At 28.2% G+C, this 57,671-nt stretch carries 52 protein-coding genes and 1 other annotated feature; of the genes, 45 read left to right on the top strand and 7 right to left on the bottom strand.

Annotated elements, in window-relative coordinates:
- The 5 genes from KGF50_RS00005 to KGF50_RS00025 form a co-directional block, all read right to left on the bottom strand.
- Positions 1 to 1,767, bottom strand: a 1,767-nt coding sequence (locus KGF50_RS00005; RefSeq protein WP_227846249.1) for a glycoside hydrolase family 13 protein, incomplete at its 3' end; no start/stop codon positions are given.
- A 6-nt stretch (positions 1,768 to 1,773) separates the two neighbouring features.
- Positions 1,774 to 4,194: a glycogen/starch/alpha-glucan phosphorylase gene (locus KGF50_RS00010; RefSeq protein ID WP_227846250.1), complete on the bottom strand. Its 2,421-nt coding sequence runs from the start codon at positions 4,192 to 4,194 to the stop codon at positions 1,774 to 1,776.
- Positions 4,195 to 4,207: 13 nt separating this feature from the next.
- On the bottom strand, positions 4,208 to 5,650 hold the full coding sequence (glgA, locus tag KGF50_RS00015) for a glycogen synthase GlgA (RefSeq protein WP_227846251.1): 1,443 nt from the start codon (positions 5,648 to 5,650) through the stop codon (positions 4,208 to 4,210).
- Between the two features lie 28 nt (positions 5,651 to 5,678).
- The gene (gene glgD, locus KGF50_RS00020) at positions 5,679 to 6,809 is read right to left on the bottom strand and encodes a glucose-1-phosphate adenylyltransferase subunit GlgD (RefSeq protein ID WP_227846252.1); all 1,131 of its coding nucleotides are present in this window, start codon (positions 6,807 to 6,809) and stop codon (positions 5,679 to 5,681) included.
- 1 nt (position 6,810) lies between these two features.
- Entirely contained in the window at positions 6,811 to 7,971 is a 1,161-nt protein-coding gene (locus KGF50_RS00025) for a glucose-1-phosphate adenylyltransferase (protein ID WP_227846253.1), read from the bottom strand.
- A 544-nt stretch (positions 7,972 to 8,515) separates the two neighbouring features.
- Here KGF50_RS00025 and KGF50_RS00030 point away from each other — a divergent pair.
- The 23 genes from KGF50_RS00030 (at position 8,516) to KGF50_RS00140 (ending at position 30,640) form a co-directional block, all read left to right on the top strand.
- Positions 8,516 to 9,427: a helix-turn-helix transcriptional regulator gene (locus tag KGF50_RS00030; RefSeq protein ID WP_227846254.1), complete on the top strand. Its 912-nt coding sequence runs from the start codon at positions 8,516 to 8,518 to the stop codon at positions 9,425 to 9,427.
- A 127-nt stretch (positions 9,428 to 9,554) separates the two neighbouring features.
- Positions 9,555 to 10,055, top strand: a complete 501-nt coding sequence (locus KGF50_RS00035; RefSeq protein WP_227846255.1) for a GyrI-like domain-containing protein — start codon at positions 9,555 to 9,557, stop codon at positions 10,053 to 10,055.
- A 582-nt stretch (positions 10,056 to 10,637) separates the two neighbouring features.
- Positions 10,638 to 11,000 (top strand): response regulator, encoded by a 363-nt coding sequence (locus KGF50_RS00040; protein WP_227846256.1) that lies wholly within the window; start codon positions 10,638 to 10,640, stop codon positions 10,998 to 11,000.
- 97 nt (positions 11,001 to 11,097) lie between these two features.
- On the top strand, positions 11,098 to 11,682 hold the full coding sequence (locus tag KGF50_RS22490; protein ID WP_227846325.1) for a chemotaxis protein CheC: 585 nt from the start codon (positions 11,098 to 11,100) through the stop codon (positions 11,680 to 11,682).
- Positions 11,679 to 12,164 carry a chemotaxis protein CheD gene (locus KGF50_RS00050; protein ID WP_227846257.1) on the top strand — a complete coding sequence of 162 codons (486 nt, stop codon included), beginning with the start codon at positions 11,679 to 11,681 and terminating at the stop codon, positions 12,162 to 12,164. Before KGF50_RS22490 ends, KGF50_RS00050 begins: the two co-directional genes overlap by 4 nt.
- Before the next feature lie 41 nt (positions 12,165 to 12,205).
- Entirely contained in the window at positions 12,206 to 12,724 is a 519-nt protein-coding gene (locus KGF50_RS00055) for a chemotaxis protein CheW (protein WP_227846258.1), read from the top strand.
- Positions 12,725 to 12,858: 134 nt separating this feature from the next.
- Positions 12,859 to 13,818, top strand: a complete 960-nt coding sequence (locus tag KGF50_RS00060) for a diguanylate cyclase (RefSeq protein WP_227846259.1) — start codon at positions 12,859 to 12,861, stop codon at positions 13,816 to 13,818.
- 41 nt (positions 13,819 to 13,859) lie between these two features.
- Positions 13,860 to 15,563, top strand: coding sequence for a methyl-accepting chemotaxis protein (locus tag KGF50_RS00065; protein ID WP_227846260.1), 1,704 nt, complete (start codon positions 13,860 to 13,862; stop codon positions 15,561 to 15,563).
- A gap of 61 nt (positions 15,564 to 15,624) precedes the next feature.
- Positions 15,625 to 17,751, top strand: coding sequence for a chemotaxis protein CheA (locus KGF50_RS00070; protein ID WP_227846261.1), 2,127 nt, complete (start codon positions 15,625 to 15,627; stop codon positions 17,749 to 17,751).
- A 12-nt stretch (positions 17,752 to 17,763) separates the two neighbouring features.
- Positions 17,764 to 18,204: a chemotaxis protein CheW gene (locus KGF50_RS00075; protein ID WP_227846262.1), complete on the top strand. Its 441-nt coding sequence runs from the start codon at positions 17,764 to 17,766 to the stop codon at positions 18,202 to 18,204.
- A 36-nt stretch (positions 18,205 to 18,240) separates the two neighbouring features.
- Complete coding sequence (locus KGF50_RS00080; protein WP_227846263.1) at positions 18,241 to 19,044, top strand: CheR family methyltransferase; 804 nt, start codon at positions 18,241 to 18,243, stop codon at positions 19,042 to 19,044.
- 39 nt (positions 19,045 to 19,083) lie between these two features.
- Positions 19,084 to 19,665 (top strand): CheB methylesterase domain-containing protein, encoded by a 582-nt coding sequence (locus KGF50_RS00085; protein ID WP_227846264.1) that lies wholly within the window; start codon positions 19,084 to 19,086, stop codon positions 19,663 to 19,665.
- A 119-nt stretch (positions 19,666 to 19,784) separates the two neighbouring features.
- Positions 19,785 to 20,648: a DUF3298 and DUF4163 domain-containing protein gene (locus KGF50_RS00090; RefSeq protein WP_227846265.1), complete on the top strand. Its 864-nt coding sequence runs from the start codon at positions 19,785 to 19,787 to the stop codon at positions 20,646 to 20,648.
- A gap of 107 nt (positions 20,649 to 20,755) precedes the next feature.
- Complete coding sequence (locus KGF50_RS00095) at positions 20,756 to 21,745, top strand: ornithine cyclodeaminase family protein (protein ID WP_227846266.1); 990 nt, start codon at positions 20,756 to 20,758, stop codon at positions 21,743 to 21,745.
- Between the two features lie 92 nt (positions 21,746 to 21,837).
- Entirely contained in the window at positions 21,838 to 22,449 is a 612-nt protein-coding gene (locus KGF50_RS00100) for a hypothetical protein (protein ID WP_227433627.1), read from the top strand.
- 287 nt (positions 22,450 to 22,736) lie between these two features.
- Positions 22,737 to 23,516 (top strand): DUF975 family protein, encoded by a 780-nt coding sequence (locus KGF50_RS00105; RefSeq protein WP_227846267.1) that lies wholly within the window; start codon positions 22,737 to 22,739, stop codon positions 23,514 to 23,516.
- 203 nt (positions 23,517 to 23,719) lie between these two features.
- A complete protein-coding gene (locus KGF50_RS00110) occupies positions 23,720 to 24,079 on the top strand; it encodes a BlaI/MecI/CopY family transcriptional regulator (RefSeq protein WP_227846268.1) in 360 nt (119 codons plus the stop codon).
- A gap of 10 nt (positions 24,080 to 24,089) precedes the next feature.
- Complete coding sequence (locus KGF50_RS00115; RefSeq protein WP_227846269.1) at positions 24,090 to 25,412, top strand: M56 family metallopeptidase; 1,323 nt, start codon at positions 24,090 to 24,092, stop codon at positions 25,410 to 25,412.
- A gap of 213 nt (positions 25,413 to 25,625) precedes the next feature.
- A complete protein-coding gene (locus tag KGF50_RS00120) occupies positions 25,626 to 26,033 on the top strand; it encodes a hypothetical protein (RefSeq protein WP_227846270.1) in 408 nt (135 codons plus the stop codon).
- Between the two features lie 410 nt (positions 26,034 to 26,443).
- Positions 26,444 to 26,839, top strand: coding sequence for a hypothetical protein (locus tag KGF50_RS00125; RefSeq protein ID WP_227846271.1), 396 nt, complete (start codon positions 26,444 to 26,446; stop codon positions 26,837 to 26,839).
- Between the two features lie 426 nt (positions 26,840 to 27,265).
- Positions 27,266 to 29,047 carry an indolepyruvate ferredoxin oxidoreductase subunit alpha gene (gene iorA / locus KGF50_RS00130; protein WP_227846272.1) on the top strand — a complete coding sequence of 594 codons (1,782 nt, stop codon included), beginning with the start codon at positions 27,266 to 27,268 and terminating at the stop codon, positions 29,045 to 29,047.
- On the top strand, positions 29,047 to 29,622 hold the full coding sequence (locus KGF50_RS00135) for an indolepyruvate oxidoreductase subunit beta (RefSeq protein ID WP_227846273.1): 576 nt from the start codon (positions 29,047 to 29,049) through the stop codon (positions 29,620 to 29,622). The genes iorA and KGF50_RS00135 overlap by 1 nt, the downstream gene beginning before the upstream one ends.
- Before the next feature lie 361 nt (positions 29,623 to 29,983).
- Positions 29,984 to 30,640, top strand: coding sequence for a hypothetical protein (locus KGF50_RS00140; protein WP_227846274.1), 657 nt, complete (start codon positions 29,984 to 29,986; stop codon positions 30,638 to 30,640).
- 217 nt (positions 30,641 to 30,857) lie between these two features.
- Here the strand turns inward: KGF50_RS00140 and sleC are convergent, their stop codons facing one another.
- The gene (gene sleC, locus KGF50_RS00145; RefSeq protein WP_227846275.1) at positions 30,858 to 32,129 is read right to left on the bottom strand and encodes a spore cortex-lytic germination protein SleC; all 1,272 of its coding nucleotides are present in this window, start codon (positions 32,127 to 32,129) and stop codon (positions 30,858 to 30,860) included.
- A 286-nt stretch (positions 32,130 to 32,415) separates the two neighbouring features.
- Between sleC and KGF50_RS00150 the strand changes: the two genes are divergently transcribed.
- From KGF50_RS00150 to KGF50_RS00195, 10 genes are all read left to right on the top strand, one after another.
- The gene (locus tag KGF50_RS00150) at positions 32,416 to 33,150 is read left to right on the top strand and encodes a PrsW family intramembrane metalloprotease (protein ID WP_227846276.1); all 735 of its coding nucleotides are present in this window, start codon (positions 32,416 to 32,418) and stop codon (positions 33,148 to 33,150) included.
- A 41-nt stretch (positions 33,151 to 33,191) separates the two neighbouring features.
- A complete protein-coding gene (locus KGF50_RS00155; protein ID WP_227846277.1) occupies positions 33,192 to 34,502 on the top strand; it encodes an RsmB/NOP family class I SAM-dependent RNA methyltransferase in 1,311 nt (436 codons plus the stop codon).
- 100 nt (positions 34,503 to 34,602) lie between these two features.
- Positions 34,603 to 35,139, top strand: coding sequence for a signal peptidase I (gene lepB, locus KGF50_RS00160; RefSeq protein ID WP_227433615.1), 537 nt, complete (start codon positions 34,603 to 34,605; stop codon positions 35,137 to 35,139).
- Positions 35,140 to 35,365: 226 nt separating this feature from the next.
- Positions 35,366 to 35,902, top strand: a complete 537-nt coding sequence (lepB, locus tag KGF50_RS00165) for a signal peptidase I (RefSeq protein WP_227846278.1) — start codon at positions 35,366 to 35,368, stop codon at positions 35,900 to 35,902.
- Positions 35,903 to 35,911: 9 nt separating this feature from the next.
- Positions 35,912 to 36,667 carry a TIM barrel protein gene (locus KGF50_RS00170; RefSeq protein ID WP_227846279.1) on the top strand — a complete coding sequence of 252 codons (756 nt, stop codon included), beginning with the start codon at positions 35,912 to 35,914 and terminating at the stop codon, positions 36,665 to 36,667.
- A gap of 73 nt (positions 36,668 to 36,740) precedes the next feature.
- The gene (locus KGF50_RS00175; protein ID WP_227846280.1) at positions 36,741 to 38,408 is read left to right on the top strand and encodes a nucleoside kinase; all 1,668 of its coding nucleotides are present in this window, start codon (positions 36,741 to 36,743) and stop codon (positions 38,406 to 38,408) included.
- Between the two features lie 344 nt (positions 38,409 to 38,752).
- Positions 38,753 to 39,682 (top strand): glutaminase A, encoded by a 930-nt coding sequence (gene glsA, locus KGF50_RS00180; protein WP_227846281.1) that lies wholly within the window; start codon positions 38,753 to 38,755, stop codon positions 39,680 to 39,682.
- A gap of 97 nt (positions 39,683 to 39,779) precedes the next feature.
- The gene (locus tag KGF50_RS00185) at positions 39,780 to 40,343 is read left to right on the top strand and encodes a winged helix-turn-helix domain-containing protein (RefSeq protein WP_227846282.1); all 564 of its coding nucleotides are present in this window, start codon (positions 39,780 to 39,782) and stop codon (positions 40,341 to 40,343) included.
- A 297-nt stretch (positions 40,344 to 40,640) separates the two neighbouring features.
- Positions 40,641 to 41,477: a deoxyribonuclease IV gene (locus tag KGF50_RS00190; RefSeq protein WP_227846283.1), complete on the top strand. Its 837-nt coding sequence runs from the start codon at positions 40,641 to 40,643 to the stop codon at positions 41,475 to 41,477.
- A gap of 278 nt (positions 41,478 to 41,755) precedes the next feature.
- Entirely contained in the window at positions 41,756 to 42,751 is a 996-nt protein-coding gene (locus KGF50_RS00195) for an aldo/keto reductase (protein WP_227846284.1), read from the top strand.
- 195 nt (positions 42,752 to 42,946) lie between these two features.
- Here KGF50_RS00195 and KGF50_RS00200 read toward each other — a convergent pair whose 3' ends face one another.
- Positions 42,947 to 43,351 (bottom strand): RusA family crossover junction endodeoxyribonuclease, encoded by a 405-nt coding sequence (locus tag KGF50_RS00200; RefSeq protein WP_227846285.1) that lies wholly within the window; start codon positions 43,349 to 43,351, stop codon positions 42,947 to 42,949.
- Between the two features lie 349 nt (positions 43,352 to 43,700).
- Between KGF50_RS00200 and queG the strand changes: the two genes are divergently transcribed.
- From queG to thrS, 12 genes are all read left to right on the top strand, one after another.
- Positions 43,701 to 44,615: a tRNA epoxyqueuosine(34) reductase QueG gene (gene queG, locus KGF50_RS00205; RefSeq protein ID WP_227846286.1), complete on the top strand. Its 915-nt coding sequence runs from the start codon at positions 43,701 to 43,703 to the stop codon at positions 44,613 to 44,615.
- A 105-nt stretch (positions 44,616 to 44,720) separates the two neighbouring features.
- Positions 44,721 to 46,958 (top strand): ATP-binding protein, encoded by a 2,238-nt coding sequence (locus tag KGF50_RS00210; RefSeq protein ID WP_227846287.1) that lies wholly within the window; start codon positions 44,721 to 44,723, stop codon positions 46,956 to 46,958.
- 188 nt (positions 46,959 to 47,146) lie between these two features.
- Positions 47,147 to 48,082, top strand: coding sequence for an endonuclease III (gene nth, locus KGF50_RS00215; RefSeq protein WP_227846288.1), 936 nt, complete (start codon positions 47,147 to 47,149; stop codon positions 48,080 to 48,082).
- Positions 48,083 to 48,275: 193 nt separating this feature from the next.
- Positions 48,276 to 48,746, top strand: coding sequence for a tRNA (uridine(34)/cytosine(34)/5-carboxymethylaminomethyluridine(34)-2'-O)-methyltransferase TrmL (trmL, locus tag KGF50_RS00220; RefSeq protein ID WP_003429657.1), 471 nt, complete (start codon positions 48,276 to 48,278; stop codon positions 48,744 to 48,746).
- Positions 48,747 to 48,781: 35 nt separating this feature from the next.
- Positions 48,782 to 49,627 (top strand): DegV family protein, encoded by an 846-nt coding sequence (locus KGF50_RS00225; protein ID WP_227846289.1) that lies wholly within the window; start codon positions 48,782 to 48,784, stop codon positions 49,625 to 49,627.
- Between the two features lie 292 nt (positions 49,628 to 49,919).
- Positions 49,920 to 50,924, top strand: a complete 1,005-nt coding sequence (locus tag KGF50_RS00230; protein WP_227846290.1) for a BMP family ABC transporter substrate-binding protein — start codon at positions 49,920 to 49,922, stop codon at positions 50,922 to 50,924.
- Positions 50,925 to 50,964: 40 nt separating this feature from the next.
- Positions 50,965 to 52,074, top strand: a complete 1,110-nt coding sequence (locus KGF50_RS00235) for a BMP family ABC transporter substrate-binding protein (protein WP_227846291.1) — start codon at positions 50,965 to 50,967, stop codon at positions 52,072 to 52,074.
- 67 nt (positions 52,075 to 52,141) lie between these two features.
- On the top strand, positions 52,142 to 52,666 hold the full coding sequence (locus KGF50_RS00240) for a hypothetical protein (protein WP_227846292.1): 525 nt from the start codon (positions 52,142 to 52,144) through the stop codon (positions 52,664 to 52,666).
- A gap of 161 nt (positions 52,667 to 52,827) precedes the next feature.
- On the top strand, positions 52,828 to 53,589 hold the full coding sequence (locus KGF50_RS00245; RefSeq protein WP_227846293.1) for a DUF6873 family GME fold protein: 762 nt from the start codon (positions 52,828 to 52,830) through the stop codon (positions 53,587 to 53,589).
- Between the two features lie 2 nt (positions 53,590 to 53,591).
- On the top strand, positions 53,592 to 54,410 hold the full coding sequence (locus KGF50_RS00250) for a putative sporulation protein YtxC (protein WP_227433598.1): 819 nt from the start codon (positions 53,592 to 53,594) through the stop codon (positions 54,408 to 54,410).
- Positions 54,411 to 54,583: 173 nt separating this feature from the next.
- Entirely contained in the window at positions 54,584 to 55,186 is a 603-nt protein-coding gene (locus tag KGF50_RS00255; protein ID WP_227846294.1) for a DUF445 family protein, read from the top strand.
- 207 nt (positions 55,187 to 55,393) lie between these two features.
- Positions 55,394 to 55,631: a binding site (T-box leader), on the top strand.
- Positions 55,632 to 55,694: 63 nt separating this feature from the next.
- Positions 55,695 to 57,614, top strand: a complete 1,920-nt coding sequence (gene thrS / locus KGF50_RS00260) for a threonine--tRNA ligase (protein WP_227830306.1) — start codon at positions 55,695 to 55,697, stop codon at positions 57,612 to 57,614.
- Positions 57,615 to 57,671 lie beyond the last annotated feature (57 nt).

Consider the following 57,671-nt stretch of genomic DNA (forward strand, 5'->3'; position numbering starts at 1 on the left):
CTTTATAGGTATTTCCTCTATAAAGCTACCTTCTATATTTAATGATATATTTTCGGGATTGTTACTTCTGTTTATTAAAATTAGTATCCTATCATTATCTTCATTAAATCTTATAAATGCAAACACATTATCATTTTTAGTATATATAAATTCTGTTTCTCCAGAACTTAAAATTTTATTTTTATTTCTGATTTTTATAATATTTTTATAAAAATTTAACATATCTTCATCTTCATTTTTCCATGGATATGTTCTTCTATTGTCTGGGTCTACATCTCCACAAAGACCTGCCTCATCTCCATAGTATATATATGGTACTCCTTCAAATGTCATTTGTGTGGCTACAGCAAGTTTCATCAAATCTATATCATTATTTAATTCAGTTTTAGCTCTTGTAACATCGTGTGTTCCAATTAAATTTAAATTAGACTTAAATGATTCTTTTGGATAATTTTCTTTAATTTGTATATATTTATTGCTAAGTTCATATGAATTAATTTCTCCTTTTAAAAAAGAAAACATATTATTTCTAAATGGATATCCCATAACAGAATCTAATTCTTCACCTAATAAATAGCTTCTTCTTTGACCATAACTAATCTTATTTGAGGCGTCTTCCCATACTTCCCCTATAAGTATCGAGTCATTATCAGCTTCTTTTAATTCCTTTTTCAGCTCTCTTATAAACTCAGTTGGCAGTTCATCTGCAACATCCAATCTCCATCCTTTAATACCCATATTCATCCATTTGTTTATGACACTATCCTTGTCATATATGATATAATCCATATAGCTTTTTTCTAATTCATTTGTATTTGGCAAGGTCTTTATATCCCACCAACTTTTATATTTATGAGGAAATTCTTCAAACATATACCATGAATAATATGGTGATTCTTTTGATTGATATGCACCTAAACTATCATAATTTCCATACATATTAAAATACTTACTATCGGCTCCAGTATGACTAAAAACACCATCAAGTACTATTGATATATCTTTTTCTTTTGCTTTATCAATTAATTCTTTGAATGTATCTTCATCTCCAAACATAGGGTCAATCTTTTTATAATTTCCTGTGTCATACTTATGATTACTAGAGGCTTCAAATATAGGACTTAGATATAGTATACTCACTCCTAATTTTTTTAGATACCCAAGTTTATTAATTATTCCCCTTAAATTTCCACCATGAAAATCCCATCTTATAATATCCCCTCTACTATCTTTTATGTACATGGGTATATCTTCCCAATTACCATATATAAAGCTGTTTTTTTTAGGATTATCAACCTTCCCATTACGATTTCCATTGTTAAATCTATCTACAAATATGTGATAAAGTACTCCTTCTTTGTACCATGTTGGCACTTTAAAATCTTTATAAACAGTAATTTGATATTTATTGATATCATTATAATTATATTCACAAGAGTATCCATTTTCTCTATTCTTTCCATAGAATAGAGTCTTTTTCTCACCATCTATTTCAGCAATCACCTTAAAATAATAGAAATAAACACCTGTTATATCAAATTTTTCAACCTTACAGTAAAAATACTTTCCAAGTGTATTATTGTTTAATTCTTCATTTAAAATTATTGTCTTTGTTTCATCTTCTTTGTTTATTTCTAGGGAAATAGACTCAACATTATATCCTTCATTTACTTTAACATTAATTATCAATTCTTCATCAAATTTTAAAGCTCCAAACGGAGCCTTAAAATTTTTATCCCAAGAATTATATTCTATTATATTTTGCATTTATAATCACACCCTTTTAAACCAAATGTCTTTTGCATATTCAGAAATTGTTCTATCAGAAGAAAAAAATCCTGAATTAGCTATATTAACCAAAGACATTGTATTCCATTTTTCTTTATCACGATATAGTTTGTTTATATTTGCCTGAGCTTGACCATAATTTTCAAAATCCCTCAATACAAAGTACTCATCATTGTAAGTGGTAAGTGAATTATAAATACTTCTACCTTCTTCTCCTAGGTTAGGAATAAATCCATTTATTAAATCATCTACTACCCTTTTTATATCCATGTTAGAATGATACAAATCAAGTGAAGAATATCCACCAAACTTATTGTAATTCAGTACTTGCTCTGCACTAAGTCCAAATAAAAACATATTTTCTTTTCCTACTTGTTCACATATTTCTACATTTGCACCATCTAATGTGGCTAAAGTTATAGCACCATTCATCATAAATTTCATATTACTTGTTCCTGATGCTTCTTTTGTTGTTGTTGAAATTTGTTCACTCACATTTGCTGCTGGTATTATTATCTCTGCTAATGATACACCATAATTCTCTATAAACACTACTTTTAACTTGTCCTTTACTCTAACATCATTATTTATAGTGCTTGCAACTGAATTTATAAATTTAATTATACATTTGGCTAAATAATATCCTGGTGCGGCTTTTGCCCCAAATATAAAAGTTCTTGGGTCAATATTTAAATTAGGATTATCAAGTAATTCATGATACATATGGAGTACATTAAAGATATTCAATAGTTGCCTTTTGTAAGCATGCAGCCTCTTAACCTGAACATCAAATATAGAACTCGGGTCAATATTTAAATCGTATTTATCATTTATAAAATTTGATAAATTTACTTTATTATTGTATTTTATATCATCAAGTCTTTTTAAAACAGAAGAATCATTTTTAAATTTTTCAATATTCTTTAGCTGTAAAGTATCTGTTTTCCATGAGTCACCAATTAAATCTGTTATTAAATTGCTAAGTTGAGGATTTGAACTTATAAGCCATCGTCTATGTGCAATTCCATTAGTTTTATTGTTAAATTTATTTGGTTCGTCTTGATAAAAATCTTTTAAAACTTCTGTTTCAAGAATTTGAGTATGAAGCTTAGCAACTCCATTTACACTGTGACTTGTTACAATACATAAATTTGCCATATTTATGTTGTCCCAGTCTATTATACTCATTCTCCTTATTTTATCTTGGTCATATCCTTTATTGTTTAATTCTTCTACATATCTTCTATTTATTTCTTCTATTATCATATAAATTCTTGGTAATAGCTCTTTTATCATACTTACAGGCCACTTTTCCATTGCTTCTGACATTATAGTATGATTAGTATAAGATACTGTTTTTTTAGTTATCTGCCATGCTTCATCCCAAGATAATCCCTCTTCATCAAGTAGAATTCTCATAAGTTCTGGTATACATAAGGTAGGATGTGTATCATTTATATGAATTGCTACCTTATCAAATAAATTACTGATGTTTAGTTTATTCTTTTTATACTTCCTTATTATATCTTGTACACCTGCACTGACAAAGAAATACTCTTGCTTCAGTCTCAATAATTTTCCTGCATAATTTGAATCATCAGGATACAACACCTGTGAAATTTCTTCAGTATAATACTTGTGTTTTAAAGCCTCTTCATAACTTCCTGAATAATTTAGAGCATTTGAAGTAAGTTCTCCAAAGTCTCTTTTTGGTATCTCACTTTTAAATAATCTTAAAGTATTGATACATTGATTTTGGTATCCGATTATTGGTATATCATAAGGCATTGCCATTACAGGAAGATAGTTTTTATGGACTACTTTTAAATGTATTCCTTCCTTAATCAACTCTACTTCTCCACCAAACTTCACCATTGTTGCTTCATTTGGTCTTACAGTCTCCCATGCATAACGTCCTTCTGTAAGCCAGTTATCAGGCACTTCGACCTGATAACCGTTTACAAATTTTTGTTCAAATAAACCGTATTTATATCTAATTCCATATCCTTGACCACTTATATTCAAGGATGCCATAGAATCTAAAAAACATGCTGCTAATCTTCCCAAACCACCATTCCCTATGGCTGGGTCTACCTCAGCTTTGATTAAATCATCTAAGTTAATTCCTAATTCTAGTAATCCCTCTCTAACTTCTTCTTCAATATTTAAATTTAGTAAATTAGATTTTAATTGTCTTCCTATTAAAAACTCTAAACTAAAATAATAAACCTCTTTTTTCTTATCTAATTTCGTAGCAACCCATTTTTTTGCTATTTCATCTTTCAGTAGACTACATAGTACATTTAACAATTGTTCATCAGTAGCTTCCTTGATAGACTGTGCATATAAGCTATACATTTTCACTTCAAATTTTTGCTTGAATTTCTTTTTGCTTATTGTTACCAAAAAAACCACTCCTTTAATCACATATGTCTCTATATGTTTCTATATACTCCTTAGCTGATTTTTTCCAACTATTATCAGTATTCATTGCATTTTCAACTAGTTTCATCCATTTTTCTTTATTTTTAAAAACCTTAATTGCATTTTTCAAACAGAAAAACATCTCATGAGCATTGTAATTTTTAAAACTAAATCCATTACCTTCTCCAGTAAATTGATTATAAGGTATTACAGTATCTTTAAGTCCTCCAGTTTCTCTAACTACTGGTAAAGAGCCATATCTCATAGCTAGCATTTGACCTATACCACAAGGTTCAAATAGTGATGGCATCAAGAATATATCACTTCCAGCATAAATTTGTTGAGCCAATGATGCATTAAATGTAATTCTAGCAGATACTTTATCTGAAAAATTAGAATCGTAATAATTAAACATTGATTGATATTGATGTTCCCCAGTTCCTAAAATGACAATTTGTAAATCTTCCCTCATAAGCTCAGGCATCATATAGGCTATTAAATCGAATCCTTTTTGAGAAACTAGTCTTGAAACTATTCCTATTAATGGAATAGATGAATCTTTTTTTAGTCCTAATATATCTTGTAATCTTAATTTATTTTCTAATTTTTTCTCTATAGAATTTACATCGTAATTTACAAATATATCCTTATCTTTCTCAGGGTTATTCAAATCATAATCTATGCCATTTAATATCCCTTTTAATTTTCCTGATTCCTTTCTAAGCAAACCATCTAATTGTTCTCCATAAAAAGATGTTTGTATCTCATTTACATAGGTAGGACTAACAGTTATAACTTTATCTGCAAAATTTATTCCAGCTTTCATAAAATTTATTGAACCATAATACTCTATATCTCCATTATCAAAATATTTTTCAGGTAAATCTAATATATCATCTAAGACATACTTGTCAAATACACCTTGATATTGTAGATTATGTATAGTATACATAGTTTTTATATTTTTATACCCCTCAAGGGTTGCATATCTCTCTTTTAAAATTAATGGCAACATACCTGTGTGCCAATCATTTATATGTATTACATCTGGATAAAAGTCAATTCTACTTATAGCTTCTAAGACAGCATCTGTAAAGAATGTATATCTTTCTGCATCATCTCCATATCCATAAATACTCTTTCTCTCGTCTTCTCTTCTAAAATAAAATTCATTGTCTATAAAATAAAATTTAACACCATCCAGTTCCATTTCTAAAAGACCACAATATTGATTTCTCCATCCAACACGTACGCTAAACACAGCTATTTCTTTTAATTGATCTTTTAAATAACTTGGTATAGTTGAATATTTAGGCATTATTACCCTTACATCTACACCTTCTTTTTTTAATTCTTTAGGCAATGCATAAGATACATCTCCTAATCCTCCAGTTTTAGCAAAGGGCCAACACTCTGCTGTTACATAAAAAACCTTCACTAGCTATTCCCCCTTCTAAAAAATATTTTTATATATTCGTATTCTTTTCTACCACAATAGGATATTTTTCATCTCCTTTTAACTCTTTTCCTTTTGATACACTTGTATTTTTATCTAATATTGCATTATATAGTTTTGCATTTGACTTTATTACACAATTTTGCATTACTATTGAGTTTTCTATAACTGTTCCTTTTTCAACATTAACTTTTCTAAATATAATGCTATCTTTTACAGTGCCTTCTATTAAGCAACCTGATGCTATAAAACTATTTTCTACCTTTGCACTATCAGTGTAAATTGTAGGTGACTCATTCTTTTCTTTAGTAAATATTTTTCTTTCAGAATACAATAATTCATCAGCCACTTCTATTTCTAATAAATCTTTACTCATTTGAAAGTATGATTCAACAGAGTTTACACATTTCAAATATCCTGTATACTCATAAGCTCCTACTTTCATGTTTTCTGCTTCTTCAACAATGAACTCTTCTAAATAACAATAGTTTCCTTTATTTACAATATTATATATACATTCTACAAAATCTTCACGTTTCATTATATATGTTTCCATACATATGTTTGCTCTAGGGAATTTTCCTAAATTATTTCCGACATTTATTACTCTGTTATTACTATCTAAGTTTAAAGTCAGATTACCAGCAAAATCTTTATTTGCATTGTTTACATTTTTATATATCATAGTTATATCATTATGAGATTTTTTATGGTATTCCAAAGCCTGAGAATAATCTAAGTTGCATAACATATAACTTGGAGCTATTAAAATATATTCTTCTTCACTTTTCTCTATATAATCAAGATTAGCTAGTATTGTGTATATATCTCCTTCTCTATGTGAGTAAGTATTTCTATACTTAGTATTTTCTGGGCTAAAAATTGATAAACCACCCTTTTTTCTACTTAAATCCCAATCTTTTCCACTACCTATATGGTCTGTAAGTGATCTATACTTTTCTTTTGCAAATATTCCAACTTTTGTGATTCCTGAATTTATCATATTAGATAGAGCAAAGTCAATTATTCTATATCTTCCAGCTATTGGTGTAGAAGCTATCGGTCTTCCATAATTAAGTTTATTTATTGCAGGGTCTCCTTTTTTGTTTAAATTTATTATGCCTAAACATTCATTTCTCATCTTAAAGACCTCCTTCTATTAATACGCATCTAGGCTCTATATTTTCATATTCAGAAACTACATTTATCTCATTATTTACATTTTTTATCTGAACATTATCATTTATAGTTGCACATTCGCCTATCATAGCTTTTTCTATAGTTACATTTTCTCCTATTACAACATTTGGCATGATTACTGAATCAATTACTTTACTTCCTTTTCCAACAACAACTCCATGTGATAATACAGAGTTTCCTACTTCTCCTAAAATTCTACAACCATCAGCTATCATTGATCTATGAACATTTGCACTTTTGCCTATATATTGAGGTGGCATTGCCATTGTATTTGTATATATCTTCCATTTAGGGTCTGATAAATCCAGTGTTTCTGGAGATTTAATTATATCCATATTTGCATCCCATAAACTTTGTATAGTTCCTACGTCTCTCCAATATCCCTTAAATGGATATGCATACATTCCAACATTATCCTCTAACATTTTAGGTATTAAATTCTTTCCAAAGTCATCATAATTTATATCTGGATTTTTTTCTGCTTCTTTAAAATAACTTCTCAACATTTTCCAATCAAATATGTATACTCCCATAGATGCCAGATTACTTTTAGGTTCACCAGGCTTTTCTTCAAATTCGTATATGCTTGAATCTTCATTTGTATTCATTATGCCAAATCTAGAAGCTTCATCCCAAGGTACTTCAATTACTGCAATCGTAGCCTTTGAGCCTTTTTCTTTATGAAATTTCAACATTTTACTATAATCCATCTTATATATATGGTCACCAGATAATATTAATACGTATTCTGGATTATAGGTATCTACAAAATCCATGTTCTGGTATATAGCATGTGCTGTACCATTATACCAATTTCCCTCTTTTTCATTCATAAATGGTTGTAATACATATACTCCACCATTTATTCTGTCTAAATCCCAATGACTTCCCATTCCTATATGAGAATTTAATATCAATGGTCTATATTGAGTTAAAACACCTACAGTATCTATACCAGAATTTGAACAATTACTTAAAACAAAGTCAATAATTCTGTACTTTCCTCCAAATGATACGGCTGGTTTTGCAATCCTCTTTGTGAAAACTCCAAGTCTTGAACCTTGCCCCCCTGCCAAAATCATAGCTAACATCTCTTTTTTCATTTAATGACACTCCCCTCATCTAGTAATTAATATTTATAATTGCATTTTTACCTTTATAAACTTTTAGTCAATAAATGTTGTGTATAAATTTTGCCCAAATGATAATGTAATAAGAGTAAAATAATATAAACTATACAATTTCTATAATGTATACCCCATAATTGTTTTATTGAAGTATACATTATTTTCCATCAGTGCTATAGTATTTATAATATTCAATTCCTAATTAGAAAATAATATAAACATTTATTTTATAGATATAAAAAATATTTTTTATAAATCAATTTATATCATACAAACATACTTAAATTTTTATGCTTTTTTGATTTGATAATAATAGAACATAATATGACATGATTATCCAAAAATCTTTCAATAATTACTAGCTAATTTTATTTTTTGTTACTTGCTTATCTATGATTCAATTAATAAATTATAAAATTTAAAGCAATGGAAAAAATCAACTTAATAAATGCATGAAAGCTCTATGGTTAATTTATAGAAAATTAAAGATAAATATAAAAATTTTAGTAGGTGATAATAGATGAAAATAAATAGATTAACAGAAATAATAGTAATACTATTAAATAAAAAATTAGTTACTGCTAAAGCCTTGGCTGAGAGGTTTGAAGTTTCTACAAGAACTATATATAGAGATATAGAAACTCTGTCTATGTCAGGTGTACCAGTATATATGACTAAAGGCAAAGGAGGAGGAATATCTTTAATAGAAGAATATTCTATAGACAAAACTATACTGTCAAAGGAAGATAAGGAGAGTCTAATAATAGCACTTCAAACATTGCAAGCAACAAAGTATCCAGAGATAAATTCAGTAGTAGATAAAATTGGTTCAATATTTGGAGAAAGTAATTTTGCAAACTGGATTGAAATAGATTTTACTGAATGGGGAAGTAATTTTAATGAGGATGATAAATTTACAAAAATAAAAAATGCTATTTTAAGGCGCAACACTATAAATTTTGATTATGTAAATAGTTTTTCAAGTCAAACAAATAGAACTGTTGAGCCTATGAAACTAATGTATAAAAGTAAGACTTGGTATTTGTATGGGTTTTGCAAATTAAAGGACGATTTTAGAATATTTAGAATCAGTAGAATGAAAAAATTAGTAGTAAAAGAAGACATATTTTCAAGAAAGATGATTGAAGAGGTATACTTAGATGACTCCAAAATAATTAAAGAAAATACTGTAACTCTAAGGCTAAGATTTAAAGAAAAGATGCTCTATAGAGTTTTTGATGATTTTAACAATGATTTAATAACTAAAAATGAAGATAATACATATGATGTAATTGCAGAATTCCCAGTTGGAGAGTGGATTTATGGATATATCTTATCTTTTGGAGAGAGTGTTGAAGTACTTGAACCTAAATTTATTAGAGATAATGTAATAAATAGGTTGAGAGAGATGCTTAATATGTATTCCTCATAAGTTACTATTACTAAATTTAATTATATTAAAATATATGACATATAGATGTCGTATTTTATAAATTATAATTAAACTAAAGAAACATGTAATCAAAAGTAATTAATAAAGCTAAAGTGAGGTATAAAGTATGGATTATGAAATAGTACAGATAAGTGAAAAAATAGTTGTAGGTGTATCAAAAGAAACTACAAATAACAATGGACAAGCAGTAAAAGACATAGGTGAATTATGGAAAAACTTTATGGGAAAAGGTATCTATAATGTTATAAAAGGTAAAAAAAATGATAAAACAATAGGTTTATATACAGACTATCAAGGTGATTTTACAAATCCATATAACTTTGTAGCATGTTGTGAAGTAAATAGTGAAGATGGTAAGGACAACAATCTAAGTGAATTTAATGAAAAAAATATTTGTGGAGAGCTTATTGTGAGTAAGGTTATACCAGGCGGTAAATATGCAAAATTCACTATAACAGGAGATATACAAAAGTCAGTAGGAGAATTCTGGTTTGAGTTTTGGAAAATGGATTTTGATAGAACTTATATAAGTGATTTTGAGGAATATCAAAATAATACATATGATATGAATAAGCAAGAAGTTCATATTTACATTGGAATAAAATAAATTCATTGATAAATTTTAATAGATAAAACTTATTATAGGGATAAATAAGTTGATAATCATGAGGGAGTGTATTATACACTCCCAATTTTTATTTTATCTTTAAAAGTGATAATATTATATTTTCTTTAATTATACAATTTTTGAGTAGTTTATGAAGTTTCCTATCATCATCTATAATCAATATTTTGTTCATAATTTAAATCCTCCTTTAGAAATATGTAAGAATTTATTAATTATAATAGGCTATAAATTTAATTATAGTTCGGCCGATAATAGATGTATATTATACAAATATTTTCAATTTACCATATTTCTATATAATGGGTTTTTTGACAAATTCTTACGTTTTTATGTGATTATGTTTTTAATAACTCGTCAAAATGCAAAACATATATTACAATAGAGATATAAGTTTTTTAATCGATAAACTGTATTAATAAAGTTGAATATAATATAGTATGAATATTTACTTTTATTTATAGATGAAATGTATTCATTATGTAGGGAAAATAAGTCAGTAAGTATAGACAATGACTGAAAAATAATAGCATTTATTGTTACAAGTGTGGAGGAGTTAGTTTTATGGAAAATAAAATTTTAATAGTAGATGATGCTATTTTTATGAGAATGATGATTAAAGAAGCTCTGAGTAAAAGTGGCTACGATAATTTAGTAGAAGCAAGTGATGGAGAAGAAGCTTATAATATGTTTAAAGATGAAAAGCCTGATTTGATACTACTTGATATTACAATGCCTAAAAAAGATGGCCTAGAGGTATTAAAGGAAATAAAAATCTTGGATTCAAATGCTAAAGTTGTGATGTGTTCTGCAATAGGGCAAGAAAATATGATTGTGGAAGCTATAAAGCTTGGAGCACTAGATTTTATAGTAAAACCATTTAAAACAGAAACATTGATTAAAGTTGTAAATAATGCCTTAAAATAAAGGCTGTAAATACACCTTTATATAATAAAAATACATAAATGTAACAATAGAGGGAGGGGTTTATATTATAAATTATTCACAACTTGATGATGTTCATATAGATGCTCTTAGAGAAATTGGTAATATAGGCTCTGGGAATGCAATTACTGCACTTGCATCCATGATAAATAGTAAGATAGAAGTATTAATACCTATGGTCAAGATACTTGAATATAATGAAGCTACAAATTTACTTGGAGGTCCAGAAAATAAGGTCGTATGCATTTTACTTGATATGAAAGGCGATATTAATGGGATGTTTATGTTTTTGTTGGATGAATCAATCACTCAACTTATGCTTAACTCTCTTTTTAATAAAGATGAAGCCTTCTTAGATGAAATTACAGGTATTGAAATTTCCGCAATAAAAGAAATAGGAAATATTATGGCAAGTTCTTATGTAAATGCTATTGCATCTATGCTAAATATGAACATAAGTATTTCAGTTCCAGATATGTGTATTGATATGGTTGGAGCTGTGTTAAATGTCCCTATGATAAGATTTTCAGATGTTGGGGACAAAATTTTATTTATAGAAAATAAATTTAAAAATAGCGATAATTATTTTATTAGCCATATATTGATGATTCCAGAAATGGACTCGCTTAAAGAAATATTAGTAAGATTGGGATTAGTAGTATGAGTAGAGAGGTAGTAGTAAATATTGCAGATATGAAAATAGTGTATAAGCCAAATGTTTTGGTTACTTATGCACTTGGTTCTTGTGTAGGGGTATGTTTGATAGATAAAATAGCTGGAATTGGTGGAATGTTACATGTTATGTTGCCATATAGTAAAGATGCTATTAACATTGAAAATAAATATAAATTTGCTGACACAGGAATAAATGAACTTATTAAGTTTATGGAGCATAGAGGTGCAAATAGGACATATATAAAAGCAAAAATAGCTGGAGGAGCTCAGATGTTTTTAGGAAATAGTAATTCATCAATTGCAAGCATAGGGTATAGGAATGTTGAAGCAGTAAAAAAAACTCTTTTAAGCTTAAACATTCCTATAATAGCAGAGGATACAGGAATGAATTATGGAAGAACAATACGCTTTTATACTGAGACAGGCGATTTAATTGTAGATTCAATAAATAAAGGAAAAAAGAAAATATAGATATATTTTTATTTAGAATATATTTAAGGGGGAGGTATTAAATGAGATTTCCAGATGACCCATATTTAGGTTATGAGTTAGTAGATGAGGGGATTAAGTACCTAAAATTTAAGGTGGATGAACAGAACTTTGGTATTGAACTTGAAAAAGTCATAGAGATTGTTGGGAATCAGGAAATCATATTTATTCCAGAACTCCCGACCTATTCAAAAGGAATAATAAATTTGAGGGGAAAGATTATCCCAATAATAGATATGCATTTGAGACTAAAGAAAAATAATTTAAATACTATAGATTATGTATATATAGTAATAGTTGAACTGGAAAATTTAGTAGTGGGATTTGTAGTTGATAAAGTTGAGGAGATAATAGGTTTAGAAAAAAATCAAATATCACATGCACCAAGGGTTACTCTTGAATATTCAGATTATTTTGTAAGTGGTATTGGAGAGATAGACAATCAAATAATTGCCTTGTTAGATTTGAAGAAGCTTCTGACCAATGAAGAAGAACTTTTAATAGATGAATTGATTTGTAAATACAATTGCACTATCATGTAACACAGATATATAATTTAGTGGCATTGTAATTATATTATAATGGGAACATTTAGAACTATAGTGTTATAATTATTAAGTATAAGAATTTTAAATTATTAAAATTTGAATATATTATGTTTAAGAGAGGTTTGGATATGGAAAATAAGCAACAAGGAACAATTTTAGTCGTTGATGATAGTGTTCTAATGTGCGATTTAATAGATAAAACACTTACAAAAGATAATTTTAAAGTCATAAAAGCATTTAATGCAATAGAAGCCAAAGAGTGTATTAAAGAGTGTACACCAGACATTATTTTGCTTGACATAATTTTACCAGACAACTCTGGATTTGAATTGTGTAGAGAACTGAAATCTAATATTTGTACAGAAGATATACCTATAATTTTTATAACTTCAAAAAATACAGATACAGATGTAGTAAAGGGTTTTGGAGTAGGAGCGATAGATTATATGGTAAAACCTTTTAGTATGACAGAATTAAAAGCTCGTGTTATGGCTCACATTGAAGTCAAAAAATCTCAAGATAAATTAAGAAAAATAAATAATGAGCTGGAATCTTCTCTTGAAAAATTAAATAGATTAGTTGTAAGAGACTATCTTACAGGTCTTTATAATAGACGTCATATAATTAATCAGCTTATGGAACAAAGAAAAATTAATAGATATAGTCATGAAACAGTATCTCTTATTCTTGGAGATATTGACGATTTTAAAGTTATTAATGATACTTATGGTCATGAAGCAGGGGATTTTGTGCTAACAGTAATCTCAAGTATAATCAAAAAGAATTGTAGACAAATTGATACTGTATCAAGATGGGGTGGAGAAGAATTTTTGATAATGCTCACTAATACCTCAATAGAAGGAGCAAAAATACTTTCAGAGAGAATTCGCAAAGAAATAAAGGAATTTGAATTTAACTATAAAGGAAATGAAATAAAATGTACTATTACATTAGGAGTAGTAGAGGTAAACCCCAATATATCATTAGAAGAAAATATATCCTTAGCAGATAAGGCAATGTACGAGGGTAAAAATCTAGGAAAAGATTGCAGTGTAGTAAGTACAATGAATGGACTAAAGAAGATATAGATTGATATCTTGATAAACTTACTTTATAAAGGAGTATAGATATGAAAAGAGAAGTAAAGCTTTCCAAATTGGCAATATTGTTGCTAATTATTATAGTACTAGCTGTTATGGCAGGAATTTTTTCTTCAATTTCATCTTATAAAGCATTTGAGAAAGTGGAAAAAAGTATCAATGACATGAACAATTTGAGAAATCAAAGTCAGTATATAAAAGATACAACAGGAGAAGTTTGTGACATATTAAGAAGGTACGTTTTTACAGGTGAAAAAAAGGATAAAGATGTCTATGAAAAAGAACTATATGGAAAAACAAGAGAATCTGCTTTAAATAAACTTGAAAAAGTTGGTCTTACAAAGACTGAGTCAAATAAAATTTTGGAAGCTAAAGAGATATCTGATTCTTTGGTACCAAAAGAACAAAGTGCTATAAATGCAGTTGAAAGTAATGACAAGAGTTTAGCTCAAAGTATAATTTTTAGTAGCGAATATGTAGAATCTCAAGAAAAAATGGATTCTTTAATAGATGAATTTCAAGAAGATGTAGTTACTCGTTCAAATGCTGAAATTGTGGAAGTCAAAAAAGAATTACAAAGTTTGATACTAAGAACGATATTTATACTCTCACTATTAATAATATTAACAATAATAGAATATGCAGTAATAAAACTAAAGATAGTAATTCCTATTAATAAAGTAGAAAAACACTTTTCAAGAATTGCATCTGGTGATTTAAGAACAAGTATAGATGTTGAAGAAAGTAAATCTGAAATAGGAATGTTAGTAAGTTCTGTTAAAAAGATGCAAGATATGTTGTTAAATTATATAGACCTCATAGACAGTACATTAACTAGTATTGCAAAAGGGGATTTAAGAATAGACATAGAACAAGAATTTATAGGAGATTTTAAATCAATCAAAACATCATTAGAAAGTATAATAAATTCTTTTAATGATGATTTCTATGAAATAAATCTGTCAGCTGAGCAAGTTGCAAGTGCATCAGAACAAGTAGCAGCAGGGGCACAAGCTCTTTCGCAGGGTGCTACTGAACAAGCTAGTTCAGTAGAAGAATTAGCCTCTACAATTAATGAAATATCTGATGGAATTAAGCAATGTGCAGATAGTGCTAGTCTTGCATGTGAAGTATCTGACCAATCAGCTCTACAAGTTGGATTTGGAAGTAGATGTATGGATGATATGATGACCTCAATGGGGGAAATAAGTGAAAAATCAAATGAGATATCAAAGATAATCAAAACTATAGATGAGATAGCTTTTCAAACTAATATTCTTGCATTAAATGCAGCTGTTGAAGCAGCAAGAGCAGGTCAATATGGTAGAGGATTTGCAGTTGTTGCAGATGAAGTTAGGTCTTTGGCTGGAAAAAGTGCTAAAGCAGCTCAAAACACAACAATTCTTATAGAAGAAGCTATTAAAACAGTGGGAAATGGTGTCAAAATTGCAAAAGAAACTGCAAATGCATTAGACTTAGTTGTAAATGGTGTAGAAAAAACTACTAATTATATTAATGGAATTTCTTCATCTGTACATAGTCAAGAGATAGCAATTACACAGATTTTATCTGGAATAGAACAAATTTCAATAGTAGTTCAAATGAACTCTGCAACAGCAGAGGAAAGTGCTGCAGCTTCAGAAGAAATGTCTGCCCAAGCACAAATTTTAAAAGAATTAGTAGAAAAATTTCATCTAAAAGAAAGTGAGATAAGAAAATCATCGTGGATTTAGATTATAGAATATTATATATAATGAAAAATAGAAATTTATTTGTCGACTGTAGGTGATAAATATGAATTATATTGAACCAAGTATGAGACCAATGTTAGATATGTTTATATTTGAGACAAGTCTATTACTCGAGCAATTAGATGAAATTATGATTCAGACAGAAAAAGAAAGAGTATTTAGCGACAGTAATATTAATGAAACTTTTAGAATTATGCATACAATAAAAGGCTCAGCTTCTATGATGGGTCTAGACAATATGTCTGCTTTAGCACACAGTGTAGAAGACCTGTTTTATATTATACGTGAAAGAAAAATAGAGATTATAGATAATGATTTATTGTTTGATTTAGTTTTTCAAGCATTAGATTTTATAAAATCTGATGTTGGGAAATTACAATCAGGAGATTGTATAACTTCTGATTGCTCTAACTTTATAAAAGATATTGAAGATTATGTAAGTACTCTAGAACTATCTAGTTCTACAAAATTAAAAGATAAGTTGAACCTAGAAGACACATACGAAAAAGAAATAACTAATTTAAATTTTTCATATAAAGAAGATTCAGACATAGTCAAAATAGTTTTTGAACAAGATTGTATGATGGAAAATGTAAGAGCTTTTATGCTTACATTTGAATTGCAAGATTACTGTGAATTTCTAGCGTTTTATCCTGAGGATGTAGAAAAGAATACAGATACAGCAGAATATATTAAAAAATATGGATTTTATATACAATTTATCGCGAAAGATGATAAAAAAATAATTTATAAAACAATAAAAGATAATCTATATGTAAAAGAGTATTCAAATATTGATAAAGATGATATAGATACAAGTGAAAAACAGGATAATATGTTGGGAAAAAAGCTAAAAACTAATTTGGAGATAAATTCCAAAGATGAAAATAATTTTGTAAAAGAAAAAAGTGAGTTACAAGAAAGTGTTTTAAATGAGGAAATTGACCTAGAACAAGATGACTTAATTGAAGAAAATGAACATTTGCCAATAAGTAAACAAAATATTATGACTGTAAATTTAGAAAAGCTAGATTTACTTCAAAACATAGTTGGAGAAATTGTAATTATGGAATCAATGGTTGTAAATAGTGTAGATTCTACAGGTGTTGATATAGATAATTTCAATAAAGCAACAAGACAATTACATAAGCTTACAGATGAATTGCAGGATATAGTGATGTCAATGCGTATGGTTAAAATTGTAGGTGTATTTCAAAAAATGCATAGAATTGTACGAGATATGAATAAAAAGTTAGAAAAAAATGTTGAGCTAATAACTATAGGAAATGAAACAGAAGTAGATAAAAATGTAATAGATAATTTAGCAGAACCATTTATGCATCTTATAAGAAATGCTATGGACCATGCAATAGAGCCTGCTGATGAACGTATATCTAAAGGTAAAAAAGAAATAGGAACGATAATTTTATCTGCTGAAAATTTAGGCGGAGAAGCTGTCATAAGTATTTCAGATGATGGCAGAGGTCTTATGAAAGATAAGATTTTGGAAAAAGCTAAAGAACAAGGTCTTCTTAAAAATCAAATTAATGAATATACTGATGATGAAATTAATTCTTTAATTATGACTCCAGGATTTTCTACAAAGGAATCTATAACTGAATTCTCTGGTAGAGGAGTAGGGATGGATATTGTTCGTAAAAGTATTGAAAAAGTTGGAGGTTCAATTGGTGTAAAAAGTAAAAAAGATGAAGGAACAACATTTACTATAAAAATACCATTGACACTTTCTATAGTAGAAGGTATGGAGTTCAAAGTTGGAAACTCGATGTTTACTTTGCCAATATCATCAATAAGAAGTACATTTAAACTTGCAGATTTAAGCCAAGTAATTAAAGATGGTAGTGGAACAGAATTAATTACGATATATGGAGCATGTATTCCTATTATAAGATTACATAAAATATATGATATTCATACAGATATAACTGAATTAGTAAATGGAAATATGATAATCATAGAAAATGAGCATAAAGCAGTATGTATTTTTGTGGATGAAATAATAGGAACTCAACAGGTTGTAGTAAAGCCATTTCCAGTTTATTTTAACAGATTTAATATGAAAAATAATGGTTTTTCAGGATGCACAATACTTGGTGATGGAAGTATAAGTCTGATTATAGATGCAGATAACATTATGGAAATATATTAGGGGATTTAAAGTATGTCTACAGATGAGATTATTAAACAAGTATTAACATTTTATGTTAATGGTGTTATTTATGGAATAGAATTAGAAAATGTAATTGAGACTATAAGGTTTCAACCAATAACATATGTACCACGTCTTCCAAATTATATAAATGGAGTTATTAATTTGAGAGGAAGAATTATACCAGTTATTGATATGCACATTAGATACAATCTTCCTGAAGTTGATTATAATGAGAGAACATGTATAATAATTACAAAAGTTGATGAGTATCAAGTTGGAATTATTGTAGATAAAGTTGTTGATGTCATTCTTATAGATAACTTAAACTTACTAGAGACAACTATTTCTAACAACATAAATATAAATAAAGATATAAAAGAGATTGTAAAAGTTGGAGATAATTCTATATTAATTTTAGATATTCGAAAGTTTCTAATTGGCAGCATGTAATTAGCTTTGACAAATTGGCAGGAGGAAGTTTTTTGTATGATAAAGCTTACTGATGAAGAATTTAAAATTCTTGTAAACTATATAAAAAAAGAGTATGGAATTGATTTAAGCAAAAAAAGAGTATTAATTGAAGGACGACTATATAATACAATGCGAGAGAGAAAGTTTAGCTCTTTTAGTCAATATATGAACCTATTATTTAGAGATAAGACAGGAAATGAAGCTATAAACTTAATAAATAGGTTGAGCACAAATCATACATTTTTTATGAGAGAACATCAGCATTTTGAGTATATGTATAATAATATACTTCCTTTTTGGGAAGAAAATAATAAACTCAGAAACTTAAATATATGGAGTGCAGGTTGCTCTAGTGGAGAAGAAGCATATTCGATAGCTATGATTTTAGATGATTATTTTGGGAGTAAGAAAGATTTGTGGAATATTAAAATTATAGCTACAGATATTTCAATGAATTCACTCGAAAAGGCTAAAAGAGCTATATACACAGAATCAAATGTCGATAATGTTCCAAAAATATGGAAGAATAAATACTTCATAGATAATAAAGATGGTACATTTAAAGTTTGTGATAAAATTAGAAAAAGTGTATTTTTTAAACCATTTAATTTAATTGAAGATTTCTCACATCAACTTTTTGATTTGATTTTTTGTAGAAATGTTATGATTTATTTTGATTTAAAAACAAAAGAAGAACTTATAAATAAATTTTATGATGTAACTAAAAAAGATGGCTTTTTATTTGTAGGTCATGCAGAGATAGTAAATAGAAGAAATACAGAATACAACTATGTAAAACCTGCTGTTTATAAAAAATAGAAGAATATTTTGGGTATATGATTTTGTGGGGGCGGTAATGTGGAAAATATTAATAGCATGGTCATTGCTATAGGCGCATCTATAGGTGGTACAGAAGCAATACTTGAGATTATAAAAGACTTACCAAAATCTACACCAGGGGTTGTTGTAGCTCAACATATGCCAGCTATATTTACTGAGATGTATGCACAACGACTTGATAAGCAGTGTATTATGAATGTAAGAGAGGCTAAAAATAATGATAGAGTAGAGCAAGGAAATGTACTTATTGCACCTGGTGGATATCAAATGAAATTACATTTAGATAAAGATGGGTATTATGTAACTTGTGAAGAAGGGGAAAGAATAAGTGGACATTGTCCATCCGTAGATGTTTTATTTGATTCAGTAGCACAAGTAGCAGGTAAAAACTCAATAGGGATAATACTTACAGGAATGGGTTCAGATGGAGCAACTGGACTTTTGAAAATGAGAGAAAGAGGTTCATTTACAATTGGGCAAGATAAAAATTCTTGCATTGTATACGGAATGCCAATGGTAGCGTTTGATAGGGGTTCTGTTGTAATCCAATTACCACTTGATAAAATTTCAAGTTGTCTGATAAGTCATCTTAATATTTGAAAAGAGAAAGATTAATTTTTATAAATAAAAATTAATCTTTTATTAAAATATATGGATAAAAAACCCTAGAAACTCCAAATATAATAAGAGAGATTTATATTTAGGAGGAAAATGATAATATGAAATTTTTTAAAGTGAATACGAAAGCTAGAGTTTTAAGATATGTGTTTGTTTTATCCTTGACTATAATAGCTGTTTTAGCAATTAAACATGACTATAGATATAATAATTTGGGGAAAGATGCTTTACTTAATCTAAATAAAGATAAAGAAGCTGTAAGCGTTATGAGCAATCAATCATTGCCAAAAGATACTACAGATAGTAAACAAACTTTATCAGTAAGCACAATAGGAAGTAAAACAATAGTGAAAAATGATGAATATATAGAAAGTACTATAAATATGCCTATAATAACAAATTCAAATAAGATTGTTGAAAGGTCTACAAATGATAGAATAAAAAATGATATATTTGAATTTTATAATAAATCGTATAAAGAGGCAAAACAATACCTTAAAGATAATCCTGATGAAGAAAATAAATTTGTTGCAAATGTAGATTTTGAGCTTAAAAAGAATACTGATTCTGCTCTTAGTATAAAGGTAAGGTATTATACTTACAGTGGTGGAGCACATGGATATTATCAAGATATAGCTTATAATGTAGATATGAGAACAGGGAAGTTTTTAGAATTAATGGACTTATTTAAAGATAATACTAAATATAAAGAAGTTATAGATGAGGAAATTAAACAACAAATAACTGATTTAGAAAAGAAAGATAAAGAAAATGTAGGAATATATAATTTTAAGGGAATAAAAGAAAATCAAAATTTTTATTTGCAGGATGATAACTTAGTTATATATTTTGATTTATATGATATAACTCCATATGCAGCTGGAATACCAGAATTTTCAATAAATAAAAAACTAATAAGTTATATGTTAAAATCTGAGTATGTAGATTTGTTTGATTTGAAATAGCATTGTTTAATTTGAAATATATTTATTTAACATGAAATAGAATTTGTATTAAAATGTTATGTTATAATATCTAGCATAGAAACTTATTAAAATTGGGGGTATATAAAATGCTACTTTTAAAAAAAGACGACATAAAAAAAGTATTTACTATGAGAGATGCAATTGAGGCTGATAAAGAAGCTTTTAGAATTTATTGTGAAGGGAAAAGTGTAACTCCTTTGAGAACTAATATACCAGTTCCAAGTCAGGATGCTAGTATGTTATTTATGCCAGGATATGTAGAAGACTTAGGGTGCGCAGGAATAAAAATTGTATCTGTATTCCCTAAAAATGCTCAAAAAGGCAAACCAGTAATTCCAGCAACAGTATTATTATTAGATGGGGAGACTGGAGAAGTATGTGCTGCTTTAGATGGGACTTACATAACTCAAGTTCGTACTGGTGCAGCATCTGGTGCAGCTATAGATGTTTTGGCTAAAAAAGATTCTAAGATAGGGGCTTTAATAGGCTTAGGAGGACAAGGTGAATCACAACTTGAGGCTATGTTAGAAGCTAGAAATTTAGATGAAGTAAGAGTTTTTAGTAGAAATAAAGAAAGTAGAGAAAAATTTGCCGAAGAAATGAACTTAAAGCTAAGCAAATATAACACTAAAATAGTTGCAGCTGAGTCATCTGATGAAGCTATAGATAATGCTGATGTAATAGTTTTAGCAACTACATCCAAAAAACCGGTATTTGATGGAAATTTAGTGAAAAAGGGAGCATTAGTAAGTGCTGTAGGTTCATACTTACCAGATATGCAAGAGATGTGTCCAACTTGTTTAACTAGAGCATCTAAGATATTTTTTGAATCAACAGATGCAGTTTTATCAGAATCAGGAGATATATTAATTCCTCTAGAAGAAGGTAAAATAAGTAAAGCTGATTTTAGTGGTGATTTAGGAAATGTTATAAATGGAACTATTTCTGGAAGAGAAAATGATGATGAAATAATTGTGTTTAAAAGTGTCGGAATAGGTGTACAAGATGTCGTAACAGCAAAAAGAATATACGATAAAGCAAAAGATAGAGGGATTGGAACAGACTGGCAGTGGTAAAATTTTCAAAATAAACTTATAATTAGACAAAATTATGCTATAATGTTAATAAATAAATTTTTTTATTCAATTAACTGAGGGAGGATATTTGTATGAAAATGGTAAAAAAATTAATCTTATCTTCTATTATGGCTTTAGTTTTAGTTCTAACTATAGGCTGTTCTAATGCAGAAGAAAAAGTAAAGTCGAATTTTGAAGCTAATTTAGCAGCACTAGAAATGTATAAATACGATGAAAAAGGTATTTCTGATGCTTTAACAGAAGCTGAATATAAACAAATTCAAACTTATAATAACACAGATAAAGTTTCAATGCTTGCTCAATTAACACCTCTTTATGGAAAAGAGAATGCTGAAAAGATATATGACACAATTGTTAAATTAATACAAGGTGTTGAAAAGACAGTAACAGTAGATTCTTCTAGTAAGGATAAGATAACTTTAAAAGTTGTAAGTAAAGCATTGGATACTAGTAAAGTAATGTCTGAAGCAAACGATTTAGTAAAATCATATGTAACTGATAAAAATAATTACAACAAAGCAGAAAAAGAAGTTCAAGACGATATGGCAAAAATGATTATAGACCTTTACAACAAAAAGCCAACTAAGGATGTCACAACTTCAATTACATATACTAAAAAAGATGGTAAATGGCAACCACCTAGCAATATACAAAAATTATGTGAAGGAATATATACAATTTAATTTATTTTAAAGACACTAAAACTATCTTTTAAACATATAATAAACTGTTTGAGAGATAGTTTATTTTATTATTTATTGAATACTATCTTTTAAATTTATTTGATATACTTGTCAGTTTTGACTATATAAAACTTTCAATACAATTATGCTATATCTTGATAAAACATGGTGAATAATTGTGTGTTATATAGTCGAAAATATGATATATTAATATTATATTATATGATAAAAGTTTATTTATATGTTTTTAGGGAGATTTTTTATATAAAATGAAAGGGGTGTTTTTTATGTTATCAAGGCAAGAATTAAAAAGAGTATCAAAAGCTCAGTTATCTGGAAACTGGGGAACATGTGCAATTAATATGGCAATATATATTGCGTTGATAGTAGCTATATCATTTATAGGATTGCCTTTTGAACCTTTAACTACTATCATAGTAGCGATAATAGGTTTTTTAGTTGCAGCAGGATTTACATGCATGTTTTTAAAGATTACTAAAGATAAAAAAGTCAAGATGGGAGATATCTTCGTAAATGGAAGAATTTATTTAAGAAGTTTTGGACTTTATATATTAGAATCAATTGCTGTTTACATTTATTCTTTTATAATCACAATTATAGGAGCATTTTTGTCAATTGGAGTTTTATTTACTAGTGGAGCAATTGAATATCTATCAAGTAATAATATTGGAGTAGGAACTGTGATTTCTACTGCCATAACTCTATTTATTATAATAATTGTATTGATGTTACCAGTTTATATATTGCTATTATATATTTCTCAAGCTGCTTTTTTAATATGTGAAGACAAAGATAATTTAGGCGTATTTAAAGCAATGGGTGCTAGCTTAGATATGATGAAAGGAAATGTACTCAAACTATTTGTATTAAATCTTAGCTTTATAGGATGGTATATATTGACTATATTCACTTTAGGAATAGGTTTGTTATGGTTAGTTCCATATATAGGAGTTACTAATTGTAATTTCTATAGAGAATTATTAAAAGATAATCCAGATGTAGAAGATATATTACTAGATAAGGAAAAATCTTATTCTATGTATTAAGATAGTTTTATAGTTAAATAAAATAAAGCTTTATTTAGATATTAAAGTATAAAAATGACAAGACTGTCTTTTACAAGAATTATTTCTTCAAAGGACAGTTTTTGTTATTAAAAAATAAATGGTTGACATCACATAGACTACTGTGATAGTTTTAAATTATAATATTGACTATTGTGATAACCATATTTGAGGAGCGATTTTATATGGAAATAAAATTATTTGATTCAGAACTTAAGGTGATGGAAGTTCTATGGGAGATAGGAGAAAGTAAGGCAGGGGAATTAGTAAAAGTTTTAAAGGAAGAGACAGGATGGAATAGAAACACTACGTATACAGTTATAAAAAAATTAGTATCAAAAGGTGCAATAGAAAGAATTGAACCAAACTTTGTTTGTAAACCTTTAATAAGCAAAGAAGAAGTTCAGAAACATGAAACAGAAAGCTTAATTAATAAAATGTTTGGAGGGTCTTCAGAAAGATTTCTTTCAGCTTTTATTAATAAAGAAAATCTCTCAAGTGATGAGATTACAAAACTTAAACAGATTGTTGAAAAATTAAAGTGAGGTAAGATTAATGTTCACTAAATTATTAGAAATGAGTGTTACTTCTGGGGTTTTAATTTTAATTGTTATTTTTATAAGAGCATGTTTGTTTAAAAAATTGCCTAAAAAAGTATTTGTATTATTATGGCTGGTTGTTCTGTTTAAACTTTTAATACCAGTAAGTTTAAATTCTACTTTTAGTATTTATAGCATTATTGAGTCAAATTTTGATGCTCAATTGGGAAATACATCTGCTGTGGATTATTCAATTAAAAAAACTAATAATTCTATAAGTAAGAACAATTTTGGAGATTCTAAAGCTTTATTTAATCTTGAGAATTTTACAGTATTGGAAATCTCAAGTATTTTAACGTTTGGAATTTCTATTATTTTTATTATGTTTTTATGCTTTAAGTATATCAGAATGATTAATCTTTTTAAAACTTCGATACATATAAAAAATCATGAATTCATTAAAAAGTGGGCATATGATAATAAGTGTTTTAGAAAATTTTTTGTTTGTATTTCTGAATTTACTAAAACACCTCTTACAACTGGTATTTTAAAACCGAATATTATTTTGCCAAAACAAATGGACTACAGCAATAACCAAACTCTAAACTTTGTCTTAACTCATGAACTGGTTCATATCAATAGGTTTGACAATATATTGAAGTTATTTATGCTTGTAGGACTTGCTGTCCATTGGTTTAATCCTTTGGTTTGGGTGATGCTTTTTTTATTGAATAAAGATATAGAATTTAGTTGTGATGAAAAGGTAATGAGTATAGTTGGTGAAGAATATAGAGCTGATTATGCAACTGCGCTTATAAGTTTGGCAGAGGAACATAATACATTTCCAATGACACTTTGTAATGGATTTGGAAAGACAAAGATAGAAGAAAGAATAGTCAATGTTATGAAGTTTAAAAAATCAACCTATATTACTTTTTTAGTTTCAGCTGTGTTAATTTGTGGAACTAGTGTTGTCTTTGCAACTGGAAATAAAGAAATTGATGAAGTTGAATCTTTTAATCTAATGGAACATGAGCAAGGCAATACAAGTGACTTTTCAATAGGAGGTCAGCCATTGAAGATAGAATCCAAAACAAATAATACAAATATTTCTGTGGGATTATCAGACGAAAGTAATGGAAGTATTGCCTTAAGTACATCAGAAACATATGTAAACCAGAAAATTAGTTCAAAGGCTGATGGCGAAGAAGTATATTCTAATATGTTAAAGTATTCAGGTGTACCAGTTGATAATGTTTCTAAGAACATATCCGTAACAAAAAGTATGAATGGTTTAACAAATAATAAAGTGCAATACAAAGTTTCTAAAAGTAACTAGATATATTACAAATAAAGATGGGTTGAGAATTAGGGATACTATCTTAAAATAATTAAATTTATTTTGAGATAGTATTTTTTATTAAAAAATTTTATAGAAATGCTTGACATAGATATGACTACTATGATAGTCTAAAGATGTAGTTAATAACTATTGCAATAGTCACTATGAACTACACTACCAAAATAAATCTCTAAGAAAGGAAGATGAATTATGAAAATAAAAAAATCCCTTATAAGTGCAATGATGGTATCTGCTATGGTACTAGGAGGAACAGGAGCAGTATTTGCAAGTGGAAATGACGATGTATCTAATATTGAGTTATCTAAATTTAAATCTCTAGTAGAATCAGGGGTAACTAAGCCTGCTGACTTAGAAAAATATGGAGTTGAGTATTATACTTATGAAGAGTATGCTAAGCATATTGAAGAGTTAAAAGCATATGCTAAAGACCCATCAGAAGTTAAAGATGTAAGTGCAGAAGACCTTGAAAATACAATTAAGATTATGGAGCAAGATTTAGAAAAGATAAAAACTGAAGGATTAAAGATTATGAAACCTATCGTAATAGATAATGAAGATGGAACTCAATTGGCAGTTTCTTTATCTAGAGCTGAATAATTAATATTAAGTTTTTAGTGACAAGTGGTAAAAGTATTTAAAAAACTAAATAAGCGTAATTGAACATAGTAAATAAGCATAAAAAAAGTAACAAAGAAACGATAACAAAAGACCTAGAGTCTACGTGAAGATAGAGAAGTAAAAAATAAACAAATTAAATAGTATAAAAGTAAATCCGGTCAAAGTAAAAGTATTAAACCCAGTTTGTAATGTTAACATTTTTTATGTATATTAAGAAATGTTAACATTACTTTTTTTATTCAAAATAGGGATTTTTACCAAAAAACTTTATAGAAGCACTTGACATAAATATGACTATCATGATAGTCTAAAAGTGTAATTGATAACTATCTCAATAGTCATAGTGAGCTACGCTACCCAAATAAATATCTAAGAAAGGAAGATGAATTGTGAAAATAAAAAAATCCCTTATAAGTACAATGATGGCCTCTGCTATAGTATTAGGAGGAACAGGAGCAGTATTTGCAGATGGAAGTAGTGATGTATCTAATATTACATTAGAGAAGTTTGATTCTCTAATAAAATCAGGAATAACTGAGCCTGCTGACTTAGAAAAATATGGAGTTGAGTATTACACTTATGAAGAGTATGCTAAGCGTATTGAAGAGTTAAAGGCATATGCTAAAGACACTACACAAGTTAAAGATTTAAGTTCACAAGACCTTGAAAATACAATTAAGAGTATGGAAAAAGATTTAGATAAAATAAAAAATGAAGGATTAAAGATTATGAAACCTATTAGAATAGATAATGGAAATGGATTGATAAGTTTCTATGGTCGTTAAATAATTAAATGATACAAAAGTAAATCTAGCCAAAATAAGAGTACTAATTCAGCTTGTAATGTTAACATTTTTTAATGTATGTTAAGAAATGTTAACATTACTTTTTTTTTATTTAAAATAATATTAAAAATATTATGAAAATTCTAACGAAAATTAATTCTTAATTATTAGAGCCATTAAAATCTAAAGAAAATTGGCAATTTGGTATTTTAAAAATGGGTTTTAAAAAAATTAAGGCTATTGGCATGGCAATTGCTTAGTAAATAAAATAAGAACAATATTATAAATTTATGGATTCATATTATTATTTACTATCAATATTTAAATTGTATTGATAATAAATATATAGTTGATAGCTTCTAAAATGTATCACTAACAAATACACTAAGTTATCAAAGAGGTATTATTTCTAAGGAGGGGGAAGGAATGAAACAATTGCTTACAGGAAATGAGGCAGTAGCACGTGGTGCTTATGAAGCAGGCATATCTTATGCAGCTGCTTATCCAGGAACACCAAGTACTGAAATATTGGAAAATATAGCACTATATAAAGATGACATAATTGCAGAGTGGGCACCAAATGAGAAAGTGGCAGTAGAGTCAGCAATAGGAGCATCCATTGCAGGAGGTAGAGCCCTTGCAGCTATGAAGCATGTTGGAGTAAATGTTGCTGCAGACCCCATATTTACATATGCATATATGGGAGTAAATGGTGCGATGATTATTGTATCTGGAGATGACCCTGGGATGCACTCATCACAAAATGAACAAGATAATAGACATTATGCTAAATTTGCAAAGATAGCTATGATAGAACCAAGCAACAGCCAAGAATGTAAGGATATGCTAAAGGCTGCTGTTGAGATAAGTGAAAAATATGATACAACAGTTTTATTTAGAATGGTGACGAGAATATGTCATAGTAAAGGACTTGTTGAGTTAGGAGAAAAAGAAGAAACAATTGTAAAAAAATATGAAAGAAATCTTTCTAAGTTTGATGCTATTCCAGCAACTTCAAGAGCATTGAGAATTAAACTTGAAGATAGATTAAAAAAGCTTGAAGAGTTTTCTAATGAAACTGATTTAAATTTTATAGAATGGAATGATAAGAAAATAGGTGTGATAACTTCAGGAGCTTCTTATGAGTATGCTAAAGATGTGTTTGGAGATACTGTATCATATTTAAAGTTAGGATTTACATATCCTCTTCCAACAAAGAAGATAAGAGATTTTGCAGAACAAGTAGAAACTGTTTATGTAATTGAAGAATTAGAACCTTATATAGAAGAACATCTTAAAGAAAATAACATACCATGTATTGGAAAAGAAAAGATACCTAATATAGGTGAGTTAAATCCAGATATTATAGCACAATCAATTTTAGGAGAAGAAAGAAAGCTAATAGAGTATAGCCACGAAAAAATAGTTGGCAGACCTCCAACATTATGTGCAGGATGTCCACATAGGGGATTCTTCTATGAACTAGGGAAGGTTAAAAATGTACTTATAAGTGGAGACATAGGATGTTATGGTCTAGGAGGAGCAGAGCCTTTAAATGCTAAAGATACTTGTATATGTATGGGAGGAGGGCCAGGTGTAGCTCATGGTGCACAAAAGATATTTACTAAAAATAATATTAGCATGAGAACTATATCTACAATAGGAGATTCAACATTCTTCCATACAGGAATAAATGGTCTCATAGATATAATCTACAACAAAAGTAATACTGTAACATGTATTCTTGATAATAGAATTACTGGAATGACTGGTCATCAAGAAAATCCTGGAACTGGATTTTCATTGCAAGGTGATGTTACTGAAATGATGGACATTGAGACTATAGTAAAAGCTTTGGGTTGCAAAAACGTAAAAGTAGTAGACCCTAACATGTTGGATGAAGTTAAAGAAGCATTAAATTGGGCTTTATCAATTGATGAACCTTCAGTAATAATCACTAGATGGCCATGTGCATTAAAAAAATTTACAGAAGATGATAAAAAAAGATTTGACCTTACACCATCAATTTGTAGCGTAGATGATGAGAAATGTATTGGATGTAAGAAATGTCTTACAACAGGATGCCCTGCTTTGAGATTTGATAAATCTAAAAAGAAATCAAGTATAAATCAAGCTCAATGTGTAGGTTGTACAGTATGTGCACAAGTATGTCCAGTAAATGCTATAAAAAAGGTTGGTGAAAAATAATGAAAAAGGTTAAAAATGTATTACTATCAGGAGTAGGAGGTCAAGGTACTGTTTTAGCAAGTAAAATACTTTCTGCAGGGCTTATAGATGCTGGATATGATGTTAAGATGTCAGAAGTTCATGGTATGGCTCAAAGGGGTGGAAGTGTAACAACACAGGTTAGATATGGAGAAAAAGTACACTCTCCTATACTTGGAAAAGGAGATGTTGACGTATTAGTTTCATTTGAGACTATGGAAGCTTTAAGATATCTTGATTTTCTTAAACCTGATGGCAAATTAGTAGTAAATGATTATGAAATGCCTTCCGCACCAATTTTAACAGGTAGAGTGGATTATCCTGAAAATATAATAGACGATATTAAAGAAAAAGTGGATGTAACAGTGATAAAGGCAGTTGATATTGCCAGAGGTCTTGGAAATGAGAAGGTTATGAATGTAGTACTCTTGGGAGCATTGATTAAGGCTTTAAAGTTAGAAAATGACATAGATTGGGAAAAGATAGTATCACAACAGGTTAAGCCTAAGTTTATAGAAATTAATATAAAAGCTTTAAAAGAAGGAATGAATATTTAGAAAATAAAAATTACAGATAAAAAACTACATAAAGAGTCATAAAAAATAATTATATAATGTAAAAGGGTTAGGAACATTTAATTGTAGATATAATACACAAAGGGTTAGGAATATTTAATTATAAATACAATATATAAAAGGTTAGGGAAATAATTACAAAATAAAACTATATGTAATAGTTATTTAATGTAATAGTTATTTACAGAGATAGTTATTTAAAAATGAAATTTTATTAATTTAAATATGGAAAATGAATACCTAAATAAGCAATATTGAATAAACATATTTATATAGAGATAGCAAAGAAATAAATACTTGAAAGGAAGGAGAACTATTTAGATTATTAAATAGTATTTATAATATGAAAAAAGGCGATTTTATATGGGGTGGAGTTCTTATTTGTCTTATTGCTATTTTAGTGATACCAAGTAGTAGAGCAGTATTTATGGCAGCAACAGGTGCACATCCATATATTGGAGGTTTTTTCAAGTTTGCTGTGCTAGCAACAATGGGAGACTTACTTGGTGCTAGAATTTTGCATAAAGACTGGAAAATACCAGTAGGAATTTTTTACAGAGCTGTAGTTTGGGGAATTATAGGTTTAGTTACAACATATGCTATGTCAATTTATTCATCAGGTGTAGGGCAAGCACAAGTAGATGGTATGCTTCCATTTGAAGGAATAGCTTTTGCAAATGCTCTATTTAAGAGTGCAACTATGAATATATTAATGTCACCAACTGTATTTTTATTCCATAAGGTTATGGATTGTTTTATAGATAAAAAATACGAAGTTGGAAAGGGTGTTAAGGTAGCTCTTAAAGATGTAGTAAATGTTGTAGACTGGAATGCCTATCTTGGTTTTAGTGTTTTAAAAACTATACCATTTTTCTGGATACCATGTCATACAATTGTATTCTTATTCCCTGCTGAATATAGAGTAATTGCTTCTGCTTTTGCATCTATAGCTCTAGGATTAATTTTAGCATTAGCCAACAAATCTAAAGCTACAAACTAAGATTATTAGTAAAGTTAGAGTTATTAAATTAAGAATATTAATTACTGTTTTTAAGAAGCTTAAAATCCCCCATTTAAGAGTTTTAAGGTTCTAAAATAATAAGTTATAACTACAAAAAATGGCTGCTAAGACTATTATGATTATAGGTTAAAAAACTTATAATCATAATAGTTTATAACAGCCATTTTTTATGTTAAGCTAACAAGTTAGTTAAAATCTAAATTAGAGGATTTAAAGAAGCTATTCTAGTTGTAGCTACATAAAGCCTAGATATTTCATACCATGTTTTAAAATCTACTACTCCACTCTGAGGTAAACCAAAAATCCCTTGAAATATTTTTACAGCATTTTCTGTATCTGTGCCATATATTCCATCTTCTCTCACTTTTGGTATAGCTGGATAAGAATTAGATATAGCATTTAACTGATTTTGTATAGTTCTAACGTATTGTCCAGAAGAACCAACTTGTAGCGTAGTTCCAGGAAATGATACTGGTACACCACTAACTATAGGAGCTTTTTCAAATACTATTTCATCTCCATAGAAATATCTTAGTATTGCCTCATAATCGTATCCTTGGTCACCTAGGTCTTTACTACCCCATTGAGTCATTTGATCAGGACATTGAGATTTTTGACCATCACAATATTGAGCTAATAATGGCTGTCTTGCGGTAGGAGGTCTTTTTATAAATGTATTAAATATAGCATCTACAACTACATTAATTGGTTCAAATAGGTTTCTATTATTTATAAATTTATGGTCATATGCTGTTGATGAGGTGATTGTAAAATTATATCCTTTGTTTCTGTACCATTCAGTAAAGACTCTATTTAAAGTAAATGATATTATAGCTATTACATTTGCGTAGATTGTCTGCTCAGGCCAAGTTGAATATATTTCAGATGAGGCTATGTTTTTAATGTACTCTTTAAATGGAATCCAATAATTTGCAGCTGATGTATTTTCTGGCAAACCATCATGAACTACTATAAATTCAGGCACTACAGGGTTATCTAATACAACGAAACCAGTAGGTGGTGGTAATGGTTTTAGGTTACTTTCTGGAATCTTAGGAGGATAAGTACCATATAAAGTATGTTCTCCTATATCAAAAATCAATTCACTTTGTCTTGAAAAGGAACGTTTACTTCTTGTTCTAGGAAACATAGGAACTCCTTGTCTCGCCTCAATTGTAGCTAATAACTGTGTTCCTTCTATGACAACTGTTTCATATCCATCTGCTATAGCTTCTACTATATACTGACTGTAAGGCCTAACCTCAGATGGTTGTAGAGAGTAATCTACATCTGGTGCTGGTAATACTAATCCAGTCACTTGACCAGATTCATTACTTATTAGGTTCTGGTATAAAGTTGATGAGCTTTGGCTACCATTAGACATTGAATATATGTTTACTGTTGCATTTTGAATGGGTCTATTGTTAGTAGCATCAATTATACTTACTGTTAAGAAACCATCTTGCATCAAATCACCCTTTCTTTAAATGAATTTAATTCCCTTATATTTCAAGATATGAATATAGGTTGAGATTTGTTAAATAATATAGATATAAATTTAAATTTTTTTGAGCGTTTTTAACTTATTTAATGATAAAAAGTTTGATATATAAATTTGAGTGTAGAAAAATTTAAAATAAAAGCTTAGAGAAAATAGAAATATAGAAAAAAATAAATTAAAAGTAAGTGTATATTTAAAACACAAATAAACTAAAAATAAGAAGTAATTATAAAACATAAATGAATTAAAAACTTTGAAAGGAAAATTACCTATGAAGCTGGATTTATTTTTATTGGCAGTAGTACCTATATTAATAGGCATGTTTTGGATAAGATCTAAAGATAAATATTGTAGAGAACCATTAATTCATTTAATTAAGTTTTTTATGATAGGTGCTTTTTTAAGTGTTATAATTATTCTTTTAGAAAATCTATTAATGAAATTTAATGTATTTGAAGGATATTCAGAATTATTATATGTATCATTTATAGTTGCAGGTCTTGTGGAAGAGGGTGTAAAGGCTTTAATACTAATTCCGTCATTGATTAAAGAAAAGCATTTTACTGAAAAACTAGATGGTATTATTTATTCTGTATTTTTATCTTTAGGATTTGCAACAATTGAAAATATAGTTTATATTTTCTCTGAAAGTGGAAATTTAGCACTACAGGTGGGTATTAATAGAGCAGTTATCTCCATTCCAGCTCATGTAATGTTTGCTATTACTATGGGATATTATATTTCTAAGTATAAGTTTGAGGGGAATGAAATTAAGAAACGTGAATACTTATTTATGGCTGTATTAATTCCGATTTTATTACATGGAGTTTTTGATTTTATATTGATGATAGAATATAGATGGGCTATTATATTATTTATAGTTTATGTAATAATTTTGTGGAAGATAAATCTAGATAAACTTGAAAAATATATGAATAACTCTAAAAAAGTGTTTTTTGGAAACTTAAAGAAAAAGAAAAGAAAATAAATGACAAACAAGTAAAGCAGATAAAAAGGGGGATTATAAATTTGGCAAATTTACCAAAAGAATTTTTAGAAGATATTAGAGAAATACTACAAGATGAATATGATGATTTTATAAAAAGTTATGATGAAGAAAAGACTACTGGTCTTAGAATAAATACATTAAAAATTGACAAAGAAAAATTGTTGAATTTAGATTTATTTGATTTATATCAGATACCATGGGCAGATGAAGGTTTTTATTATGATGATAAAATTAATAGACCTGGTAGAAATCCATTACATGAGTCTGGAGCATATTATTTACAAGAGCCTTCTGCAATGAGTGTAATACCAAAAGCAGATATTAAAGAAGGAGATAAGGTACTTGATATGTGTGCTGCACCTGGTGGTAAATCTACATATATATTATCTAAATTAAACGACACAGGTTTATTGGTTTCTAATGAAATTAATGCGAGTAGAATTAAAGCTCTAGGAGAAAACTTAGAACGATTTGGAGCAAGAAATTGTATTATAACAAATACTGATTCTAATAGCTTAAGAAAGACATTTAATGGGTATTTTGATAAGGTGATTATAGATGCACCTTGTTCTGGTCAAGGAATGTTTAGAAAAGATGAAGTGGCCATCTTAGATTGGAGTCATGCAAAAGTACTTGAATGCCAATCTATTCAAAAAGAGATTATAAGAGATGGATATAAAATGTTAAAGAAAGATGGTATTTTAATTTACTCAACCTGTACTTTTTCAAAAGAGGAGAATGAACATGTTATAGATGAGTTTATCAGTGAACATCCACATGCAGAACTTGTTGAGGTGGAAAGGCTATGGCCTCATAAAATAAAGGGAGAAGGTCACTTTGTAGCCAAGATAAAAAAATTAGAAGAAGAAGAGAGTAATGTAAAAGAATTAAAAATAAAAAATTTAGATAAAGAAATAAAGGATTATAGGGAGTTTGAAAAGAAATTTTTAAAGGTTGATTATTATAGCAATAAAAAAAATAAATTTTATTTAAGAGGGGAAAATTTGTACCTACTTCCTGAAATATATCCAGATACAAAAAAACTAAAAGTATTGAGATACGGTTTGCATTTAGGGGTTTTAAAGAAGAATAGATTTGAGCCTTCTCATGCATTATCTCATTACTTAAAAGTTGAAGATGTAAAAAATGTTGAAAACTTTAGTGTACAAAGCGAATCAATTCTTAAATATTTAAAAGGGGATGTTATAAATTCTAATGAAAGTAGAGGATGGGTTTTGGTTTCGGTTGAAGATATACCGTTAGGTTGGGGAAAAGAATCTGTTGGTATAATTAAGAATCATTATCCTAAAGGTCTTAGAAAAGTATTTTAAACTATTAGAAAAAAGAAGTATAATATTTATATTGTAAGTTTATGGTAGATTAGTTTTGCTGTAGATTGACTTAATATTGAACACAGAGGAGACGATTTTAGTGGGTGAAGCAGTTAAAAAAGAAGTTGTAGAGTGGATAAAAGTGATTGTCATAGCTCTTGTTTTGGCATTTGCAATAACGCGTTTTATAGTGCCAACAATAGTTAAGGGCGAATCAATGTATCCTACGCTTGTAGAACGTGATTATTTGATAGTCAATAGAATTGCGTACAAAGTAGGAGAGCCAAAATACAAAGATATAATAGTATTCAAAACCGACTTAACAGAAGAAAATGGAAAGAAAAAAGATTTAGTAAAAAGAGTTATCGGGGTTCCTGGTGACCATGTAAAGATAAAAGACTCCAAGGTATATGTAAATGATAAATTGTTAGATGAGGTTTCCTATATACATAATAATCGTACTGATGGAGATATTGATATCGTAGTTCCAGAAGGAAAATTATTTGCAATGGGAGACAATAGAGAAAGAAGTTTAGATAGTAGATACGATGAGGTTGGATTGGTCGACGAGCACACCGTTTTAGGAAAAGTTCTAGTCAGATTGTATCCATTTTCTAAGATAGGGACTATTGACTAAACATTATAAATATAAAATTTGGAGCAATCGCTGATTAACTGAAATCACCAGACCATACACAATAGTTGTCTATATCATGATTTGTATAAAAGTAAGTATTAAAAAACTTATTTAAAAAGATTATATACAAATAGACAACACCTTATTTAGTAGACTTATCTAAAAGATAGTGTTTAAAAGTAGCATTATCAATAAAGATAATATAACTATAAAGGAGAATTTGTGAATGAATGAAACTATTAAAGAAGAGATTGTAGAGTGGATAAAAATAATTATTACTGCACTTTTTTTGGCATTTATTATAACTCGCTTTATAAAACCAACATTAGTAAATGGAGAATCAATGTACCCAACACTTAAACCGCATGATTACTTAGTGGCAAATAGAATGACATATAAATTATCAGAACCAAAATGTGGAGACATAATGATATTTAAGACTGACTTGTTGCAAGATAATGGAAGAAAAAAAGAGTTAGTAAAAAGGGTTATAGGTGTACCAGGGGACCATTTAAAAATTAAAGATTCTAAGGTTTATATAAATGGTAAGTTATTGAATGAAGTTTCATATATACATGATAATTACACTGAAGGCGAAATTGATATGGTGATTCCTCAAGGTAAAGTATTTGCTATGGGAGATAATAGAGAAGTAAGTTTAGATAGTAGGTATAAAGAAGTAGGATTAGTGGATGAACAAAATATTAAAGGAAAAGTTATTGTAAGAGTGTTTCCTTTTACACAAATAGGTATTTTTGAGTAGGTGATTTGTATGGCAGTTGGTGTAGCATCTTTGTTGTTTAATATTGAGGATGCTTTAAAGATTTGTGAAAGTACAAAGGAAATAACTCATTTGGAAATTGGTATTGATAATATATCTGAATGTAGTGAGTTATGCAAATATAAGCAGAGAATTTCTAAACTAGGGTTGTCTATAGGAATACACTTACCTATGGAATTAAACACTTGTGAAAATATAGAATATATACGAGTGTCGTGGATAAGTTTTATTGAGAAGATAGAATTAGAGCTAAAAGGATTTGATATAAGGTACTTTAATCTTCATTTGGGTTATGTTATGACAAATAGACTTAAAAAGAATAGGGACAAGTATTTAGATAATAGTGTAGATTTTTTAAATAAAATAAATACAGATTCACATATTTGTATAGAGAATACTTATTCAAAAGGTGGGGATTTTTCAAATATTGGAAATATATCCTATGATTTTGAATATATATTTAAGAGGATTAAAAATTCTAAGATTTGTTTTTGTTACGATACTGGACACTGTTTAATTGATGAGGATGATTATTTAAATAACTTGAAAGATAAGATAAAATTGATACACTTAAGTGATAATGATGGTATCAATGATATACATGTTGGTATAGGAAGAGGTATTTTATCTGAAGAGAGTGTTAAAGAGGTTTTAAAATTAAATGCAGAATATTTAGTATTAGAAATAAATTACGAAGACATTGAAGATACTATAAGTAAATTGAATCATATTGTAGGAGAGGGTTAAATACCTCTCTTTATCTTGTTGATATGCCTCGTTGATTAAAATGTATATTCATCAAAAGGAAGGAGATGTTGAAGTGAAGAAAATAAATTTAAAAATAGACGGAAGAAATAAGGAGTATTCATTAGACGAAAATTCTTTGGGAATTAGACTAGGAGATATAGCAAAAGAGTTTTGCGATGAACATAAAGGATATATAACACTTGCAGTTGTAGATAATAAATTGAAAGAGCTAAATTGTAGAGTGAAGAAGGATTGTGAGATAGAGTTTTTAGATACTACAAATGAAGATGGAGAAAGAGTTTACTTTAGAGTCATGTCATTTGTGTTTGTGATGGCTTGCAGAGAGATATTTTGGGACAGTAGAGTTACAATAGAACATTCATTATCTGGTGGACTATATTGTGAGGTTCATATAGAGAGAAAACTTAAAGAAGTTGATGTTGAAAATATAAAAAATAAAATGAAAGAGATAATAAATAATGACTATATTATAGAAAAAATAGAAGTTACGAGGGATGAAGCTATTTCTATATTTGAAAATAATGAGATGTATGAAAAAGCAGAACTTTTGAAATACAAGGAATATGATAGTGCTAAAGTATATAAATGTAGAAACTATATAGACCATTTTTATGGATATATGTTGCCATCGACTGGTTATATAAAATCGTTTGATATCATGCTTTACAATGGAGGCATTATAATTTTAGGACCTAGTGAAGAAGATAAGACTCTCCCTATGAAATTTATACCTCAACCTAAGCTATCAAATGTATATTATGAAGCAGAAGAATGGTCAAGACTCATGGGAATTGACAAGGTAGTATCACTTAACAGAATAATAGAAAATAATGAATATGGAGATATAATAAGAACATTTGAAGCATTACATGAAAAGAAACTATCTCAAATAGCAGATATGATAAAAGATAATAATAAGAGAGTTGTTTTAATAGCAGCTCCATCTTCATCTGGAAAAACAAGCTTTGCTCATAGATTATCAATACATCTTAGAGTAAATAACTTAAATCCGATTTCAATATCTTTAGATGATTATTTTATAGATAGAAAACATACTCCTTTAGATGAATATGGAAACTATGATTTTGAGTCAATTTATGCTATAGATTTAGAGAGATTCAACTTAGATTTAAATAAACTTTTAGCAGGTGAAGAAATTGAGGATATAAGGTTTAACTTTAAAGCTGGAGCAAGAGAATATACTGGCAAAAAGATAAAGATAGACTCAAATCAACCAATTATATTAGAAGGTATACATGGGCTAAATCCTATTTTAACAGCATCTATACCAGATGAAGATAAATTTAAGATATACATAAGTGCCCTTACTCAGATAAATTTAGATGACCATAATAGAATTCCTACTGCTGATTTGAGAATGATAAGAAGAATTGTTAGAGATTATAATTTTAGAGGATATAGTGCAGATAATACTATATTACAATGGGCATCAGTTAGAAGAGGAGAAAAGAAAAACATATTCCCTTATCAAGATGAAGCAGATGCTATATTTAATTCCGCTTGTGTGTATGAATTAGCGGTTTTAAAGCGATTTGCTAAGCCTCTATTGGAGGAAATAGATGAAGATAACCCTGCTTATATTGAAGCTACTAGATTATTAAAGTTTTTACAGTACTTTGTTGAACTAGATGATATTTCTGATATACCAGGAACTTCAATCCTTAGGGAATTTATTGGAGGAAGTAAAATAGTCGATTAGCGTGTATTATTGATTATTTTATTGTACTCATATTAAACTAAAAATTTTATAAAGATACTTAATAATCTATGGTTTATATTTTAAATAATATTGATGGAGTATTAAAGTGAAAATTCTATTTAGTTATCAAAAATTCTTTGTTTTGTGAGAATTAGTATAGATAATAAATATTATTTAACTTTAATACTCCTTTTATAATATTATGATATTTTTTATAATATGTTTGAAAAATAAAGTTAATTTTACAAAAAATAGTTTTAAAGTATAATTTTTTTTAACACTGTTTTATTATAGTATAAACTTGTGCTAAAATAGAGTATATAACATAAGATGATGAGGTGCATATGAATACGTTAGATGAGACATTATTAAAAGAAATTATAAGTTCTAATAAAAAATATACAAATTATGGACAAGTTGCTAGTTACATACCAGAATTAAAAAATGCTCGTAGAAATGATTTAGGAATTTGTATTATAGATAGTGAAAATAACATTTATAGTGCTGGAAATTGTAGCACGAAATTTACTATACAAAGCATTTCAAAACCAATTGTGCTTGCAATGGCACTTATGGACAATGACTGGGAAGACGTTTTTTCAAACGTTGGAATGGAGCCAAGTGGAGACCCATTTAATTCTATAATGAAACTTGAGATTAATGATACTAAAAAGCCTTGTAACCCAATGATAAATGCAGGAGCAATAGTTACCACTTCTCTTATAAATGGGAGCTGTTTGGAAGAAAAAGAAGAAAGAATGCTTAGTTTTTTTAGAAAGTTGGCAAAAAATGATAACATAGGAATAAATTATGATGTCTATAAGTCTGAAAAAATGACTGGAGATAGAAATAGAGCTATGGCTTATCTGTTAAAAAGTGATGGATTTATCAGAGGTAATGTAGAAGATGTTTTAGACCTTTATTTTAAACAATGCTCAATTGAGGTAGATTCTATAGATTTAGCGAGGATTGGTATAAATCTTGCTAATTATGGAGTAGACATAGAAAATGGAGAGCATTTAATGAGTGAAATGGTATCTAGAATTGTCAAAACATTTATGATGACTTGTGGAATGTATGATGCTTCTGGGGAATTTGCTATTAAAGTTGGAATTCCTGCAAAATCTGGAGTTGGGGGTGGTATAATGGCTTCTGTGCCAGGACGTATGGGTATTGGTGTTTATGGACCTGCACTTGACAAAAAAGGTAACAGCGTCGCAGGAGTTAAAGTTTTAGAGGAGTTGTCAAATAAACTCAGATTAAATATTTTTTAAAATTTTAAGAAAGGATTTTTTTGACAACAACATATAATTTAATATATAATTAAATTGTAAAGAAGTATGAATTAAATAAATTTTTTAGGAGGGGTCAATGAAAGAGGTATTGGTATTACGAGATTTGGAGTGCATAAAGGCTATTGCACATCCACGTAGAATAGATATTCTAAAAGCATTTGACAAATCGCCATTGTCAGCAAAACAATTATCTCAATTATTGGAAGAACCTCATGCAAAAATAAACTACCACATAAAAATGTTATACAAAGTTGGTATTTTAGAATTAGTTGAGGAAAAAATAAAGTCGGGGATTGTGGAAAAATATTATTATCCAAGTGCAAAAAATGTGGTTATAGGGAATAGGATACTTAATTTTTCTTTAGACAATGGGGAAGAAGAAGAAGAATTGTACATATCAAGATTTGAAAATATGAGTGAAGTTTTTTATAAAGCAGCAGAGGAAGATGTTTTAGAAAATGAAAATATAGTTGATTATCATGATATTTCTCTTACTCATGATGAATTAGTTGAACTTAATGACACTATGAAATCAAAGATAGATGAAATTTTAAATAAAAGACAAGACAACGTTGAAGGTTCTAAGTATGATATAGCTATGGTTGTAGTTCCTACAGTTGAAGAAGAATGTCCTAATTAGAATCATTAATTATGTATTAGTTATAAAACATAAGATTGGAGATTGAACATCAGAATTTACTTAATAATCAAAAAATATTTTTGAGCATGAGTAAAATAATGATTTTTAGTCTCTATTTTTTTGTTATTGGAATAACTAAATATACTCTTTGAAATTTATCAAAATGGGTATAATTAAACTATAAATATTAAAATTAAGAATTAATATATACGAAATTAATTATAGTTATACTAAAATTAAGACTTACGTATTAAAAATTTATAAAGTAAAATTATGTACAAGCAAAAGGAGATTAATATGATTAAATTAGGAACACATATTTCAATAGCAAAAGGATTTGCAAAGGCAGCTGAAACAGCTGTGTATATTGATGCAAATACATTTCAATTTTTTAGTAGAAATCCAAGAGGAGGAAATGCTAAAGAATTTGATGAGAAAGATATAGCTAAATTTCAAGAGATTAGAAAAGCAAATAATTTTGCACCATTACTTGCACATGCTCCATATACTATGAATCTAGGTGGAGTGAAGGATGATGTTTATGAATTCGCAACACGAGTAATAGATGAAGATATAAGAAGAATGGACTCATTAGGCATAGAATACATGTGTTTTCATCCTGGAAGTCATGTAGGCGGTGGAGTAGACTTTGGTATAGATAGAATAGTAAAAGGGCTAAACAATGCTATTAAAGGAGATGAAAATATAACTATACTCCTTGAGACAATGTCAGGAAAAGGGACTGAAATAGGATTTAGTTTTGAGCAGTTAAAGAGCATAATAGATAATATCGAACATAAAGAAAGAATAGGTGTGTGTCTTGATACATGTCATATTTTTTCAGCTGGTTATGATATAGTTAATGACTTGGATGGGGTTTTAGAGGAATTTGATAAGGTTATAGGCATAGATAGATTGAAAACTATACATCTAAATGATAGTATGATGCCATTTGGAGATAAAAAAGATAGACATGCTCCAATAGGTGAAGGTAAGATAGGGTTGAAAGCTTTGACTGATTTTATGGAACATCCAAGCATTAAAGATTTGCCATTTTTCTTAGAAACACCTTTTGATGAAGAAGGTCATAAGAGAGAGATTAAGATGATTAAAGAAATTTTATCTAGTAAATAATATTTTGATGTGATGTAAATAATATTTTGATTCTATGCAGATTAAATTTAGATTATATGTTAGTGAAATATAAATCGGTATATTATAAAGGATATTAAATGAAATTTTGATGTAATATAAAAGAGTATATTATAAATTATATAAATTAACTTGATGAAATGTGTATATATTGTGAATAGTATATAAATAGATTGCAAAAATTCTCATAATTTGTTGTATAATTAAAAGTGACATATTAATAATGTTTAAAATTAATTAAAAGTTAGGTGGGGAAAGCTATGAGAAATTTAGGCAAAACTAGTATGAAGATAAAAAGAGTCGGTTTTGGGGGAATTCCAATACAAAGAATTACACAAGAGGATACTAATTTAGTTATAAATGAGCTAGAAAAACAAGGAATAAACTTTATTGATAGTGCAAGGGGATATACAATAAGTGAAGAAGCTATTGGAATTGCTATAGAAGGAAAAAGAGATAAATTTTTCCTAGCTACTAAAAGTATGTCTAGGGATTACGATTCAATGAAGAGAGATGTGGAAATAAGTTTAAATAACTTTAAAACTGATTTTATAGATTTATATCAATTCCACAATGTTAAAGAAGAAGAGTATGACAATATTTTTAAAGATAAAATGGCTTATAGTGCCCTTTTAGAAGCAAAAGAACAAGGGAAGATAAAACATATTGGTATAACTAGTCATAACTTAAATACTATAGAAAAAGCTTTAGAAAGTGGAAAATTTGATACTATACAATTTCCTTACAATATAGTTGAAGGACAAGCAGACGAGGTATTTAAAAAAGCTCATGAAAAAGGAATTGGTATAATAGTAATGAAACCTTTAGCTGGTGGAGCTTTAGATAATGCTACATTGGCTATTAAATATATATTGTCTAAGGACTATATAGATGTGGTTATACCAGGAATGGATAGTGTTGAGCAAGTTAGACAAAATGTCGCTGTGCTTGAAAATCTTGTATTAGATGAGAATGATGAGAAAGCAATTGAAGAAATAAGAAATTCTCTAGGTAAAAAATTCTGTAGAAGATGTGAATATTGTATGCCTTGTGCTGTTGGAATAAATATACCTTTAAGCTTCTTATGCGAAGGCTATTACACTAGATATGGATTAGAAGAGTGGGCTAAGGAAAAATACGAAGTTATGGATGTTAAACCTACTGAATGTATTGACTGCGGGCTTTGTGAGAGTCGATGTCCATATGAACTTCCTATAAGAGAAATGTTAAAGACTGTTGTTGAAAAGCTAGGATAGATTTTACTTATTGAAATCGGTGTAATAAATTTACGCCGATTTCTTTTTTTATGTAAGTATAATTAATATGATAAGATTGTGTTTATGAAAGTATTAGGTGTTATGTCTATGTAAGTATTAATTATTATATAAATATTATTTTTGTATCAATATAGTTTTTGTATCAATATAGTTTTATATAGTATATACAGATTTTTATTTTTCAAAAATATTATAGGACATATCATATTTAGATACTGGATAAAGTTCAATTTCAACTCTAGGGTTATCCTTATCTATAAAATCAAATAAAAGTACTGGCTTAAGCTGCTTATCATTTTTTATTATTCCACTTTTTTCAATACCATCACAAATGCTCTTTGGATAGTTATGTAAATCGCCCATTCTCTTATTAGGGAAGAATAATTTTAACACTGTTATTAAATTTTCTTCAACAGTTTCTCCTTGATACTGTTGATTTATAAAACCTGCAATCATGTTCTCATATGCTAAATACTTAGAATATTTTCCCTTTGAAGGCATCCATGCTTGACCATTTATATTATGAAGTTTAAAATTAGATTTACTAATGGGTCTACCTGGTATTGTTATTTTAATCAATTTATTCACCATCCTTATACAGTATTTATTATAATCTGTGGATGGTTTAAAAGCAAATTCTTATTTGTTGTGCTTTTATGAATAACAAAATATAGATAGTAAAAAATAAGTAGTGTTATAAGAGAAAAGTAGCTAAAAATTTAAAATAGATAAATATTAAATTATACTAAGATAACAGTACATAAAAGTTAAATTATATAGGAAATAAATTATATAAATATGTAAATTTAAAAAATCGGACTATTTAGACTATATATGTTTAGACTATACAAATGTTGTTATGTCTAAACAAAGAAACATAAGTAGCATAATTGTGATTTTAGAATTTAAGTTGAAAAGGAATAATTTTATGGATAATAACAGAGTAAAAGAATTTTGTAATCTTATAGGATTAAAGTGTGTAGGAATAGCTGGAGTAGACAAGTATGAAAATCTGAGAGAGATACTTGAAGATAGACAGAAAAAAGACTATTTAACAGGTATGGAAGAACCTATAATTGAAAATAGAATTAATCCTAGAAATATAATGGAAGATGCTAACTCCATAATAGTGTGCGCTTTTCCATACCATATAAATAGACAAGAAAAGAATAAAAATTCAAATTTATCAAAATATTGTCACGGAAAAGACTATCATATTGTAGTAAGAGATTTTTTACAACAAATTTGTGATTATATTTCCAAAAATGTAGAAGGTTTTAAATATAAGATATTTGCTGATAATGGACCATTAGTTGACAGATATTTAGCTTATTTATCAGGTATTGGGTATTTTGGAATAAATAATAATATTATAACTGATGAATATGGTTCTTATATATTTATTGGATATATAGTAAATAATTATAAGTTTGAAGAAGATAAACCACTAGAAAAAAGCTGTTTTAAATGTGGAAAGTGTGTAAAATATTGTCCGGGAAATGCTATATTGGGAAATTATGATATGAATCCTAAAAAATGCTTATCATATATAACTCAAAAAAAGGGAGATTTGTCAGAGGAAGAAAAGTATGTTTTAAAGAAAAGTAAAAAGATATTTGGGTGCGATATTTGTCAAGAAGTATGTCCACATAATGTTGAAATACCAACAACTCACATCTTGGAATTTAAGGAAGATATAATAGATTATTTGGATTATGATGAGATACAAAATATATCAAACAAAGAGTTTAAGAGGCGATATGGAGATAGAGCTTTTAGCTGGAGAGGTAAAAATATAATAAAGAGAAATATGGAAATAATTTTAGATAAGTATAATGACTAATAATAAGAGTCTATTTCATATACTTTAATGTGTATTTACTTTAACACTTATGGTGTAAAAGTCATATTATATCATTAAAGTTAAATATGGGGAGGTGGGGGAATATTGAAATATAATAATACATCTGAAATAAGTCCACTAGATAGTATATTAGGTCAAGAAAGAGCAGTAGAGGCTATGGAGTTAGGTTTAAAGATAAATAATCCAGCCTACAACATATACCTAGCTGGGGAATCTGGTACAGGTAAAAGTACTTATGCCTTAAAGGTTTTAAATGAATATGCATCTAAAAAAAGTACACATAAAGATTGGTGCTATATATATAATTTTGAAAATCCTAGAGAACCTATGATAGTTGAATTAGAAAAAGGGTTTGGAAGAGAACTTAAGAAAGACATGGAAAAGTTAGTGGAAAGTCTTTTAGAAGATTTTAAAAATGCATTTGAAAGTGAAGATTTTGAAATAGAGAAAAATAAACTTTTGGATGAATATGAAATAGAAAAAGATATGTTACTAAAGCAGATTAAAAAATATGGAGAAGAAAAAGGGTTTAAACTAAAACAAAGTAAAATGGGAATAGTTTTTATACCTTTGAAGGAAGACGAAGAAGAAAGCGATATATCAGATGAAGAGTTTTATAAGGCTAAAAGAGAACTCGAAAACATGGCAATACAAGTTGTATATAAAATTAGAAACTTGGAAGAAAAAGCTGAAAAGGCTGTGTTAGAGCTTGAAGAAGAGATAGCTAAGCTTGTAGTAGAACCTCATATCAAATCGTTGTGTGAAAAATATGAATGTTATGAAAAAATTCAACTTTATCTGGAAAATATAAAAAAAGATATCATAGAATACATGTATTTATTTTATTTAGATGAGGAAGAATTGAAAGATAAGTATGATAAAGAACACTTTATAAAATATAAAATTAATTTATTTGTAGATAATGGAGGTTCGAAAAATAAGGAATCAGCACCTGTCATAGTGGAGATAAATCCAAGCCCATCAAACCTATTTGGAAAGGCAGAATATGATTATGCAAACGGAAATATAAAGACTGATTTTACAAAATTATTATCAGGAGCATTTCATAGAGCTAATGGCGGATATTTGGTGCTTTATGCAGACCAGTTATTAAAATATACTATGTCTTGGGAAATTCTTAAAAAGACATTACAAACGAAAAAAGTAATTTTGGAAACACAGACGGCAATTAAACCAGAAAATATGCCATTAGATGTCAAAGTGATATTGATAGGAAGTCATTATATATATGATATTTTATATAGATATGAAGAAGATTTTGGAAAATATTTTAAAATATTTGTAGATTTTGATAGCGAAATGGATAAGAATGAAAATAATGAAGATGGAATAGCTAGATTTATAGCATATCAATGTAATAAAAATGGCTTAAAACATTTTACGAAAGATGCAGTTGACGAAGTTGTTAAGTTTAGTACTAAATTGTCTGGTGATTTAGAGAAACTATCAACTAAGTTTAATAAAATAATGGAAGTTATAATAGAAGGAAGTGCATATGCAGAATTTAGAAGTTCTAATTATACAGAGCGAGATGATATTAAAAAAGCAATAAGTGAAAAGAAAAAGCGTATTAATAGAGTAGAAACACATATGGATGAATCAATTGCAAATGGTTTTACTCTAATAGAGACAGAAGGAAAAAAAGCTGGAGTAATAAATGGGCTATCAGTTTTAAGTACAGGAGAATATTCTTTTGGTAGGGCTTCAAGAATTACAGCAACTACTAGTCCAGGAAGCAATGGCATAGTAAATATAGAAAGAGAAGTAAATATGAGTGGCTCAATACATAATAAAGGAGTGCTTATATTAGGGGGCTATCTTTCTGAAAACTTTGCACAAGATTTATTGATGTCATTAAATGCGTATATTTGTTTTGAGCAAAACTATGGAGGTATAGATGGGGATAGTGCATCTTCTGCGGAGTTATATGTATTGTTATCATCCCTTAGTGGTATACCAATTAAGCAAAATATTGCGGTTACAGGCTCTATAAATCAAAAGGGAGATATACAAGTAGTTGGTGGAATAAGTGAAAAAGTAGAAGGATTTTATTCTATATGTAAAACTAAAGGGTTAAACAATGAGCAGGGAGTAATAATTCCTAAGAAAAATCAGAGAAATCTTGTTTTGTCAGATGAAGTTAATGATGCTATAAAAGATGGAAGGTTTAAAATATATACAGTTGAAAGAGTGGAAGAAGCCATAGAGATATTGACAGATGTTAAATTTGAAGAAATAAAAAAATTGGTAAAAGAGAAACTATTATCTTTTAGTAAGATACAAATTGAGTCAAAAGAATAAGTTTATAATAGAATTTAATGGGTATTTATATGTATAATAAAAAGCAAGAACTTTAATAAGTTTTTGCTTTTTTTGTGAAATATCTGTAGAGTGAGTTTTGTTTTGTATATTGATGTTTATTTTTTGTTGATATGATTAGACTATATATAAATAGTGTTTTATAAATTCGTATTTTAAGGGGGATAATTATGAAAAGTGTAAATAAGAAAGATATAAGTAAGAAAGATGTAAATAAGAATGATGTAAATAAGAATGATGTAAATAAAATTGAAGTTCAAAAAGAAGTAGATAAAATAATTGATGAAAAAGATATAGAAAATTTTGTAGATATTAAGGATAATAAAAAAAGTGTCAAAGTTAGCAAAAAAGATACACAAAAAAGTGAAAAAGATAGTAAATTAAAAGATAATAAATCTAGTAAAAATATACAAAAAATGAGTAATAAGAAAGCTAAAAATAAATCTATAGATAAGAAAGAATCGGCAAATAAAAAAGATGTAAATAAAATTTTAGATGAATTAGAAAAATTGTATCCAGATGCTACATGTGAACTAAATTATGGGACAGCCTTTGAACTTTTAATAGCAACTATATTATCAGCTCAATGTACTGATGTAAGAGTAAATAAAGTTACATCAGAGTTATTTAAGAAGTACAATACAGCAAGAGATTTTGCAGATTTAAATATTGAAGAAATTAGTAAAGAGATAAAAAGCTGTGGTCTTTATAAGAGTAAGGCTCAAAAAATAAAAGATACATCTGAACAGTTGTGTGAACTATATAATGGTGAGGTACCAGATACTTTGGAAAAACTTATAAAACTTCCTGGTGTTGGTAGAAAGACAGCAGGAGTTGTTCTTAGTAATGCATTTAATCATCCAGCAATAGCAGTAGATACACATGTATTTAGGGTTAGTAATAGAATTGGAATAGTGGACGAGCCCAACCCTCAAAAAACAGAATTTGCACTTATGGAAGCTATACCAAAAGAAAGATGGTCACACTCACATCATGTATTAATTTTCCATGGAAGAAGAATGTGTAAAGCTAGAAATCCAGAGTGTGAAAACTGTCCAATAAAAGATAATTGTAATTATTATCAAGAACTTAAAGAAATGAAATAACTTTTCCAAAGTAAGTTGTACAAGAGTGATTTTCTGATATAATAATACTTATGAAAATGTTAGATAGAAAACTATTATATATAATAAAATAAAAATTATTATTAACATTATTATATATAATAGTATAATATTATTGTTATTCTGTTTATAAAATAAAGTTTAGTAAACAAGAACGATATCTAGGAGGATAAAAATGTCATTAAATATAGTATTAGTAGAACCAGAAATACCTCAAAATACAGGAAATATAATAAGAACTTGTGCGGCAACAGGTTCAACTTTGCATTTAGTAAAACCATTAGGTTTTTCATTGGATGATAAGCACTTAAAAAGATGTGGTCTTGACTATTGGGATATAGCTGATATACAATATTACGATAGCTTTGAAGAATTACAAGAAAAATATCCAAACAGTAAATACTTTTTTTCTACAACAAAGGCTAAACAATCACATTCAGATGTAAAATATGAAGAAAATTGTTTTATAGTATTTGGTAAAGAAACAAAGGGATTACCAGAGCCTTTGTTGAAAGCAAATATGGATACTTGTATTAGAGTACCTATGTTAGATGTTGAAAAAGCTAGGTCGTTAAATTTATCAAATTCAGTCGCTATAGTAGTATATGAGGCTTTAAGACAAATAGGATACCCCAATATGAGGTAGTTTAAATAATCCTAAATTAGAAAGGAGCATACTTAATGAAAAATCTAAAGATAATCTGTGACAGTTTATCGGACGTGCCAAAAGATTTGTTAGATAAATATGATATAGATATTGTTTCATTAACAGTTATATTAGAAGAAAAAGAATACAAGGATAGGATTGATATATCTGGAGATGAATTTTATAAAAAGCTTAGAGAAGAAAATGCATATCCAAAAACTTCTCAAGCTACTTATGCCCAATTTAAGGAAGTTTTTGAGAAATACACGAGTGAAGGAAGAGCAATACTTTATATAGCTGGTTCGGCTACAGCTACAGGAACATATCAAAGTGCTGTAATGGCGAAGAATGATGTAGAAGGTGAAATATATACATATGATTCTAACTTACTTTGTATGGGAACTGGTCTGCTTGTAATAAAAGCAGGAGAGCTTGCAAGTGAAGGGAAATCTATTAATGAGATATTACCTGTTTTAGATGAATTAAAAGAGAAAGCTTTTGTTATATTTTCAGTGGATACATTGGAGTACTTACAAAAGGGCGGAAGAATATCATCTACTAAGGCGGCAATAGGAAGCATATTAAATATAAAACCTATTCTTGAAATAAAAGGTGGATTAGTTTCACAATTATCTCAAGTAAGAGGTAAGAAGAATGTAATTTCGAAGATGATGGATTTGATAAAATCAAATTGTGGGGATGATTTATCAGACCAAGTTATATATATAGGATATAGCGATGACATTAAGGAAAAAGAGCAATTGTCTAAAATTATGGAGGAAGAACTGAGACCTAAGGAAATTAAATTTTTCCAAATTGGTGTGTGTATAGGTGCACATGCTGGTCCTGGTGTAACCGGAATTATATGTCTAAAAAAATAAATAACAATTTTTTATATTGAGATTATTTATTTTTTTATTAAATTATGATAAGATATGTTAAACATTGATACACTAGATATGATTTGTTTTAGATAGAATTAAGTGTTGATATATTAAGTTGAGCTTTTAGGGAAGTGTGTAAATAGATAAAAATCTATTACACACTTTTTTATGGTAAGTTTATTGAAAAAAATAAAGAAATACTTGCAAATGAGGTATAACAAATTAGTAAATAGGATGTAAAAGTAAATAGGATATAAAAATGTCACAAAAATATAAGGAGTGAATTTTGATGCGTTTAAAAAAATTGTTGATATTAATGTTAACTGTAGTAATGACTACTGGAATATTAGTTGGATGTAGCAGTAATTCAAGTAATAATTCTGGTTCTAATCAAGATAATAAAAATAAGCTAAATGACAAAGAAAATTCAAAAAAATCTGTATCTATGATATTAGATATTGAAGGGTCAAACAATGAAGTTATGAATAATTCAGCTTTGTTAGCTCTAGATACTGCACAAAAAAATCTTAACATAGATACAAATAAAGTGGAATCAGATGATTCATCAACTTTTTCTAATAGCATAGATATTTTATGTAATGATAATACTGACTTGATTATAGCTGTTGGTTCTAGATTTGCAAAGCCATTAGAAAAGATAGCCAAGAAATATCCAAAGCAACAGTTTGCAATTGTAGATTATGAGTATGACAAACAACCATCTAATATAACTTCAATTTCTTTTGAGGATAATAAGACTGGATATTTGGCAGGGTTAGTTGCTGGAAAGATGACAGAAACCAACAAGGTTGGTTTTATAGGTGGAGTAGAGGGTTCTAGTAGAGATAAATTTGAATCTGGCTTTAAAGAAGGTGTTAAATTCTCTAATAGCAATATAAAAGATGTTTCAGTTGAATATGTAGATATTTTTAAGGATAGTAAATCTGCTGAATCTGTAGCTAAAAAAATGATGGATAGTGGAGTAGATATTATTTTTTCTAATACTGAAGATGATTCAAAGAGTGTAATAAATGCAGTTAGAGCAAAAAATAAAAAAGTTATAGCAATTAATAAAGATCAGCATGAGTTAGCTCCAGAAAATGTTATAAGTTCTATTGTAAAAGACTTTGAAAAACCTACTTATGATTTAATACAAAGTTTTGTAAAAGGAGAATATAAGGGTGGGAAAGTTATAGAAAATACAATTAAGTCTGGAAGTACTGGACTTGCTCAAAATAGTTCTCAAAATATTCCTCCTGATGTGTTAGAATATGTAAATAAGAACAATAAATAATTTATAGAGACTTCATGTTCTATGTCAGGGAGTGAGTTTTGTGAAAATAAAAAGGATATTGATGTTTTGTTTTGTAGTGGCCTTTACAGTTTTGATACTAGTTATCTGTAATTTTGATTTTGGATTTAATAGAGTAAATAATAATTCTAATATAAATAATAATAAGTCTAAACAAAGTGAATCTAAGAATGTGTCAACTTTGTCCGATAAAGATAAGTCAAATAGTACAAGTAGTAATAATGAAGATGAATTGGAAGATAATTCCTATGTACGAAAAACTGTTGGCGTATTGTTAGATACTGAAAACTTAGGTAATGAATCGTATAATAATAATGTACTGTCAGCTTTAAAAAGAGCTGATGAGGATTTTGATATTAGAGAGAAGATTGAAAGACCAAAGACTTCTGATGATTTTGCAAATAGTATAGAAAAATTATATAAGTATGAACCAGACTTGATAATAGCAGTTGGAGCTAGATTTGCAGAACCAATTAAACAAGCTGCTACAAAATATCCAAAACAGCAATTTGCAATAGTTGATTATAATTATAAGGTTCAACCAGCTAATGTAATTTCTGTATCATTTCAAGATAATTCTACTGGATATTTGGCAGGTCTTATTGCAGGAAAAATGACTGACACTGGTAAAGTAGGATTCATAGGAGGAGTTGAAGGCTCTAGTAGAGATAAATATGAATCTGGATTTAGAAAAGGTCTTAAAACTTCAAATAAAAATGCTGATTTATTGGTAAAGTATGCAAATGTATTTGAAAACCCTGAGTCGGCTAGAACTATTGCAAAAGAAATGAGAGATTCTGATAGAGATGTTGTATTTTCAGCCACAGAGGATGATGGGAAAAGAGCTATTCAGGTAGTTCGAGAAAATGGTGGTAAAGTTATAGCTATTAATAAAGACCAATATGATATGGCTCAAGATAATGTAATAAGTTCAATTGTAAAGGATGTAGAGCAACCTGTTTATGAATTGATACAGAATGTTGTAAAAGATGGTTTTAAGGGAAGTAAGGTCATGGAGTTTAAGATAAAAGATGGAGAAGTTGGACTTACTCCAAATAGCAGTAGAAACATACCACCAGATGTTTTGGAATATGTAAAAAAAGAGTACAATAAGGTGAAAGATACATACTAATTACTGCTGAAGATATGTATAATATTTGTGTGGAATGTTATAATTATCTATAGAGGAGTTGATACATATGGAAGATAAAATTTTGCAATTTTTGGATAAAATGCAAAACAGTATTAACGACAGATTTGATAAAGTAGAAAACAGATTAGAGAAGATGGATACTAGATTTGACGAAGTGGACATAAGACTGGATAAAATGGATGCTAGATTTGATGAAGTGGACATAAGACTGGATAAAATGGATGCTAGATTTGATGAAGTAGATATAAGACTAGATAAAATGGATGTTAGATTTGATGAAGTAGATATAAGACTAGATAGAATGGATGCTAGATTTGATGAAGTAGACATAAGACTAGATAAAGTAGATGTTAGATTTAATGGAATAGACTCTAGATTAGATAAGATAGAAAATAATCTAGTAGAAATTAAAAAAGATTTAAAAGACACAAAGATAGAATTAGAATATACAGAAAAACATGTTGTAGCTGTTAAAGGAGACACACAAGAGATAAAAAGAGACCTAAATAAAATTGAAATAGTAACAGCAAGCAATTGGAACGATATAGCTAAATTAAAATCAATTAGATGATAGAGTAGAGTTTTTATAAGAATTTATAAAAAAATACATTAATTAATTTAGATTAATTACATAAAAGTCCAATAATAAGTGTGTAAGTAGAAAAAATCTACTGCACACTTTATTTATATTCAAATAAAAAATTTATCAAAAAAAATAAAAAGGAGTAAAAAATGGAGTTTACAAGAGAGCCATTTATACTAGATGACGATTTGTGTCTAGCTTTGGTGGACAAAAGAATTAGTTATCTAATGGAAAATGAATTAAAATTAAGAAATATAGAGATAATAAAAACAATAGAATGTAAAGAATTATATGAAAGTATAAAATATCACCCAGATATATGTATTTGTAATTTAGGAAAAGGAGATATAATTGTTGCGCCGAATGTATATAATCAATACAAAGAGTTATTAAGTAAACATAAATTTAATATAATTAAGGGAGAAGCTAATTTATTAAATAAATATCCTTATGATATACCTTACAATATTGCCATAGTTGGTGATTATGCCATACACAATTTTAAGTACACTGACAGAGCGATATTAGATTATATTGAAAATAATAAACTTAAAAAGATAAATATAGAGCAGGGCTATTCTAAATGCTCAATCTGTATAGTAGATAGAACATCTATAATAACATCAGATAAAGGGATTTGGAAAAGCGTGAAGAATACAGAAATAGAGTGTTTATTAATAGAAAAAGGTCATATAAATTTATTTGAGATGAATTATGGATTTATAGGTGGATGTACAGGGTTAATTTCTAAGGATAAGCTAGCTTTTTGTGGAGATGTTAAAAAACATCCTGACTATGAACGTATAAAAAGTTTTGTAGAAAGTAAAAACAAGGAGATAGTTACACTTAGTAGTGAAAATTTACTCGATATAGGTTCTATAGTTCCTCTCATGACGAGAAAGGAGCGATAACTTTGGTTGAGAAGGATAATATTTCTTCTATGAAATTTTTGAGGAATAATAACGTAAACGATAGATTAATATATACAAATGACATTGTAGAAGTCGTAATTGATTCTGCAAAGCAAGAAGTATTAAATAAGAAAATACTTAATGGTACTAAAACTGAACAAAGAGCTCTAAATATTGATGAAATATCTACAGAAATAACTAGTATGATAATAAGTATAATGAAAGAGAAACTTTTAAAAGAATACATTCTAAAATGCTATGGGCGTACATATCCTGAAGATAAAAATAATATATACATATATTCACTGAACATATTTGCTAAAAAAGAGATTTTTATGAGAGAAACAGTATTTACAAGAGTTAGGAACTATATAGAGGAAAATGATTTTATAAATGTGGAAGGTTTTATTAGATTTAGAATGAGAGAATTTATGAAATATATTTCTGCTATAGGTGATATTGCAGTTGAAGAGTATTTAATAAAAAGAGACCAAGATGAGTTTATAAGAGTTTTAAAATATTTTATAGATACTCAAGAAGAAAAGATAGATTTGCTTAAAGTTCATATAATGGAAGATAATACATTTATTTTATACGACAAAAATGGAAATAAAATAGACAGTATAGATGATGAAGAAATTATAAATATGGTCATAAGAGAAAATTTAAATTATGAGGACTTTTTAATAAGTACCTTATTGACTCTATGCCCAAAGAAGATTGAAATATTAGATTTATTAAATAACAATTGCTCAAAGGAAATCATAGATACAGTAGAAGCAATTTTTGAAAATAAAGTTAGTATAATTATGGAAAATTAGAATTGAAAGATGTAATTTAAGAGTTGAAAATAAAAATAAAAATTAGAAATCAAAAAATTCTTTTGAAATCGACACGAAAGACTTATAATTGTATATAAAGCTATAATATAACTAGAGATATTAAAGATAAAATATAGCTCACAAATATACAATTGATAAGGAGAAGTTTTATAATGGATAATTTAATTAGGATACTAATATTAGCTGTTATTGGTGGATTTATAGGTTATGTCACAAATGTAGTTGCTATAAGACTGATATTTAGACCAATAGTGCCTATTAAGATACCTGTTTTAAATATAGAGATAGTGGGTCTTATACCAAAGAGAAGAGCAGAAATAGCAGCAAATGTAGGTGAAATAATTCAAAACGAATTTCTTTCAATGGACGAAATACTTGCAAATATCATTACTGACGAAGATAAGGAAGAAGTTGTAAGATACATAAAAGCAAGGGTAAAAATTATCATACATGAAAAAGTTTCATTTATACCAAGTGGCATAAAAAACATGATACAAGACTATTTAGGAGATATAATTGAATCTGAAGTGAAACAAAGTATAGATGAATTGAGCAAAAATATAATAAATAAAGCAAATGAGCGTATAGATATACAAAAAATGGTCGAAGATAAGATTAATGAACTAGATTTATACGAACTAGAAGAAATAATCATAAGAATAGCTAAAAATGAATTAAAACATATAGAAATCTTAGGTCTTGTATTAGGTTTCTTAATAGGTATAGTTCAAGGATTAGTGACTATAGTTATCTAGTTATATCTATCATGCATGTAGATACGCTTTAAAAATTTAAAATTAGTGAAAATATTATAATATTACTATAAATCAAAAGATTAAATTAATATAAAATATAAGAATATTAGTTTACAATTGATTGAGATGAAAAATAATGGGTAATTAATATATTACATTAATGTTGATTGATGTATGACTATCTGTTATAATGAAAATATATCAAAAATTATAGTGTTGAAGAGGAAGAGTAAAGTGGAAACCATTCACAGAGAATCTGGGTCTATGGCTGAAAACCCATGTAATAGGTCTATTTGAAAACTACCTTGGAGCTGAGCTTATTAGCAGTATTTGTTTTATACAATTTGTGAAAGTGCTCGGGTGACGACCTTATAGTCATCAAGAGGGTTGTATATATTTGTATACACCAACTTGGGTGGAACCGCGAATTAATATCGTCCCAAATATCTTTGGGGCGATTTTTTATTACAAAAAATTTTAAAATTATCTCAATAAGGAGGAAAAAACAATGATTAAAGTTGCTTTAAAAGATGGTTCAATAAAAGAATTTGAAAATGCTCTTTCTGTTATGGATGTGGCTAAATCCATCAGTGAAGGTTTAGCTAGAAATGTGGTAGCAGCATCTGTGAACGGAGAGGTTGTAGGTCTGGACCACATGATAGATAGTGATTGTGATTTAAACTTATTTAAATTTGAAGATAAAGAAGGAAAAGACGTTTTTAGACATACATCAGCACATATGTTAGCTCAAGCTATAAAGAGACTTTACCCAGAAGCAAAACTTGCTATAGGGCCAAGTATAGAGAATGGATTCTACTATGATATAGATTTAGAACATAGGTTAGTTCCAGAAGATTTGGAAAAAATAGAAGCTGAAATGAAAAAAATAGCTAAAGAAGATTTAAAGATAGAAAGATTTGAACTTCCTAGAAATGAAGCTTTAGAGCTTATGAAAGAACAAGGAGAAGATTACAAGGTAGAACTTATATCTGATTTACCTGAAAGTGAAATAATATCTTTCTACAAACAAGGTGATTTTACTGATTTATGTAGAGGGCCACATTTACCATCTACTAAAAAAGTTAAAGCTGTTAAATTACAAAGTGTAGCAGGTGCATACTGGCGTGGTGATGAAAAAAATAAAATGCTTCAAAGAATCTATGGAACTTCTTTTGAAAAAAATAAAGATTTAGAAGAGTACCTACATTTATTAGAAGAAGCTAAAAAGAGAGACCATAGAAAATTAGGTAAAGAATTAGGTTTATTTATGATACCTGATGAAGGTCCTGGATTCCCTATGTTCTTACCAAAAGGAATGGAACTTAAAAATGAATTATTAAAATTCTGGAGAGAAATACACAGAAAAGCTGGATATATTGAAATAGAATCTCCAATTATATTAAACAGAAAATTATGGGAAACTTCAGGTCACTGGTACCATTACAAAGAAAATATGTATACAGTTAAAATAGATGATGAGGATTATGCTATAAAACCTATGAACTGTCCTGGTGGATTAATTTACTACAATTCTCAATTACACTCATATAGAGATTTCCCAATGAGAGTTGCAGAACTTGGTAGAGTTCATAGACATGAGTTATCTGGAGCATTACAAGGATTAATGAGAGTTAGAGCATTTACTCAAGACGATTCACATATATTCATGTTACCAGAACAAATTAAAGATGAAATAAAAGGTGTAGCAAATCTAATAGATGGTATTTACAAAACTTTTGGATTTGAATACAATCTAGAATTATCTACAAGACCAGAAAATTCTATGGGAAGCGAAGAAGAATGGGAAGCAGCTGAAAATGGATTAAGAGAAGCTTTAGAGGAGTTAGGTCTACCATACACTATAAATGAAGGTGATGGAGCATTCTATGGTCCTAAGATAGACTTCCATTTAAGAGACTGTTTAGGAAGAACTTGGCAATGTGGTACTATCCAATTAGATATGCAACTTCCAAGACAATTTGATAATACTTATATTGGACAAGATGGTGAAAAACATAGACCAGTTATGATTCATAGAGTTGCTTTTGGTAGTATAGAGAGATTTATAGGTATATTAATTGAGCATTATGCTGGCAAATTCCCAGTTTGGTTATCTCCAACTCAAGTTAAGATACTTCCTATATCTGATAAGTTTATGGATTATGCTAATGAAGTTAAAAAAGTATTATTTGATAAAGGCATAAGAGTTGAATTAGATGATAGAGCTGAAAAAATTGGATTTAAAATAAGAGAAGCTCAACTTGAAAAAGTTCCTTATATGTTAGTAGTAGGTGAAAAAGAAGTAGCTGAAAATAATGTTTCTGTAAGATCAAGAGATAAAGGTGAAATAGGTAGCATTAAATTAGATGAGTTTATAGCTAGTATTTCAAAAGAAATTGAATCAAGAGAAAGTATTATTCAAAACTAATATATAAAATAAAGTTAATTGATATATAAAATGTTAACTTGTGTATAGATAGGATAG

Source organism: Clostridioides sp. ZZV15-6598 (assembly GCF_020657705.1).
GTDB classification, from domain to species: domain Bacteria; phylum Bacillota; class Clostridia; order Peptostreptococcales; family Peptostreptococcaceae; genus Clostridioides; species Clostridioides difficile_F.

Coding starts and splice junctions, on each gene's coding strand:
- glgD (WP_227846252.1), bottom strand. CDS start 6,809: ATGAGAAATGAATGTTTAGGCATAATAAATTTAAACAAAAAAGGAGAC.
- KGF50_RS00025 (WP_227846253.1), bottom strand. CDS start 7,971: ATGAAAAAAGAGATGTTAGCTATGATTTTGGCAGGGGGGCAAGGTTCA.
- KGF50_RS00030 (WP_227846254.1), top strand. CDS start 8,516: ATGAAAATAAATAGATTAACAGAAATAATAGTAATACTATTAAATAAA.
- KGF50_RS00035 (WP_227846255.1), top strand. CDS start 9,555: ATGGATTATGAAATAGTACAGATAAGTGAAAAAATAGTTGTAGGTGTA.
- KGF50_RS00040 (WP_227846256.1), top strand. CDS start 10,638: ATGGAAAATAAAATTTTAATAGTAGATGATGCTATTTTTATGAGAATG.
- KGF50_RS00050 (WP_227846257.1), top strand. CDS start 11,679: ATGAGTAGAGAGGTAGTAGTAAATATTGCAGATATGAAAATAGTGTAT.
- KGF50_RS00055 (WP_227846258.1), top strand. CDS start 12,206: ATGAGATTTCCAGATGACCCATATTTAGGTTATGAGTTAGTAGATGAG.
- KGF50_RS00060 (WP_227846259.1), top strand. CDS start 12,859: ATGGAAAATAAGCAACAAGGAACAATTTTAGTCGTTGATGATAGTGTT.
- KGF50_RS00065 (WP_227846260.1), top strand. CDS start 13,860: ATGAAAAGAGAAGTAAAGCTTTCCAAATTGGCAATATTGTTGCTAATT.
- KGF50_RS00070 (WP_227846261.1), top strand. CDS start 15,625: ATGAATTATATTGAACCAAGTATGAGACCAATGTTAGATATGTTTATA.
- KGF50_RS00075 (WP_227846262.1), top strand. CDS start 17,764: ATGTCTACAGATGAGATTATTAAACAAGTATTAACATTTTATGTTAAT.
- KGF50_RS00080 (WP_227846263.1), top strand. CDS start 18,241: ATGATAAAGCTTACTGATGAAGAATTTAAAATTCTTGTAAACTATATA.
- KGF50_RS00090 (WP_227846265.1), top strand. CDS start 19,785: ATGAAATTTTTTAAAGTGAATACGAAAGCTAGAGTTTTAAGATATGTG.
- KGF50_RS00095 (WP_227846266.1), top strand. CDS start 20,756: ATGCTACTTTTAAAAAAAGACGACATAAAAAAAGTATTTACTATGAGA.
- KGF50_RS00100 (WP_227433627.1), top strand. CDS start 21,838: ATGAAAATGGTAAAAAAATTAATCTTATCTTCTATTATGGCTTTAGTT.
- KGF50_RS00105 (WP_227846267.1), top strand. CDS start 22,737: ATGTTATCAAGGCAAGAATTAAAAAGAGTATCAAAAGCTCAGTTATCT.
- KGF50_RS00110 (WP_227846268.1), top strand. CDS start 23,720: ATGGAAATAAAATTATTTGATTCAGAACTTAAGGTGATGGAAGTTCTA.
- KGF50_RS00115 (WP_227846269.1), top strand. CDS start 24,090: ATGTTCACTAAATTATTAGAAATGAGTGTTACTTCTGGGGTTTTAATT.
- KGF50_RS00120 (WP_227846270.1), top strand. CDS start 25,626: ATGAAAATAAAAAAATCCCTTATAAGTGCAATGATGGTATCTGCTATG.
- iorA (WP_227846272.1), top strand. CDS start 27,266: ATGAAACAATTGCTTACAGGAAATGAGGCAGTAGCACGTGGTGCTTAT.
- KGF50_RS00135 (WP_227846273.1), top strand. CDS start 29,047: ATGAAAAAGGTTAAAAATGTATTACTATCAGGAGTAGGAGGTCAAGGT.
- KGF50_RS00140 (WP_227846274.1), top strand. CDS start 29,984: ATGAAAAAAGGCGATTTTATATGGGGTGGAGTTCTTATTTGTCTTATT.
- sleC (WP_227846275.1), bottom strand. CDS start 32,129: ATGCAAGATGGTTTCTTAACAGTAAGTATAATTGATGCTACTAACAAT.
- lepB (WP_227846278.1), top strand. CDS start 35,366: ATGAATGAAACTATTAAAGAAGAGATTGTAGAGTGGATAAAAATAATT.
- KGF50_RS00170 (WP_227846279.1), top strand. CDS start 35,912: ATGGCAGTTGGTGTAGCATCTTTGTTGTTTAATATTGAGGATGCTTTA.
- glsA (WP_227846281.1), top strand. CDS start 38,753: ATGAATACGTTAGATGAGACATTATTAAAAGAAATTATAAGTTCTAAT.
- KGF50_RS00185 (WP_227846282.1), top strand. CDS start 39,780: ATGAAAGAGGTATTGGTATTACGAGATTTGGAGTGCATAAAGGCTATT.
- KGF50_RS00190 (WP_227846283.1), top strand. CDS start 40,641: ATGATTAAATTAGGAACACATATTTCAATAGCAAAAGGATTTGCAAAG.
- KGF50_RS00195 (WP_227846284.1), top strand. CDS start 41,756: ATGAGAAATTTAGGCAAAACTAGTATGAAGATAAAAAGAGTCGGTTTT.
- queG (WP_227846286.1), top strand. CDS start 43,701: ATGGATAATAACAGAGTAAAAGAATTTTGTAATCTTATAGGATTAAAG.
- nth (WP_227846288.1), top strand. CDS start 47,147: ATGAAAAGTGTAAATAAGAAAGATATAAGTAAGAAAGATGTAAATAAG.
- trmL (WP_003429657.1), top strand. CDS start 48,276: ATGTCATTAAATATAGTATTAGTAGAACCAGAAATACCTCAAAATACA.
- KGF50_RS00225 (WP_227846289.1), top strand. CDS start 48,782: ATGAAAAATCTAAAGATAATCTGTGACAGTTTATCGGACGTGCCAAAA.
- KGF50_RS00230 (WP_227846290.1), top strand. CDS start 49,920: ATGCGTTTAAAAAAATTGTTGATATTAATGTTAACTGTAGTAATGACT.
- KGF50_RS00240 (WP_227846292.1), top strand. CDS start 52,142: ATGGAAGATAAAATTTTGCAATTTTTGGATAAAATGCAAAACAGTATT.
- KGF50_RS00245 (WP_227846293.1), top strand. CDS start 52,828: ATGGAGTTTACAAGAGAGCCATTTATACTAGATGACGATTTGTGTCTA.
- KGF50_RS00255 (WP_227846294.1), top strand. CDS start 54,584: ATGGATAATTTAATTAGGATACTAATATTAGCTGTTATTGGTGGATTT.
- thrS (WP_227830306.1), top strand. CDS start 55,695: ATGATTAAAGTTGCTTTAAAAGATGGTTCAATAAAAGAATTTGAAAAT.